This window comes from Enterococcus sp. AZ194 (genome assembly GCF_051713825.1).
Lineage (GTDB): Bacteria > Bacillota > Bacilli > Lactobacillales > Enterococcaceae > Enterococcus_K.
This window is the reverse complement of record NZ_JBIOQR010000001.1, coordinates 395,028-452,698: the sequence shown is the minus strand read 5'-3', so window position 1 is coordinate 452,698 and position 57,671 is coordinate 395,028. Positions and strand designations below refer to the sequence as shown.

The 57,671-nt window shown below is 39.4% G+C and carries 42 protein-coding genes and 2 pseudogenes (2 of these 44 cut by a window edge); 8 read left to right on the top strand and 36 right to left on the bottom strand.

What is annotated here, in order from left to right:
* Positions 1-691 carry the 5' portion of a Fic family protein gene (locus IGI37_RS02335; protein ID WP_438759789.1) on the bottom strand. Its footprint begins 206 nt before the window's first position, so 691 of the gene's 897 nt are visible here — the first part of the coding sequence; the start codon lies at positions 689-691; its stop codon lies off the left edge, out of view.
* A 360-nt stretch (positions 692-1,051) separates the two neighbouring features.
* On the opposite strand from IGI37_RS02335, the gene IGI37_RS02330 reads away from it, so the two are divergent.
* Positions 1,052-2,242: an MFS transporter gene (locus tag IGI37_RS02330; protein ID WP_438759788.1), complete on the top strand. Its 1,191-nt coding sequence runs from the start codon at positions 1,052-1,054 to the stop codon at positions 2,240-2,242.
* A gap of 149 nt (positions 2,243-2,391) precedes the next feature.
* Here the strand turns inward: IGI37_RS02330 and IGI37_RS02325 are convergent, their stop codons facing one another.
* From IGI37_RS02325 to fdrA, 5 genes are all read right to left on the bottom strand, one after another.
* Positions 2,392-3,222 carry a DUF2877 domain-containing protein gene (locus IGI37_RS02325; protein ID WP_438759787.1) on the bottom strand — a complete coding sequence of 277 codons (831 nt, stop codon included), beginning with the start codon at positions 3,220-3,222 and terminating at the stop codon, positions 2,392-2,394.
* 81 nt (positions 3,223-3,303) lie between these two features.
* Entirely contained in the window at positions 3,304-4,527 is a 1,224-nt protein-coding gene (locus tag IGI37_RS02320; RefSeq protein WP_438759786.1) for an amidohydrolase family protein, read from the bottom strand.
* Between the two features lie 19 nt (positions 4,528-4,546).
* Complete coding sequence (locus IGI37_RS02315) at positions 4,547-5,884, bottom strand: citrate transporter (RefSeq protein ID WP_438763565.1); 1,338 nt, start codon at positions 5,882-5,884, stop codon at positions 4,547-4,549.
* A 53-nt stretch (positions 5,885-5,937) separates the two neighbouring features.
* Positions 5,938-6,870 carry a carbamate kinase gene (gene arcC, locus IGI37_RS02310; RefSeq protein ID WP_438759785.1) on the bottom strand — a complete coding sequence of 311 codons (933 nt, stop codon included), beginning with the start codon at positions 6,868-6,870 and terminating at the stop codon, positions 5,938-5,940.
* Positions 6,871-6,884: 14 nt separating this feature from the next.
* Complete coding sequence (fdrA, locus tag IGI37_RS02305) at positions 6,885-9,893, bottom strand: acyl-CoA synthetase FdrA (protein ID WP_438759784.1); 3,009 nt, start codon at positions 9,891-9,893, stop codon at positions 6,885-6,887.
* 120 nt (positions 9,894-10,013) lie between these two features.
* Here fdrA and IGI37_RS02300 point away from each other — a divergent pair, with 120 nt between their 5' ends.
* A complete protein-coding gene (locus IGI37_RS02300; RefSeq protein ID WP_438759783.1) occupies positions 10,014-11,606 on the top strand; it encodes a PucR family transcriptional regulator in 1,593 nt (530 codons plus the stop codon).
* The gene (locus IGI37_RS02295) at positions 11,581-12,402 is read left to right on the top strand and encodes an alpha/beta hydrolase (RefSeq protein ID WP_438759782.1); all 822 of its coding nucleotides are present in this window, start codon (positions 11,581-11,583) and stop codon (positions 12,400-12,402) included. Before IGI37_RS02300 ends, IGI37_RS02295 begins: the two co-directional genes overlap by 26 nt.
* Before the next feature lie 173 nt (positions 12,403-12,575).
* Here IGI37_RS02295 and IGI37_RS02290 read toward each other — a convergent pair whose 3' ends face one another.
* From IGI37_RS02290 to IGI37_RS02280, 3 genes and pseudogenes are all read right to left on the bottom strand, one after another.
* Positions 12,576-12,842 carry a type II toxin-antitoxin system RelE family toxin gene (locus IGI37_RS02290; RefSeq protein WP_438759781.1) on the bottom strand — a complete coding sequence of 89 codons (267 nt, stop codon included), beginning with the start codon at positions 12,840-12,842 and terminating at the stop codon, positions 12,576-12,578.
* Positions 12,832-13,065: a type II toxin-antitoxin system RelB family antitoxin gene (gene relB, locus IGI37_RS02285; RefSeq protein ID WP_438759780.1), complete on the bottom strand. Its 234-nt coding sequence runs from the start codon at positions 13,063-13,065 to the stop codon at positions 12,832-12,834. The genes IGI37_RS02290 and relB overlap by 11 nt, the downstream gene beginning before the upstream one ends.
* Before the next feature lie 303 nt (positions 13,066-13,368).
* Positions 13,369-14,868 (bottom strand): annotated as a pseudogene (locus tag IGI37_RS02280) (glucose PTS transporter subunit IIA); the annotation flags it as partial.
* A 5-nt stretch (positions 14,869-14,873) separates the two neighbouring features.
* Between IGI37_RS02280 and IGI37_RS02275 the strand changes: the two are divergent.
* Positions 14,874-15,275, top strand: a pseudogene (locus IGI37_RS02275) (substrate-binding domain-containing protein); the annotation flags it as partial.
* A gap of 76 nt (positions 15,276-15,351) precedes the next feature.
* Here IGI37_RS02275 and IGI37_RS02270 read toward each other — a convergent pair.
* From IGI37_RS02270 to IGI37_RS02255, 4 genes are all read right to left on the bottom strand, one after another.
* Positions 15,352-17,421, bottom strand: a complete 2,070-nt coding sequence (locus IGI37_RS02270; protein ID WP_438759779.1) for a DUF5054 domain-containing protein — start codon at positions 17,419-17,421, stop codon at positions 15,352-15,354.
* A 78-nt stretch (positions 17,422-17,499) separates the two neighbouring features.
* Entirely contained in the window at positions 17,500-19,956 is a 2,457-nt protein-coding gene (locus IGI37_RS02265; RefSeq protein ID WP_438759778.1) for a hypothetical protein, read from the bottom strand.
* Positions 19,957-20,107: 151 nt separating this feature from the next.
* Entirely contained in the window at positions 20,108-21,838 is a 1,731-nt protein-coding gene (locus tag IGI37_RS02260; RefSeq protein ID WP_438759777.1) for a class I mannose-6-phosphate isomerase, read from the bottom strand.
* Positions 21,839-21,885: 47 nt separating this feature from the next.
* Positions 21,886-22,782 carry an ROK family protein gene (locus tag IGI37_RS02255; protein WP_438759776.1) on the bottom strand — a complete coding sequence of 299 codons (897 nt, stop codon included), beginning with the start codon at positions 22,780-22,782 and terminating at the stop codon, positions 21,886-21,888.
* A 163-nt stretch (positions 22,783-22,945) separates the two neighbouring features.
* Between IGI37_RS02255 and IGI37_RS02250 the strand changes: the two genes are divergently transcribed.
* On the top strand, positions 22,946-23,659 hold the full coding sequence (locus tag IGI37_RS02250) for a GntR family transcriptional regulator (protein WP_438759775.1): 714 nt from the start codon (positions 22,946-22,948) through the stop codon (positions 23,657-23,659).
* Positions 23,660-23,821: 162 nt separating this feature from the next.
* Here the strand turns inward: IGI37_RS02250 and tnpA are convergent, their stop codons facing one another.
* The 8 genes from tnpA to IGI37_RS02210 form a co-directional block, all read right to left on the bottom strand.
* Positions 23,822-24,298, bottom strand: a complete 477-nt coding sequence (tnpA, locus tag IGI37_RS02245; RefSeq protein ID WP_438759774.1) for an IS200/IS605 family transposase — start codon at positions 24,296-24,298, stop codon at positions 23,822-23,824.
* A 200-nt stretch (positions 24,299-24,498) separates the two neighbouring features.
* Positions 24,499-25,416 carry a triphosphoribosyl-dephospho-CoA synthase MdcB gene (locus tag IGI37_RS02240; RefSeq protein WP_438759773.1) on the bottom strand — a complete coding sequence of 306 codons (918 nt, stop codon included), beginning with the start codon at positions 25,414-25,416 and terminating at the stop codon, positions 24,499-24,501.
* A gap of 20 nt (positions 25,417-25,436) precedes the next feature.
* The gene (locus IGI37_RS02235) at positions 25,437-26,549 is read right to left on the bottom strand and encodes an acyltransferase family protein (RefSeq protein ID WP_438763564.1); all 1,113 of its coding nucleotides are present in this window, start codon (positions 26,547-26,549) and stop codon (positions 25,437-25,439) included.
* Between the two features lie 26 nt (positions 26,550-26,575).
* Positions 26,576-27,157 (bottom strand): malonate decarboxylase holo-ACP synthase, encoded by a 582-nt coding sequence (locus tag IGI37_RS02230; RefSeq protein WP_438759772.1) that lies wholly within the window; start codon positions 27,155-27,157, stop codon positions 26,576-26,578.
* 3 nt (positions 27,158-27,160) lie between these two features.
* The gene (gene mdcD, locus IGI37_RS02225; protein ID WP_438759771.1) at positions 27,161-28,843 is read right to left on the bottom strand and encodes a biotin-independent malonate decarboxylase subunit beta; all 1,683 of its coding nucleotides are present in this window, start codon (positions 28,841-28,843) and stop codon (positions 27,161-27,163) included.
* The gene (locus tag IGI37_RS02220; RefSeq protein ID WP_438759770.1) at positions 28,833-29,132 is read right to left on the bottom strand and encodes a malonate decarboxylase subunit delta; all 300 of its coding nucleotides are present in this window, start codon (positions 29,130-29,132) and stop codon (positions 28,833-28,835) included. The genes mdcD and IGI37_RS02220 overlap by 11 nt, the downstream gene beginning before the upstream one ends.
* Before the next feature lie 16 nt (positions 29,133-29,148).
* Complete coding sequence (mdcA, locus tag IGI37_RS02215) at positions 29,149-30,795, bottom strand: malonate decarboxylase subunit alpha (RefSeq protein WP_438759769.1); 1,647 nt, start codon at positions 30,793-30,795, stop codon at positions 29,149-29,151.
* 8 nt (positions 30,796-30,803) lie between these two features.
* On the bottom strand, positions 30,804-31,709 hold the full coding sequence (locus tag IGI37_RS02210; RefSeq protein WP_438759768.1) for an acyltransferase domain-containing protein: 906 nt from the start codon (positions 31,707-31,709) through the stop codon (positions 30,804-30,806).
* 120 nt (positions 31,710-31,829) lie between these two features.
* Between IGI37_RS02210 and IGI37_RS02205 the strand changes: the two genes are divergently transcribed.
* On the top strand, positions 31,830-32,705 hold the full coding sequence (locus IGI37_RS02205; RefSeq protein ID WP_438759767.1) for a LysR family transcriptional regulator: 876 nt from the start codon (positions 31,830-31,832) through the stop codon (positions 32,703-32,705).
* Between the two features lie 102 nt (positions 32,706-32,807).
* Here the strand turns inward: IGI37_RS02205 and IGI37_RS02200 are convergent, their stop codons facing one another.
* The 9 genes from IGI37_RS02200 to IGI37_RS02160 all read right to left on the bottom strand — a co-directional run bounded on the left by IGI37_RS02200 (position 32,808) and on the right by IGI37_RS02160 (position 46,532).
* Positions 32,808-33,899, bottom strand: coding sequence for a M42 family metallopeptidase (locus tag IGI37_RS02200; protein ID WP_438759766.1), 1,092 nt, complete (start codon positions 33,897-33,899; stop codon positions 32,808-32,810).
* 347 nt (positions 33,900-34,246) lie between these two features.
* Positions 34,247-35,263, bottom strand: coding sequence for a Holliday junction branch migration DNA helicase RuvB (ruvB, locus tag IGI37_RS02195; protein WP_438759765.1), 1,017 nt, complete (start codon positions 35,261-35,263; stop codon positions 34,247-34,249).
* A gap of 12 nt (positions 35,264-35,275) precedes the next feature.
* Positions 35,276-35,872 (bottom strand): Holliday junction branch migration protein RuvA, encoded by a 597-nt coding sequence (gene ruvA / locus IGI37_RS02190; protein ID WP_438759764.1) that lies wholly within the window; start codon positions 35,870-35,872, stop codon positions 35,276-35,278.
* 111 nt (positions 35,873-35,983) lie between these two features.
* Positions 35,984-36,418 (bottom strand): peptide-methionine (R)-S-oxide reductase MsrB, encoded by a 435-nt coding sequence (gene msrB / locus IGI37_RS02185; RefSeq protein ID WP_438759763.1) that lies wholly within the window; start codon positions 36,416-36,418, stop codon positions 35,984-35,986.
* A 3,258-nt stretch (positions 36,419-39,676) separates the two neighbouring features.
* Positions 39,677-40,582 carry an L-lactate dehydrogenase gene (locus tag IGI37_RS02180; protein ID WP_438759762.1) on the bottom strand — a complete coding sequence of 302 codons (906 nt, stop codon included), beginning with the start codon at positions 40,580-40,582 and terminating at the stop codon, positions 39,677-39,679.
* 898 nt (positions 40,583-41,480) lie between these two features.
* Positions 41,481-42,233 (bottom strand): AsnC family protein, encoded by a 753-nt coding sequence (locus IGI37_RS02175; RefSeq protein ID WP_438759761.1) that lies wholly within the window; start codon positions 42,231-42,233, stop codon positions 41,481-41,483.
* A gap of 34 nt (positions 42,234-42,267) precedes the next feature.
* A complete protein-coding gene (gene treR, locus IGI37_RS02170) occupies positions 42,268-42,981 on the bottom strand; it encodes a trehalose operon repressor (protein WP_438759760.1) in 714 nt (237 codons plus the stop codon).
* A gap of 176 nt (positions 42,982-43,157) precedes the next feature.
* A complete protein-coding gene (gene pgmB, locus IGI37_RS02165; protein ID WP_438759759.1) occupies positions 43,158-43,811 on the bottom strand; it encodes a beta-phosphoglucomutase in 654 nt (217 codons plus the stop codon).
* A 3-nt stretch (positions 43,812-43,814) separates the two neighbouring features.
* On the bottom strand, positions 43,815-46,532 hold the full coding sequence (locus IGI37_RS02160) for a glycoside hydrolase family 65 protein (RefSeq protein WP_438759758.1): 2,718 nt from the start codon (positions 46,530-46,532) through the stop codon (positions 43,815-43,817).
* 337 nt (positions 46,533-46,869) lie between these two features.
* On the opposite strand from IGI37_RS02160, the gene treP reads away from it, so the two are divergent.
* Positions 46,870-48,879 carry a PTS system trehalose-specific EIIBC component gene (gene treP / locus IGI37_RS02155; RefSeq protein ID WP_438759757.1) on the top strand — a complete coding sequence of 670 codons (2,010 nt, stop codon included), beginning with the start codon at positions 46,870-46,872 and terminating at the stop codon, positions 48,877-48,879.
* Between the two features lie 77 nt (positions 48,880-48,956).
* Here the strand turns inward: treP and IGI37_RS02150 are convergent, their stop codons facing one another.
* The 5 genes from IGI37_RS02150 to IGI37_RS02130 form a co-directional block, all read right to left on the bottom strand.
* On the bottom strand, positions 48,957-49,514 hold the full coding sequence (locus tag IGI37_RS02150) for a Maf family protein (protein WP_438759756.1): 558 nt from the start codon (positions 49,512-49,514) through the stop codon (positions 48,957-48,959).
* 120 nt (positions 49,515-49,634) lie between these two features.
* Entirely contained in the window at positions 49,635-51,779 is a 2,145-nt protein-coding gene (gene mutL / locus IGI37_RS02145) for a DNA mismatch repair endonuclease MutL (protein ID WP_438759755.1), read from the bottom strand.
* A 15-nt stretch (positions 51,780-51,794) separates the two neighbouring features.
* Positions 51,795-54,347 (bottom strand): DNA mismatch repair protein MutS, encoded by a 2,553-nt coding sequence (gene mutS / locus IGI37_RS02140; protein ID WP_438763563.1) that lies wholly within the window; start codon positions 54,345-54,347, stop codon positions 51,795-51,797.
* Between the two features lie 13 nt (positions 54,348-54,360).
* Positions 54,361-54,747, bottom strand: a complete 387-nt coding sequence (locus IGI37_RS02135) for a YlbF family regulator (protein ID WP_438759754.1) — start codon at positions 54,745-54,747, stop codon at positions 54,361-54,363.
* Positions 54,748-54,759: 12 nt separating this feature from the next.
* Complete coding sequence (locus IGI37_RS02130; protein ID WP_438759753.1) at positions 54,760-55,557, bottom strand: TIGR00282 family metallophosphoesterase; 798 nt, start codon at positions 55,555-55,557, stop codon at positions 54,760-54,762.
* A gap of 322 nt (positions 55,558-55,879) precedes the next feature.
* On the opposite strand from IGI37_RS02130, the gene IGI37_RS02125 reads away from it, so the two are divergent.
* On the top strand, positions 55,880-57,037 hold the full coding sequence (locus IGI37_RS02125) for a hypothetical protein (RefSeq protein ID WP_438759752.1): 1,158 nt from the start codon (positions 55,880-55,882) through the stop codon (positions 57,035-57,037).
* A gap of 126 nt (positions 57,038-57,163) precedes the next feature.
* Here IGI37_RS02125 and IGI37_RS02120 read toward each other — a convergent pair whose 3' ends face one another.
* Positions 57,164-57,671, bottom strand: the 3' portion of a protein-coding gene (locus IGI37_RS02120; protein ID WP_438759751.1) for a Cof-type HAD-IIB family hydrolase. 269 nt of this gene lie beyond the right edge of the window; the window shows 508 of its 777 coding nt (coding positions 270-777); its start codon lies beyond the right edge, outside the window; it ends in the stop codon at positions 57,164-57,166.

The following is a 57,671-nucleotide window of genomic DNA, read 5'->3' as shown; positions in this document are numbered from 1 at the left end:
CATTGCCATCTTGAAACGGATGAATCGATTCAAATTGATAATGAAATTCAATAATATCGGCAAACGTTTTATTCGTTTTTCCATTGTACGCTCGCAAAAGTTCCTTCATTGCCTCACTGACTTGTTCTGGTAAAACTGTTTCTCTCCCGCCTACTTCATTAGGTAATCTTTTATAGCCCCCTACAGCAAACCAGTTTTTTCTTGAATCACTTGTTCCATTTTTTAATGTTTTGTGCAGTTCTTTTATAAGATTTTCAGACAGCTTATAATTCGCTTGTTCGACAATCAAATCGACACATCGAAAATGATTAGCTGTTTCGACGATATCATCTACGTTTACAACAGAATCATTTAGCCCAATTGTATTTGTCTCATAAATGTATCTTGTTTGCTCGCGAGTAAGTGTGCTGCCTTCAATATGATTGGAATTATACGTTAGTTCGATTTGAATCTTATGATAAATACTCCCTTTTTTTTGGCCATTTTTTTCTTCTTTTAAGCGTTCTAGTAAGGTCGTCGGTTTAGATACTCGTTTGTTTACTCTCCCTGGCTTCTCGGCATCTTCTGGAATTTCCCAAGCATTCCCATTTAATCTTGCGTTATCTATTCGATTATTTTTTGCGTAATTGCGAACCATTCGTTCTGAGATATGCCATTTTTCCGCTATATCTGCGACAGAAATATACTTCATCCTTATCACCTCAACCTTCATTATAGCACCGATTGGCAACTTCCCAAACGCTTTTGCAAATGAATGATAATTATTGCCAATAGCGTGCTCATTATCCTGTTGCGGTTCTCGCCGTTTTATGAACGCATTCAACCTATGCGCCAAATGTGCATTTGAATTTTTCTGATAACTTGTTAAAAGAAATCATTCCTGAAAAAAGGTTTCTAGGCTATACTTATCATGTATTGTTCCTTTTCTTGGTTTTAGATAAACCATCGGAGAACCCACAATTTTTGTAACTTTCCTTACAGAACAAGCTTTATTGATTTTTATTATCTTTTGTAACACACATCATTTAAACTAATCGAACGGAGTCTCTTTATGTATTCTTTATTATTAGCCATCATTTACATTGCCTTTATTAGCCTAGGATTGCCCGACTCATTAATCGGTTCAGCTTGGCCAATCATGCACGCAGATTTGCATGTTCCGGTATCTTACGCTGGAATGATTACCATGACAATTGCTGCTGGAACAATTGTTTCCAGTCTCTTTTCTGATAAATTAACGCGAAAACTCGGTGCCGGAATGGTCACTGCCTTAAGTGTACTGACAACGGCCATCGCCCTCTTTGGTTTTTCCATCTCACATAGTTTTCTGGCGCTGATTCTTTGGGCCATTCCCTATGGACTAGGAGCTGGTGCAGTAGATGCTGCTTTAAATAACTATGTTGCGCTCCATTATGCTTCTCGTCATATGAACTGGCTCCATTGTTTTTGGGGTGTTGGAGCGGCACTCAGTCCTTATATCATGAGTTACTACTTAACAAATGGACAGGGGTGGAATACAGGTTATCAAACAATCGGTTTACTACAGATTGGCTTAACCGTTATCTTATTTATTAGTCTGCCACTCTGGAAACAGAAAAAACTTCCAGAAATACATAAAAAAATGGAAACAAAAGCTCTCTCCTTTAAAGAAATTCTACAGCTCAAAGGAATTCCAGCTATCTTAATCGCCTTTTTCTGTTATTCGGCTATCGAACAAACGGCCGGTCTTTGGGCAAGTAGTTTTTTAGTTCAGTCAAAAAATATTACACCAGAAGTTGCCGCCAGTTTTGCTTCGTTCTTCTTTTTAGGGATTACATTTGGGCGCTTTGTTTGTGGTTTTATCGCCGACTATTTTGGCGACAAACAATTGATTCGTTTGGGCTCGGCAATTGCCTTTATAGGGGTGCTTTTCCTTCTATTTCCGACAAATGCAAGTAATCTCGCATTGGCCGGCTTAGTTATTATCGGGGTTGGTTGTGCGCCAATCTATCCAGCGATTATTCACTCAACTCCAGCCAATTTTGGCAAAGAGCACTCTCAGGCGGTTATCGGGATTCAAATGGCCGCAGCCTACATAGGGACCACCTTTATGCCTCCTTTGTTTGGTTTTATTGCAACCAAAATAAGCATTGGCTTGTACCCGATATTCCTAGCGCTATTTATCGTAATTATGATTGTATCAACGGAACGTCTGAATAGCATTATTCAAAAAAAGGAAATACAAACTGAGGGAAAGTTATAAAGCATTGATGAAATGAAGAGACAGCGCAAAAAAAGATTTACTCAACCACTGTAATTCAAAAAGTCAGAATCACATTTTTTGAATTCGTTACAGCTGAGTAAATCTCTTTTTTTAATAAAATCTACGTATCTACCTCTATAAAATGATTACTAGAGGTTACCCTGCTTGCCCTCCACTAGCTGAACTGTTTTTGCTCCGATTAACAGACCATAACACATATCAGCGCCTGATGTATGCCCCACAGATAAGATAGCCTCTATCACCTGCTCGAGCGATTTTGTTGAATGCGGCTCCTTCAAATAATCCGCTAATTCGATAAAAACAGAGCTGGCAAATCCTTCTGATAGTGCGAAAAAATAGTTTGCACTAATACTTGTGGTAGTGTGAATCACACGTTGAATCTCTTCTTTCCAAAACTTAGTTTGAGGTTGAGCATATAACTTAAGCATAAAAAGATAGCCCAATAACAGATCATCGCCACTAGGAGTCAGACCTTTTCCTCTTCCAACAAAATAGGGGACAATCGTTTGACTCTGTTGATTGTTTACAAGGCTTACCACATAGGACTGCTCTTTTTTTGTCCCCTCTATCCCTAATCGGTCTTCCAAACACAAACTTGTTAAATACGTGATTAGTTGTTCGATTCTTTTTTCTTGGTAGACAATTTCAGGAATTAAAAGATCTTTCACGGCAAAAGGCGCTAAAGAAATGGTCTGCACGCTTTTTTGACTATAAAAAACGATTTTCTCCTCCGTTAGTCGAACCAACTCACCTCTTTTGACAACCGTGCGAACTCGTTGGAACGCTTCCTCTGAAATCCTTAAACCAAAACTAGATAAAAAAGTCGATGCCGTCGTAACATTGATCAATCGTTCCCCAAAAGATAGGTTCAGAGAATGCTCAAACAGACTATGGACCTGACCCATTCGACCAAATCTCGTGAGCTCCTTCAAATAAGAACTAACAACTACGTGATTCATTCTCTTCTCCTTTCCTTTAAGCAAACACAGGGGAAAACGGAAAAAAAGAGGAGTAGGTGCCTCTTTTTTTCAGTAATCCGCTTATTTCATAAATGTGACTGTTTTCTCTACTTTGACTGTTACTCGACCATTCTTAATGACATAAGAACGTTCTGGGAAATCAATCAGTGCTGTCGCTACAGATTTTGTGTCAAGGAGCACTAAATCAGCGTTTTTACCCACCGCTAGTCCATAATCTTTTAATCCTAGTGCTTTGGCTGGATTTTCTGTAATCATCGGTAAAACAGTCGGTAAATCATCTGAACCACCCAAGTGTCCAACGGGAACAGCGAGCATAGCAATTTGGATGAGGTCACCATTTCCATAAGGCGTAAAGGCATTACGAATATTATTGGTCGCAAGGGCTACATTAACCCCAGCATCACGCAGTTTACGAATCGGTGTTACTGCACGTCTCACGTTATATAAGTCATTGCGAGCGCCCAAATGTAAATCAGTTGCTGGAAGAGGCATCACGTTAATTTGCGCTTTTGCCATCGCTTCAATGACTTTTGTCAAACGTTCAGGCTCCATTGCATGAAGAGCAGTTAAATGGCCGACAGATACGCGCCCTTGGTACCCTTCTTTGATGGTTTTTTCGCAAAGATATTCAATCGATGTATCATCTGCTTCATCTGCAAAATCTTGATGCAAGTCGATATCCTTGTCGTATTTTTTGGCAATTTCAAAAATCAAATCAATATGATCGTTGGCAGGTGCGTCGTTATAAGGAATACCACCCACAACATCCGCCCCCATCTCCATCGCTTCATACATCATTTTTTCCGTACCAGGCGCTTTGAAAATTCCTTCTTGTGGAAAGGCCACGACTTGCATATCGATGAACTCTTTGTACTCATCTTTCAAACGCATAATTGTGTTAAAGCCGGTAAACCCTTGTGCTGGGTCAAACTCAGCATGCGTACGGACCGCCGTTGCACCATGGCTAATAATCATTTCTAACGCTTTTTTTGCTCGTGTATAGATATCTTCTTCAGTAAATGTCGGTTTCAATTTAGCTGTCACTTGAATCGCTTCTTGAAGCGTTCCTGATTTGTTAGGCTCTCTATCGGCGATTAACGCTTTGTCCAAATGAATGTGGCTTTCAACTAGCCCTGGAATCAGAACTCGGCCATCTCCTTCAATTGTTTCTTTCGCTGTTCCTGAAATGTGTGGGGCAATTTCGATGATTTTCCCATCTGTAATCGCGACATCCTGTAACTCTTTTTCATCATTAATTCGAACCTGTTTTAATAATAAATCCATTTCATTCACTCCTCTTATTTTATCCAAAAATTAAACCAATCACTAATAAAATCACTGAAGCTAAACTTAACCATTTGATATTCCCTTTTACAACATCTAAAATAGGAATTTGGAACCCTGATGACAAGGCTTGCATGGTAATATTTACAAAACTCATTTGACTACCTAGACCAACACCCATCGTCACAAAACCTAAAGCAACTGGCGGGAAGCCTAGAGATACAGCAACGGGCAAGACTAGAGTCAGAACAGACCCTACATATGCGCCGGCTGGAACACCAATCAAGACACCCGTCAATATTGCCACCGGAACCATGATAAACTCAGGTGCATTTTGGGCAACTCCGGCAATCACTGCGAAAGTCCCTGTTTGAGCAATCACATTAATGAACGCTAAGAAAATTCCCACTTGGAACAAACGAGTTAAAATGTACGTAGAACCATCGACCATCGCTTCGACTGATTTATTCATTGAAAAATCAGTACACAAATAGATAAGTGCTAAGGTTAAAACCATATAAACTAAAGGTGTAAAGAAAGCAAAATTGATTAAATCATTCACGATTGGACCAAAAATTACGGCAAATAATAAGAAGATAGCAGGTAAGGTAATTTTGAATAACTCGCCGTTACTTTTTGTTTCAAACTCATTATCTTCAGACTCTTTAAAGCCAATATTTCTGCGTTTGGTTCCCCAGAAAGCTAAAACAATCGCTAAGACAACAAAGACCAACCAGAATGGACGCATTTGCGAAACATAATCAGCGACACTCACATCGCCTAGCTTTGAAACAATACTTGACTCAAGTGAAGCAGGTGAGGTCGTAAATGAAACGGCAGCTGCAAGTGACATCGCTGCGATTAATTCCGGTACCACACCAACCGCCGCAAAGGCTAGAGGGGCGATAACCATAGCGCTTCCGCCACCAATTCCTGACATGTAGGTCGCTGCTGCTAAAAGGATGACAATAAAGGCAGAAACATATTCCACTTTGCCTTTTGTGCCTCGTTTAGCCAAGGTCAAGGCAGCAGAATAGCTACCTGCTTTAAAGACTGCCATAGCAACTGCTGAATTGATAATCGGCACCGTGATACTTAACATCGAAGGAATTGTTTCTAATAGCTGTTTGTTCGCATCCGCTAGACTAATCCCTCCAATAATCATCGCTAGAATACCGGCAACTAATCCGGCAATAATCATATCGACTTTTCTAAACAATAACACTAAAACTAAAATTAAAGGAACTAGTACAAGTAGTGCTTTAAACCCTGTTGGTGCAACAATACTATCAATTTCGGCGGCATAGACACTCACCCCTGATAATGCGCCTATAAGTATTGATAAAAAAAGAAACATTATTTTCTTACGTGTTCTCATCTTGATTCTCCTCGTAATTTGACTTGGTTGTTTTAACAAACAATCGTTGTTCCAAACCCTTTTGGAATATTTCCTAAGTTTTCAATGGACGTAATGATCGCCTCTCTATTGGCATGATCTCTGACAAACTCAATCGCTGATTCTACTTTTGGTAACATACTTCCTGCTGGAAATTGTCCTTCATGGATATATTTTTGTGCTTCTTCAATCGTCATTTTTTCAATTTTTTTCTGGTTTGGCTGATTATAATTTACATAAATATTATCCACACCAGTCAATACAATCAATCGATCTGCATTAATTTCTTCAGCAAGCTTTTGTGCAGAAAGATCTTTATCAATGACGGCCTCGACACCGAAAAGCTGCCCTTCTTTATTTCTGACTACGGGGATTCCTCCGCCCCCCACACAAATCGTGATGATTCCAGCCTTGATTAGTGAGGTAATGGTCTCTTTTTCAACAATTTGTTGGGGTTTCGGAGACGCGATAACTTTTCGGTAACCGCGTCCTGAATCCTCCTTGAAAATACCTTCTCCTTTCTCTTGTTTTTCGTTTGCTTCTTGTTCTGTATAAAATGGGCCAATTGGCTTCGTCGGCGCTTTAAATGATGGATCATCTTTTGAAACCTCGACTTGTGTCACTAGACTTACAACTTCTTTAGTTATCTTTTTCAAAGAAAGTTCATTTTGAAGCGCTTGTTGAATCCAGTAACCAATGCTTCCTTCTGTCATCGCCACATTTGTATCTAATTTCATCATCGGTGTTTTTTCTGAAGCACCAACTGTTTGTTGAACTAACAGATTTCCTACTTGAGGGCCGTTTCCGTGACACAATACGACTTCTTCTCCTTGTTCAATAAACTTAGCTAGCTCAACAGCTACCTGACGAACGACCGCTCTTTGGCCTTCATCTGTCGGAATTTTATCTAAGATGGCATTGCCACCTAATGCAACTACGTTTAACAAATTTGTTTCCTCCCTTATTCCACAACAATTCCTAACTCGCGTGCATACGCTTCTATGGCTTTTTCAAAACAAGCAAGCGGCGCTCTAACGGTTCCAGCACCAATTTGACCAACCCCAGCATTTTTATGCGCAATTCCTGTGTTAATAACTGGCGTAATCCCTGTTTCAACTACCTGACGAATATCAATCCCTAGACAAGTTCCTTGGAAGTCCCACGTTGGAATCGTCCATGTTGGATTATGACCAACACTAATTTTGGCCATTTCATCAGACGTATCTAAGGCATCTTTAAAGCCCCCTGCTCCGACAAAACGTGTCACACCCGGTGCTGCAACCATAGCCATACCACCGACACCGACTGTTTCGGTGATTGCGCTATCTCCCATATCTGGATTGCCGTCTTCTTCGCTAAAGCCAGTGAAATATAACCCTTTTGGTGTATTTACGGGTGCTGTGAACCATTCATCATTGGTTTGAGCGATTCGAACACCAAAATCAACACCATTTCTGGCAAGTGTTGTCACAATCGTTCCTTTGGCTTCTTTTCTGGCGGTATCAACAATTGTTTTACCGGCAGCCATCATGATATTTAAGAAAAATTGGTCTGTATCTGCCAAGAATTTCATCACGTCAAAACGTTCTTGAACATCCATCTCCACCAAAATGATATAAGGGGCTACTTCACGTAAAAAGTTCAAGGATGCAGCAAAGTTTCGTTGATGGAATTCATCGCCCATCGTGATAGAACGTGCAATTAGAACACTTAAATTAATTCCGTCTTCTGTTTTCTTTAATGCTTTAGAAAGCGTTGGGCCTAATACATCGCGCAACCAATTCAAACGAGTAATCACTTCTTCTGAAAAGGCACCGAATCGTAAAACTTTCCCAATCCCTTCATTCATCGTACAGTAACCTCTTGTGCCATCTAAGCGATTTTCTACAACTAAAACAGGCATATTGGCTGAGGTGATTCCGCCCATTGGTCCCACTGCATTTACATGGTGACAAGGGATAAACCGAATCTCGTCTCTCTTAATTAATTCAACTACTTCTTCTTCATTGGTGGCCCAGCCCTCAAAGATTGCTGCGCCAACTACCGCACCTTTCATCGGTCCTGTCATTGTTTGCCAATCAATTGGCGGTCCTGCATGAAGAATCGTTTTCTTCTCTTCATTTAACTCCGCTATCGCTTCTTTAGCAGGAACGACATCAATCAAGAAGGGTTGAGCATTTTTAATTTTGTCAGTAACTTTTTGATTTTCCAAGTTAATTTGTTCATCGTACTCTTCAAGAGCATTCAAAATCTTAATCATTTTTTTGTTGCCATTTGCACGAGGCTTCCAGCTAAATTGTTCTGATTTACCGTCAAATTTTTGAATAGATTCATTAAAGCTAGAAAGGCCCACATTGATAATGCGTGGTTTTGTATTTAAAAGCTCCAAAACTTTTTCGCTGGCAGCTGGTACGGCTATTTTTTGCCCTTCATACGGTTGAACTGTTTTATCTGCTTCCGTTACGGTTAAGCCTTTTAAGCCTAAAGAAAGAGTGACCGCTTTCGCATTGCTTTCTGCAACAAAAACACCATTATCTTTTAATGTCTGAACTGCCTGCGCATAGTTTTGCGGATCGTTATTTGTTCCCACGACTGTTGCCACAAAGTATAGTGGACGATTGTTTTCTTGTGCTGTTTTTTGTGCCTCTTTAATTGTTGGTAATAATGCATTTACCATATCTTCATGAGCGCCGTAACCTAACACGAAATCAAGTAAAATGACCCCCGTCTTTTCGTCATTGGCGTACTCTTTAATTTTTTTGATTCGCACTTCTGGGTCAATCATTGGATGAGGTTTTCCTTGTGTGTAAATATCATCCCCCAAATCAATCACATCGTAACCATGAGATTGTAAAACGAAGCCTTCTTTTTTAACCAGTCCTTCTAATCCCAAGGTTTCTGAAATTAGCATACCCGCTTCAGCAGCCAAAGTTCCACCCGAATAAAGTCCTGTAATCACTTTATCTTCTCCCAATTTTTCAACAGTTGGAAGAGGCACCTCATCAAAGTAATTGTTTTTAATCGTTTGATCATTCGCTAAATCAACTGCAATTTTTGCCGCTTCTTCTAGTGTATGAGCCAAGAAAACTTTTCCTACATGAGCAGTTGGTTTTTCTCCTAAGAAAATCGCCACAACTGGTTTTGAAATGCTTTGAAGTAATTGAACCACTTCATCGCGGACTTCTTTTGCAGGTGGTTTAGAGATGACACAGATCACATCTGTTGGTTCATGATTTTCTAAAGCCACAATCGCATCTTTCATAGTGATTGCACCGACCGCATCACTTAAATCATGTCCACCCGTTCCAATCGCATGGACTACGCCACCGCCTAAACGGTCGATAATCGTCGTCACTTCTTGAATCCCTGTGCCTGATGCGCCAACGATACCAATATTTCCAGGAGTAATAACATTCGTAAAGGCAATTGGAATACTTGAAATAATCCCTGTACCACAATCAGGCCCCATCATTAGTAAGCCTTTTTCATGCGCTAGTTTTTTCAAACGAACTTCCTCTTCAACTGGAATGTTGTCCGTAAATGAAAAGACGTGTAAATCATTCTTTAACGCAACCTCCATTTCAGCTGCACCATATTCACCCGGAATACTAAACAACGCCATGTTGGCATCTGGTAAATTGGTTAATGCCTCTTTCCATGAAGTTGACACACGTTGTTCAGTTGCCTTATTGCTTGAAGATAAATCACCTAAAAAGCGATCGACCTCTGGAAGTACTTGATCCATAATTGAAGTATCTTCACTATCAACCACGATCATTAAGTCATTCGGTGAAGCCTCTTTTGCTTCCGGTGTTAATAAACCTGTATTTAACAGGATATCTTTATTGGCATCGGTTCCCATCATCAACTGACTCATCTGAACAGCTGGAAGACTATTGATTCGATTCGTCAACAGCATCAGGTTTATGGAATCCTGATAATTATTCTTTAAAATAACAGTATTTAACATATTTATCCTCCTATCCTTGAATACGAGTTAATTCTATTCTTTTATGTATGTGTTTTCATCGGACAAAATTCTAAATAAATGATATAATTTTTATCCATAAAGGGTAAAAAGGAGAAAATGATGAAATTAAAGGAACTTTTATCGATTGGTGAATTAAAAACAAGTAAACTCTTAACCAAAGAGATTGGCTTAGAAAATGAAGTGGACTCAGCCATGGTCCTAGAAGCGATTGATATTGAAATGTGGAGTAAAAAAAATCAATTAATTTTAACTTCCTTTTATGCTTTTCAGGGGCTTTCTCATGAAACCTTAGAAGTTTTTTTCTCCAAAATGAAAGAAATCGGGGTAAGTGGACTGGTCGTAAAAATGGATCGATTCATCAGGATGATTCCTGTCTGGTTTATTGACTTATGCTTTAAATACGAGATTCCTTTAATTAAAATTGCGCAAGAAATCAGTTATGAGAAGATCTTGTTGACCATTTACGAACCCTTACTAAATCACCAGACCCATATTTTACGGACTTATTATGAGGTCAGACAACGATTTACTAAGCTTGAAAAAAACTTTTCTTCTATTGAAGCTATCATGCAGGAGTTTTATCAATTGATTGGTCAACCTTGTTCGCTAAAACTCATTGATAAGCAAATTGAAATTAGCTATGGTGAACAATTAAATGACTGGATTGTCCTTTCAAGAGAACCGATAGTAAACGGCGAGTTCACAAAAAATGACTACTCACTGCTGACTCTTTATTCTCAATCCAGAGCACAAGAACAAAAAACGATTGAGGTTAGCATTTTCAATAGCTACTCGACAAACTGTTTATTGCTAGTTTATTTGGATACTTCTGAAATTAAAGAAACCGACTTAGTGATTATTGAAAATACAATAGACGTTCTCCAGGAGAAGTTCAACACCGAACGTTTATTAAACAAAGAGCGTTATACTCGTTTAAATAACTTGGCAGATGCTATTTTGCAAAACACACCAGCCAATCCACTGGAATTAGATAGCCTCTTAACAGAAGCCAATATGAAGGACTACCCATCCTATCAGGCTATTGCCTTTTCAACGCGTGCGACAGATGTTCAGCTGATTAAAGATCGGGTTATCAATCAGTTAAAAACGCTCAAAACTCACTCGATTTTCTTTGACCAACATAGTTATTCTATCGTCTTATTTAACTTTGATGAGTCGACAGATCCAATAACAAAAGACCGTATCCAAAAACTTTTGGAGCAAACATTGGCAAAAAATCCTAAACTCGCTCTTTCTGTCAGCAACGTCAAACCAAAATCTGCCATAAAAGAAATTTTGGTCGAATGCTTAGACATTTTGCGCTTCAATGAGAACTTTTATAGCGACTCGATTGTCAGCTTGGCCGATATCGGTATTTTTCGTTACTTTATTCAAACAGAACAGCTTGACGAAATTGATACCTTTATTCCAGAAAAGCTAAATGATTTAGCTAGTCAGAACTATGATCTGTTTGAAACCTTCTATCAGTTTTTAAGAAACAACCGCAACTACAATAAAACAGCTGAAGCGATGTTCTTACACTCAAAGACCATTCGCTATCGGCTCACAAAAATTGAGCAATTACTAGCAATTGATTTCAGTAATCCGCTTCAGCTACTCAATTATGAAATTGGTGCCTATATTATTAAAATGAGGAGAAATGCACGTGAAAAAGACCATTCAACTACCTAACGGCTCCACTGTTGATTGCTATCAAACAGCTACAGGACAAACAAAAAAGGCCCTCCTCTATTTTCACGGAGGTGGCCTCGTCTACGGAACTAAAAATGATCTACCTGAAGACTTAAAACAAATTTTCTTAAAAAATAACTATGAAGTCTATGCCTTTGATTATTTACTTGCACCCAATGCTTCCCTTGAACAAAGTCTCCAAATGCTAGAAGAATCTGTTCAATATGTCAAAGAGACTTATCTCGAGCACTATTCATATGGTTTTTGTGGGCGCTCAGCTGGTTCTTTTTTAATGCTCCAACTAACCAAAAAAGCCGCCCAACTTCGACCAGATTTTTTGATTAATTTTTATGGATATACCGACCTGAATTTTATAACTACACCACGTCAGTTAGTCGCAACCACTATCGATCAAAAAGAAATCCAATCAATCAACACCCTTTCTTCTGTCTGGGATGACCCTTTTTTGGAGCGCTACTTACTCTATCATTATGCGGTTCAAAATGCTCTTTTATTCGATTGGTATGGCCTTACGCCAGAAGCAGCTACAAATTATTTTCTTACAGATGCCATACTAGCGACGTATCCACCCTGCTTTAGCACCGCTAGCACGACCGATAAAGAAATTCCGTTTCGTTATAGCAAACATTTGGCACGGGCGATTCCAGAAAGCCAATTTGTTCCTCTCTATTATCTTGAACATGACTTTTTGAAAAAAACTGAGGACCCAGCTGTAAAATCGCTCTTAGAAAAACTGGATGTGTGGCTGCAAAATAGAAATAATAAGAAGTCATAATAAAAAATTGGCACGCTCGTTTCAGTAAAACGAAAAGCATGACAGGAGCAATACAAAGAAACAGACCTCTCGTCAGACTAGCATTTTTCGCTAACTACAGTAGGTCTGTTTGTTTTTTGCTACAGCCGAGCCTATAATAATCTGGCTTAAGCGGAAAGTTATTCACAGTTTTTTTACTTATAAATTGTGCTTCTATGACCAATCGAAAATATCTGTATTACAATTTCAGAGTCGCAAATGTTTACTAAGATTCGATAGCTTCCAATCCGATACCGCCACTCTCCACTTTTATTGCCGGTCAAACCTTTTCCATGTTGTCGTGGATCAGAAGTTCCATCCAAGTTTTTTTTAATCCAGGCAACGATAATTCTAGCTTGGTTTCTGTCCATTTTTTTCAATTGCTTCTGAGCTTGCGGCATATAAACAACGTTATATCTCATTTAATAATTTCTCCATTTCCTTTTGAGAAATCCCTGTTTCCTTTTTCTCATTGGAAATTTCCATTGCACTCCACAATGTTTTCAAATCAATTTCATCTTCAATTTTATCAAGCACAGCTTTTCTATAAAGCTCAGTTAATGATAAATTATGAAACTTTGCATATTCCGATACCATTCCTTTTTCCTCATCAGGAATTCTAAATGTAATGGTTGAATTAGACATGACGCCACCTCCATTGTTTTTCGTACTAACATCGTACTAAAAAATAAGGAATTTGTCAATACAACGTTAGTACATACCTTTACACCAGACTAAAACGCGAAATACCTGATAACTTGAAGTCCCGCTATAATATACCTATGAGTGGACTTCTAATCCAGGCAACGATAATTCTAGCTTGATTTATCCAGGTCACATGCTAGAATTGAAGGTTCATATTTCTATAAAACACAACGAATTATGAGTTGATGTTGCAAGTACCTACCCAGTTTCCGGAGCGAAATACTCCTGTTTCACCCTCATCAATTACGCTACATTTTCCGAGTTTAATACCAAAAGATTTTGGCCTCCCTCAATAAATTCTGAAGTTTCCGCTGTAATCGTTCCATATTGGTTTGTGTTTGTCACAATCAACATAACCGTCATATCATAGCCGGCCTTTTCTAATTCTTCTAAATCAAACGTTCCTAAAACATCTCCTTTCGAGACCTTATCACCTTGTTTCCGTTTTGCTTCAAACCCTTGCCCATTTCTTTTCACTGTATCAATTCCAACGTGAATAAGCACTTCTGCACCTGCATTCGTTTTTATTCCATAAGCATGCTTTGACCCATGACTGACTGTAATTTCACCATCTGCTGGCGCATAAATAACCCCTTTATTCGGTGCGATAGCTATCCCTTTTCCCATCATTTCTTGAGCAAATACAGGATCCTTGACTTCGCTTAATGGAAGTGGTGTCCTGCTAACAGGTGCGGCTAAAATTTCGGAAACTCTCTTTTCAGCCGTTGATTCATTAACCATTGCCCTAGCTTTTTCTAGTCCTTCATTATCAGAAGGGGTAGACTCCCCATCATCTAACAAGACCATATGACGTTTTCCGTAAAAATAAGTCGTTGTAAAACCGATAATTAAGCTAATAACAATCCCTATCATAAAATAAGGAATAGCGTTTGTCGCAATCGAAATAAACCCAATCACACTGGCAGGTCCCATCGCAACAGCTAATACATGGAAAAATCCGATGAAAACACAGGCAACTGCCGAGGCAATCATCCCACAAATAAAGGGGAATTTAAGCTTTAAATTCACTCCAAAAATAGCTGGCTCCGTTATCCCTAACATAGCTGAAATTCCGGCAGAAGTAGCTAGGCTCTTTTGCTTTTCATTTTTAGTTAGTAACATAATTGCAAGTGTCGCTGCTCCTTGACCCACATTAGCCATTGATGCTACTGGAAAAATAAATGAACCGCCTGTCTTTGCAATATCCGCTAGTAAAGTTGTTTCTATTGCAGGAAAGCTTTGATGTAACCCTGTGATAACAATTGGAGAATAGAATAAACCAAACACACCTAATCCTAACGCACCTGTTGTATTGTACAACCAGACTAAACTCTCCGTTAACCCATCAGCAACCATTCGCATAATAGGGCCAACACCGATAAACGTTAAAAATCCTGTGACAATGATTGCTAACATAGGAGTAAATGTAAAATCAAAAGCATTAGGAATTCGTTTATGGAAAAATTTTTCTAACGTTGCCAAAATCCAAGAAACAACCAAGACTGGTAGCACCGACCCCTGATAGCCCGCTTGAGCAACATTTAGCCCAAAAATATTCCAATAAGGCATGCTTCCCTCTGCAATTGCGTTGGCAACACCATACCCATTGACTAAGTCTGGCATAACCATAACCATTCCCATCGCTGCCCCAAGATAAGGATTTCCACCAAATCTTTTAGTCGCAGAAAAACCAACTAGAATAGGCAAAAAAGCAAATGGCGCAGAAGCTAACAAATTAATAATGCTATGGTTATTTAAAATTCTTAGAAGAACATCAATTAGAACCAAAGATTTTTCATATCCAAACGACTGCACGTTCAACAACCTTAAAAAATTTAGAAATAAAACGAATACTAGAATCTGAAGAGATTGATAGTCTCTTTTGTACAGATGATTTAACTGCTATCCTTGCTTATAATCAATGTCAGAAATTACAAATAACGGTTCCTGATAAATTAAAGATTATTGGCTATGATGGAACAAAATTTGTCCAAAATTATTTTCCGCAGCTCTCAACAATTGCACAACCAATGGCCGATTATGCTGAAATTCTAGTAGATTTATTGTTACAACGTATTCAAGTGCCAGACAAACCCCTTGAAAAAAACTATTTACTTCCTGTAAAGTTAATTCAGGGAACAACAACTTAATAAAAAACGAAAAAACCGCTAGAATCTACCATCGATTTCTAGCGGTTTTTGCTATACACTATCTGATTTCAATCCCTCAATACCTAACCCTAAACCGATAATTCATATTTCCTTCATTCCAGGCAGCAAAATTAGTGCCCCAAACATTGTTAAAGAGGTTAACGTAGATTCCCCTGTTCAGCTGCTCAACTTCATGATCGAATAGTAACAACCCTTTTTGACCTAGAGAGAACAGTGGCGCGTCGAAGCTTTGAATGCTCTTGTCCCCGTCTGCACCATGATACGTTAAGCCTTCTTTGGTTAACGCATGCATAGAACGATTGCCTTTTGCGACAATGTCATATGGGGAAAGTGACTGATTAATTTTGGTCATCTGCCAATGATATGGATTATTTACCGCAAGGCTCATCTCTAACCAATAGGCTTCTGGCATTCGGTTGGCTTGTTTGTTTGCCCAGTCAAACTCGACTTCAATTGTGCCTTTATCAACATCAAGTAAATAACTGATTTGCATCTCAGAAGGGACACCCCACAGCATTTCTTCCTCTTTTGTAAAAGCTAAATCAAAACGAATCGCAACAATTCCTGAATTGAGTTCCTTTACCTCAGAGTGTTCGATTGCTGGTCGAAGCACTTCATGTCGGATATTTTGATGAGCTTCAATGCCCGGTTTGGCAAAATCAACGGTTGCCCAGCTTGTCGTATACCGAGTTAATCGGCTGTACTTGCTTAAAAATTGCGCATAGTCCGCAAAATCATACCGTTCATAGGACAAACCAAATAGTTCTTTTCCAGCGACTACACATTCTTTCCCTTCTTTTTTAAGAGAAATAATACTCCCATTCAAGCCAAACTTTATAAAAGTTTGCCCAAACTGATACTCTTTTCCTGGAATGATCTCTTGACCTACAAGTCGTGCGTTCGCCTCCCATTTCAAATAAGCAAAAGCTTCTTTTTGTAGCGAATCGGGTAAACACTTGATTGCTTCAACAACGTAATTGCGTTGCTCTTCCCAAGATTTTTCATAATAAGCGTAAGAACGTGAATCCGCTTTTTCTGCCCAGTCAATATCTGTTGAAATTAACGCACGCAAATCGCCATAATCCATCGTTGAACGATCATGATTAAACGTAATTCGATCCTTAACACGAGCTGCTTTAAAGTCAGCCAATTGATAGTTCTTATAATCGGGTAAATAGACATTTCCATTTCCACCCCAGGTATGTTCAGCAACCAGTAATAATTGTTCAGAAAATCCTTGATAGCTTTCACTTCCCACGACCAATTCGCCGCGTTTTACCCATTGGTCACGTAGCTCTAATAGACGCAGATAATTTGAAATCTTTTGCGGATCACTGCCGACTCCATGAATCCAGCTATCGCCTATCTCTTCTTCAACAACAGGTAATTCTGCTCGTTTTGCCCAAACAATCTCAGCAAATTGGTTTAGATCAGAAGGGATAATCTCAGCATCAGGATAATCGAGTGCTAGCTGTGCAAATAAATCAAGAACCTCCTGCTCATCTTTGGGTGGCCCCATATTGTCATGACTATGCGCAAAGTACAACCCATCCTCCCAGCCCTCAGCTTCAAAGGTTGCTCCGTAATCTTTTGCATACTGGACGACGATTTCAGAACCATCCGTTGCCCGCCATAAAAATAGTTCTGGCACATCTGGCACCGCAGAACTTGCGTTTACACCAATGTGCAAATATTTGATTCCCTGAGCGGCTAAAACAGGCACTAAAGAAATGGAATGTCCTGGTATATCCGTCATTTTCGCGGCAATTGTCGTTTTGCCATACGTTTGATCTAGTTTTTGAGAAATGGCAATTCCCGCTTCTAACAACGGTCGATCCAGCAATTCTGTATGCGTCGTGAAAGGTAACCCATGCCAAGCAATTCGGCCTTTTTCTATCGCTGCAATCAATCGCTCCTTATCACTAGGCGTAACTTTAGGACTCTCCAAGAAAAATTTAATTAACCAAGAGCCTGTCGTCCAAATAAATTTATCCGGTTGTTTTTCCGCCAACTCTAATGCGCGTGGAAAAAAGACCGTCAAGTACTCTTCTTCAACCCTTGAAGCTAAATCAGTGAAGCCAATATCTAAATGCGTTTTATAAATCACATGCAGACGTTTTGTCATTTTTTTCCTCCAATTTAAATGATGTGCGAATACTACTTTACAAATGATACGTTCTAAATGATCATTGTCGACTGGTAACTATTTCCCTAATTCTGAGGAAGTAGGATTATAGGCAAATGTTAGAATTCCTTGGTTATAATTAGCTGCCGTTTCAAAAATATCTTGAACCTCAGCATCACTGTCACCTAAATACAAATCAAATTTGAATTCATAAAAGCCTGAAAGGTCGACTTTAAAATTGGTTTCCCAAAAGTTATTCATCAACCATGCATAAACTTCTGATTGATTTTTCACAGCGGTCTTCTCACTGCATAACTCAATGTCGTGGCTCGCCAAATCGCCCAAAGTAAGCAGTGGTGTATCCGCCATGGTAATGGACAAGAAGCGTTTTTCTTCTTTAAACAGGATACCATTATCTAATAGATAAAAGTCCGTATTTGTTCCAGGTAGCTGATCGATTGCCGGACGGAAACAAGCACCTGATTTTTGCGCGTAAAGCTCTGGTTTTTCACCCAGTGTAAAAGGTAAAGCCATGTAGAGATTTTCCGGTGCCCACTCGCAATCCTTTTGAATACGAATCATGGTTTCAATTCTTGGACTATCCTTATAAACCTTAAGGAAGACCGTATACAGCTTCGTTCCCTGCAATTCGTACGCCAATGAAAGTAAGGCATAAACGCAGCCATCTTTGACTAGCTCGACATTTTTCAACTGAGAAAAATGACGCTCTGTAACCCGACCTTTTCGATTACGTCCCATCCGTCGTCGTTCGCTACAAGGATCCGTTGTCAGTGGCGTTTTCTCATAAATCCCTGTAAAGGCACCCGCTTGCATTTCTTCACGAATGAGATTTTGCCCTGTTTTACGATCAATAATCGCAGCAATCCCCTTTGTATGATCAAAAGTAATCTCAAAGAATGGTGTTTGGATAGCATGCGTTGAGACCATTTTTTGATACCCCTCGTAACTGGCAATATCTGCGACCTGTTCCGTACCAATCCACGCTTGGTTATCGTTCACGCGGCGTTTGACTGCTGGCTGATCTGTTCGACGTAATCGCACAATTAGTTCTTCTTTTGCTTCTAATGACACGGCGAACGTAATTTCTTTCCCTTTTGCCGTTTGCATCATTTGAGAAGGATACACTTCTCCTGTTTTTGCATTCACGACTTCGATGAACGCATCATTAGAGCTCACTAGATACGAATCATCGACCGTTTCCCAATGCTTCATAAATATCTGCGCATAATCCGTTATAGCCGAATTGTGTGGGTTTAAAATTTTAAAATAAGGTGCGCGATTGAGCTGAATCGAGACTTCTCCGAGCTCAGCTAATTCATCATCTAATAGATTAGAAATCGCCACATGCGCATTCGTTGCATAAGCTATCTTTCTAAATTCTAACTCATTCACAAATGTTTCCCACGGTTCGCCAACTGAAGAATGATACCCCCACGTATGTTCAGCAAACATCATTAGATTGTCTTCGGCTGACCGCAGTTTTTCCTCTTGTCCCTCAGCAAGTAGCTTGCGTGTAATTCGATATTTTCTTTGCGCATCTCGATAAACCTTCGTTGCAGCTGGCGTTGAGCCTGTACCATCTGCCCACCAGTCTGGCCAGTCTCCACGATAAACAGGTAAATCGAGTTCCTTTTGACGTAAAATTTCAAAGAAGTGACTCAACGTAACCAACTCAACCGTAATTTGGTCACCGTGCAGTTGATTCCACTTGTTAATTCCTTCCATCATACGTGGATTTGGCGGCGCATTATCCGTCACAATTCCGCTTATCATAACGGAAATGAAGTCTAGTGAATAGTCTTCTCGCTCCAAATCCGCAAAGTAATCAAACACGCGCTGTTCCGTTTCTTTAAACTGCGCCGCTTCTCTTTCTGGCGTGTAACCATCCTTGTCATAATAAACGGATTGATCAGAGTTTGGAACAAACAAAAAATCATTTCCTATTTGGTAATGGTCGCCATTCCAAACAAGTAACTTTTCGCCATCTTGTGTCTCCCACCAGAAAGGCTGTTGTTTTTTAAATAACGGAAACATACCATGGTGTGTATGCAAACAAGAATAAAGATTGTTCACACCGTTTTGTTTCAATGCTTTGGCATACCCCCATGAAAAACCATTAATGTCAGCAGTCATAGCCGAATCCAGCTTCATTTCGAAGGTATCTGCATATTGACGAGCGCAAGCAAGCTTACGATTCAAAATTGCCTCATCCACTAATTCGGTCATATTTAGGTAGTTTAGAGAAAAATCAATTTTGCCTTCGTTAATTAATCGTTCAAAATCTGAAATTTCTTGTTTAGTAGCCTTCTCTAAAAATTGTTCAACCTGCCAATAATTTTCGCAAGTATATCGGTAACCTTGCCATTCAGGATGTTTACCTGCATCGATTTCTTTTAAAAAGACAATGACGCTTTTGATAAAATCTAAATGATAGCGGCTGATTTTCTCCTGACGATCGGTGTACCCAATATCCGTATGCGAATGATGGACCAAATAAAGTGTCTTCTTTTTCATAACAATATCCTCAATTCTTTTTTATGATTTTTGGTTTGGAATACTATCTGTTAAAAGTTATATGGCTCTTTTGTTTACGCTTCAATTGTACAACATTACGAATTCTTTTCCTCAAAAACCCTTGAACCTTTACAGTGGTTGACCTCTTCCCTTAACGTACGAAGGCCTTCATCGTTTTTATTTCTTTGCCTTGGCTCTTTCCGTAGGGTGCAATTATATAACGTTCAATTTTAGCTGGAATGATAAAGGTTTGCGCATAAGAAACGATAAATGGTTCAAATTGATTTTCAGGACTGGTAACGATAGCTTCAGCTCCTTCAACTAGATTTAACACGTTTACCCCACTGTGATTTTCATGTATGACGGGTTTTGAGAAGGTGTGTCGTCTCGTCTCGATAAACTCTGCTTCATGTAAACCTGTTTTTTCTTCTAACCAGCCGTCTCCTTTTGCGATTACTTCGAACTGATTAATTAACTCCCGTTTGACCCAATCCTCATCTTTGAAACCGTCAATGTTTGGTGCTCCATGATCAATATTTACAGGGCGCGGTAATCCATCAAAATCCACTCTATCCCAATCCCATAATTTAAAGGTGAAACGGTTTGGTGTCGCACTAATTTCTAAAATAACAGAATCTTTGCCACTAGAATGAATCGTCCCTGATGGAATCAAATAATGGTCATGTTTTGTCATTTTGTGATGATAAATGTATGCCTCATCATTAAAGCTTTTCGCCCCTGTTTCAGCAATCCTCAATTCATTGACCAATTCTTCCTTATCCGTCCCATTTTGAAGGCCCAAATAAACCACCGCATCGTCTTTACACGCCATGACGTAATAGCTCTCATCTTGGGTATAATGCGCACCAAAATTTTCTTGGAGATAGCTGACTTTGGGATGCACTTGAAGACTAAGATTTTGCCCATCCATTGTGTCTAAAAAATTAAACCGAATCGGAAACTCGTGTCCGAATAGTCCGTAGACTTTTTGACCCAATAATTCTCTAGGCTTCGCAAAAACCAGGTTATTTGCAGGTACTTCGAACGTGATTCCTTCAATATCAAACAACAGACTATTTTCTTCTGGCACGCCATTAAAACTCCAAGCCAAGTTTTTTTCATCTTTTCCTATATCAAAGGTTTCTTGCATCCAGCTTCCACCCCAAATACCTGGATCAAAGAATGGTACCACTGAAAACGGCTGTTCAACTGCTTGATTTACTAACGAATGATACAACGCTGAACTGATTAGCTTAGGGTGCTGCTCTTCATGGATGTCTAGTAGATAATCAATTTCAGGAAAGACAGCTCGTTTGTGCCTATCAGCCACTCCCCATTCAAAGAAATAGCCGCGTTTAATCATACGTAGCGAATCTTCTCCTGCGTTATCTGCCATCCAGTTACTATATTCACCCGAACGATAACGCGTTTGAATCTCCCACCGGACAAGATCAACGTAAATAACTAGCTCTTTTTTCTCCACCAAGCTTGCACCAAAGCCATAAACAACATTAAACCCTGTAGCTAGCTTTTGATTGATTTTAGCCAGCTTTTTTGAATCAATAAAATCTTGAATTTTATGGTGACTCATTACACCAAAAATCCGATCGTCAGTCAGATTCCCTTGGATTTTTTCATTAATCGTTTCTTTTGTTTGAAAAATTTCATCGCTATGAACCACACAATCTGCATGTAGAGGAGCAATGATCTGAGCAACTATCCATTTTTCGTTTGTCACCGGATAGGTCTCAATAATCACGTTGAACGCTTGTTTTTTTTCAGCAGCTTTTTCCAAAATCAACTCTCGAATTGCTTGATAAGAATCAAGGATGACCTCACCTGTCTGATTTTTCACCTTCGTTTTCGGTCTCGTTATAGACAAAATGTTCACTCTCCAATTTTTTATTCTACTTATTCTCGTTTATCTACTTATACTTGTCCTAATCCCTCAAGTGTTCGAAGGGTTGTATCTGAAGAAGCGCGGATGACCACCTGACTCAACTCAAGCACTTCCGACAAAACTTCCCTAATGCCTTGAGAAAAATAAGCAAAACCTTTACTTACCTGTCCGCCAAATACGATTTCTGACGGCTTCATTTCAGTGACATAAGGTCTAATTGCTAAACCAATCAATCGACCAAATACATGAAAAGCTTCTTGGGCCGCGAGCTGACCTTCTTCAGCTGCTAAAAATAACTCTTTACCCGTCTGATTTTTTAAGCCAAATGCTGTAGCAATCGTCACTAAGCCTTTTTCACAAAGATATTCATCAATCAGCCCTTCAAAAAAAGGCACATCATAAATCATGCCTGACACAGGGATCCCATACTCACCTTTAACCGGTTGCCCCTGTTCGATAAAGGTTGAACCCAACCCTGTTCCCAGAGTAAAATAAGCGCCTTTTGTGACTTTGGATAAACGATTTTCACCTACTGCAAAGGCCTGTGCATCATTTATAAAAAAGAGGTTGGTTTCCTTAAACGACGCCCCATCGTTTTCTATTAATTTCTCCAAAAGGGCCTCCTTTAAATTCACCTCATACAGATGCTCAAATTTCCTTAATCCCTGTATAAGGCTAATGCCTCTTTCGTAATCAAACGGACCAGGGAAAGCTAGACCAATTTGCTTGACCGATCCTTTTATAGCAGCCTTACCTAGCAAATCTAAAATAATTGAAACAAAATTTTCAAGCAGCTCATTCTTGTTTCCTTGAGACTTCGACTCATAATAATAGACGTCTGAGTGCTCATTTTGACTGCCCTCATAAAAAACCGCCCCTTTTGTGTAGGTTCCCCCTACATCAAGACCCATTGAAATCATCGTCATTTATATTTAGATCTCCTTTCAACTACGATACATTGTTTAATTGTTATGACAATAGTATAATATGCTTAAATAAGACATACAACGCTATTCTTTGTATAAAATAAACCTTGTAACAGCGCCTTTAGCAATCAATGTTATAACAATAGATTGGAGGAATTCAAAAATGGATCAATCAACTATCCCCTTATATCTAAAAGTGGCAGAAGAAATGCGGAAAAATATTCGCACAGAGAAATGGCGTGAAGGGGAAAAAATCCCAACTGAATATGAGTTATGTGAAATTTATCATGTCAGTAGAATTACCGTACGAAAAGCCTTAGAAGAATTGGTTCGCGATAATCTTCTCGAAAAAAAGAAACCAAAAGGAACCTTTGTCAAACGGCTTCAATTGGAACCCTCCAATACCTATACAAGGGTCAAAGGTTTTACGATGGAGATGAAAGAATTCGGCTTAGATGTTAATACAATCCATGTCAGTCTCACAACAGGGCACGCTGATCAGCTAATTGCCAAGTATTTGAACATCTCTCCTGGCGAAAAAATCATTATTCTTAAACGATTACGTGGCGTCGACAAAAACGGCTTTGCCTATTTTAAAACGTATTTCAAATTCGAAGAGTTCTTCTCATTAAATGTCAAAGACTACTATGGTTCTTTCTATCAGTACTTGCGCTCCCTAAATATTTTTATAAAAGATGACAAAGAAATTGTAGAAGCCACCTTACCAAATAAAGAAATCCAAAAATGGCTAAAAATATCCCCCCCTTCCCCAATTTTAAAAAGGAAACGATTTACGTCTAATGAAGCAAAAACCTTTTTTGAGTACACAGAATGCTGCTACATCGGCAAACAATACCAATATTACATTGATTTTTAAGCCATGAGATGGAATACGTGAAACACCAATCAAAACCTCCAGTGTGAACTGGAGGTTTGCTCTGCGGCTGAAAGCCTCTTTTGCCAGCCTTAGCCTCAAAGGCTTACTGAAAAAGTTTCCCGCTTGCACCACATTTACTCACTACTCCTTAAAGGAGCTTAATCATTTCTTTTCACGATTATTTTTCCCTGTAAACGGATCATATTCTTCAAATAATGTTAGTTGATCTGCTACATGATCTTCTCGCAAGTGATTTTGACTATATTCTGCTATTTGTTTTTTGTTTCTTCCTACCGTATCCACATAATATCCTCGACACCAGAATTTTCGGTTACCGTATCTATACTTTAAATTTGCATGCCTATCAAATATCATCAAACTACTCTTTCCTTTTAAATAACCCATGAATTGTGACACACTTAGTTTTGGTGGTATACTCACTAACATATGTATATGATCTTTGCATGCGTTTGCTTCTAATATCTCCACTCCTTTTCGTTCACACAATTCTCGGATAATTTCTCCGATACTTGTTCTATATTTTCCATAGATGATTTGTCTCCTATATTTTGGAGCAAATACAATATGATACTTACATTTCCATACAGTGTGTGATAAACTTTCTTTGTCCTTTTTCATTAAGGGTTCCTCCTAAATTTGTTTTTGTAGTGGTCGGGAAACCAACTACAATTTAACAGTTTAGGAGGCTTTTTTTCTACCCCGCTGGAAGCTTTCCGGAACCACCTGCATAGCAGGTGGTTTTCATAGCAATATAAAAAGAGGAAGCAGACTTTTTCAAGTCAACTTCCTCTTTTTAATCTTTTAGCGAATCATATTAACTACGCTCTTTCACTGCTGACGAACTCTTTTATTTTCTCGTGAGCGGTCTTTACGCTAAGTCGCAAACCATTTTGGTTCATTATTTCCTGTACATATAAACTTGCAGCAAGCAAATCTGCACTACCACCAGGAGAAATTTGTTTTTCTTCACAGTACTCAATCAGCTGAATAAATGCTTGATTTGGAAGCCTAGTTTGATTCGCTTCATTAGCTAATTGCTGAACCTTTGTTAAGGTTTCTGGGTTACTGCGATACAAAATGCAGGTATCTTCTAATGAACCAATAATAGCTAAGAGCATGTGTAAGTTGCGAATTTGTTTCGCTTCATTCAAATGGACTTGGTCTTCTTTTAGTGCAAGCTGAACATGCGGATAACCAGCCAAGGCTTCCCCGTATGCACCTGATACGCCAAATTGTTTTTGGACTGTTTGACCATGTGTCGTTTTCTTATCATTACTCGTTTCATCTGTTTGATAGGCTTTATCAGGAAAAGCCGCAAGGAGGGCTACTTCATCAAACAAAGTCTCTGGGCAAATGAACCCTTGCTGACTGAGTTGACTTGCTGACACACTAATCAATAAACCTAATGACCAAATGGCACCTTTATGTGTATTTACTTGATTCGTTGCTTGATACATCGCTTGTTCCGCTTCCCGACCGATACGCGCAATAGCCTCTCTAAGTGGTTGACTGACAGGTATCGTCCAAGCGACTTGCGCCATCTCATAGAAAAAGGGAGTGAGAGTACGCGCCGATTTGATGAAAAGAGTATAATTCATATCTTCATGTGAGCCATTATTTTTTCGGTCAACTAAGCCCGGTTTAGGCGTTAAACTGACTTCTTCAATTAGAGATGTTTCAACACTCTTGGCTAGCTCCCAACAAATTGACTGACTTTTTTCAACCACTCGACTCATACTCAGCACTCCTTCTTAATTTATTTTTTAGCTAATTCGATTTTTGTGTGTGGCGTAGCTAGACCTTTCACTGATGACCAAAGAATATGAAGAATAAAGGAAAGGAAAAACGCACAAGTTGCCGTCATTAAGTATGCGACAATAATCATAATCCCTGACGGTAATTTTAACCATGTATCTTTAAAAACTAACAATAACGTTTGAAAAACAAAGACATTTCCTAAGTAAGTTCGATAAGCATAGGTTGATAACCATTTGAATGCAGGTAAACAGAACGAATTTTTTAGGATCATTTTAGAAGCAAACAAGAAAACTGAAAGAACGATTAGTAGACTATACAAGCTTTGAATAGTATTTAAGTACGGAGCATTTCCAAAACTAACATCACCAGGTGCTGCTAGTAGTGAGGAAATCGCCAACATTGTAATCACTAAGCCAATTGGAATTAAAGCAAAACGAATCTTGTTTAAAACGTTATACAGCACTTCGTGATATCGAAACGCAGCCGCACCGTAGATACCATAGAGGACGAAGCTAACCACTAGACGATCAAGTAAATACCAATCTTCCTTGTGAACGCCCGCAAAAACTTGATTTTGATAGAATAGATACCAAAGTACGTACAGAACAGTTGCTAAAAATAAGACAGGCAAAACACGCTTTTTGTCATTAAAGACCTTGTAACCTAGCCAAATGAAGAAAGGCATCAATAATTGAATTTGTAACATCATGACTGTATACCATAAATGAGGACCACCATCACCTGTGACATATTTCAAAAGAAAAGAGCCTGCATCCGTGTAAGGCGCCTTTTGTTGTACCGCAGGAAAGACGAATAGGTAAGCCGTCGTCCATAGAAGATAAGGCACCACGAGTTCAAAAAACTTCTCTTTTAAAAATTCGACATACGTTAAATGCTGACTTGTTTTCACCATATTATAAACAATTGCAAAAATAAACATTGGCGCTGTATACTTCATCACCACATAGAAAGCCCCGATAAAAGCCGCGGTCGTTTCATTATGCGTATTACCCAAAGCAAAGGTCAGAATTGTTTGCATCATTACCGCTGTTACCGCAAAGACCTTTTGAAAGTCACTCACATTAATTTTAATTTTCTTATTTTCGAACATGTCATCTTCTCGCTTTTCTATATTTTTTACCATAATTCATCCGTTAATCGCGGACCATGAATGGTTTTTAGCAGGAGTTTCTTTTCAGGATTCCTAAGATACTCTTTTAGAGCAAACCCGCCCTTTTTGGTGAGCACTTGTGTATCGACTTGTTGAAAGTAGTCAGGATTCTGCTGAAGAGCTTTTGGCAAATCAGCAGGCTCCGTAACATAAATGAGTAAATCAAAGTCACTCGTTTTCTTGACAGTTGGAAAGTCAGTTGCTAGCTCAAAGCCTAGGCTGCCACCGACGCCCCATTTCGTTTCTTTTAATAGTTCTTTTGCTTGGTTAAACGCTTGATACACAGGATATTGAGCAATTTCTTCTTTGCGAAAACTCTCTTTTTCAATTAATTGCCACGGATGAATCACTGCAGTGACTGCTTCTGTTGGTAACTCAAAAGCAAAACGTTGATTGCGCTCGTGGCCTCTGAGACCTACAGGAATCTGCCCTTCGCCAGCCACTCCACGGCGAACCGTTGCATATAAAGGGGCCGTTTCTTCAAACCACTCTGGCCATTCAATCAAGAGATTTTTTTTATGAAATTGCACAATATCATGAGCCTTCATTTTTTAACCATTCCATTCTTCATTCATTTTGGCAAAGACTTTATTTGTTTCAACTCGGCCACCATTTATCGCAATTTCACTTGTGTAACGATTGGTTAACATCGTATCGTCTTTGTCTCGGACATCTTTAATCGCTGCATTCACGGCCGAAATCACTTGGCTGACACTCTCTTCTGTCGTTTCTTGACTGACCACATTTTCCAAAAATTCGTAAACTGCACCTAATTTATTGAAGCTCTTCACGTCATAAGCAATTGCAGGTACTTTTTCTGCAGCCGCTTCGATTTCTTCAATGGTTCGGTTGGTGACACGTCCAGCACTTTCTTTAGACATCGCTTGAACACTAATTGCTTGGCTGTTTAACGCAATCAAACGAGAAGATTGTAAGCCGTGTGCTAAGAAAGCTCCAGAAATCGCATTTCCGACAATCACGCCAATCACAGGATGTCCTGCTTGGCGCAATTTCGCATATCCAGCAGCACTATTGGCTAATGCCACATGAATACCAATCAATTCTTCATTGTAACCATATGCTTGGCTAGGCACATCAATAACGACTACAATTGGGCGTTTCACGTCTTTGTCTTTATCCGCTTCATAGATAGCTTCCAAAATTTGGCCCATTCGGAAGCCTTCAACTAACCCAACTTCGCCATTTCGTACACGATACATTGGGTTTTGGCTATCAGGAACAATACTCGTTACGACCGTCTCTTCAGCAAACTTATTAGAAGAACCATAGTAGACCGTTCCAACAGAAGAAACTGGCTGTTTGTATTCAGATAACGCTTGAAACCACTGGTACCCAACGCTATCATTGACGACTTCAGTAGACTCAGTAATCTCAGGAAGAGCCACAGTCGTTTCTTTGTGATTTGCTAACGCTTCATTGTAGTCATTAATGCTCATTGGTTTGGTTAAGTCTAATTTAGCCAATAATGATAAATAAAATTCCGCACTTTGACTACGTTTTGTATCTTTTCTTTCTGCCATCGCCGCACAAACAGCTTCACGAATCGCTTCCACAGAATCCGTCACAATTTCATCAATAATTTGGGCATTCAACCGTTGACGAGAACCAATCGTATTCCAAATTAAATCCTTATCACTCGAGTCAAATTCACGAACGCCAGCCTCTTGTTCAATAACTTCTGGGCCATTCAACCCAACTCTCGCCTTTTTCGTTGAAATTAAATAACTCATTAACGCAGAAGTAATCGACATCCCACCAAAGGAACCGACACGTCCAGGAACCACGCCAATCACTGGTACGTATTTTTTTAAAGCAACAATCAAGTTTCCAATCTCAGAAATTGAAAGAAGTCCGTAGTTCGCTTCTTGTAAACGAACACCCCCTGTATCAAGAATCAGAATAGGCATGATTTCATTGCCCGCTTTATTTTCTTCTAAAACATGCGTTAAAGCAGCAATGATTTTGGCCCCAGATACTTCACCAATCCCACCACCTTGGAATTTTCCTTCTGTTGCAATCACAACAACCTTCTTTTTATCGATGGTTCCGCGACAAACGATAATCCCGTCATCGCTTTCTGGAACAATTCCTTGAGCCACTAAGTTGGGCGCAATCATCTGGTCAAATGGATCAATCAATTCTCGTCCGCTTTTATCATCTAATAAGGCATAGACACGTTCTCTTGCTTGTAGTTCAACAAAACTATTTTTCATCTGAAATTTCCTCCATTGCTTGCGTCAATCGTAAATAAACAACTCCAGGTGTTGCACCAAAATCATTGATTACAATATCTGACAAAATAGGATAACGATCAAAAAATCGTGTTAAGACATTTTTCCACACTTCATCAAACCCATCGCTACCTGTGCATACTTGCACAGTTGCTTCAGAATTGGTGGTTGGGAACATCAAAATTTCTAAGTCCCCTGAGCCAACTACGCCCACATGGATTTTTTCTTTAATTGGTTGCGTCGCTTTATAGGTATATGATAATTGTTCCATCTTCTCTATCTCCTTTTTATGACCAAGTCCTAAATTTCATTGGGGGTTCATACAAACCATCTGACCATTCAATCAAATCATCAATCGTTTGTGCCGCTAATAAAGAACGTTTTGCTTCGCTTCTTTTGATGCCTAAGTCTTCTGGCAATTTCACAATACCAGCTTTGCGTAATTCATCTAAAGACTCTTTGGTGCTTGTCATGCCAAGTGGTGTCACACCGCCAATTGCCGCAATTGCCGCTTGTTTTTCTTCTTTTGATTTTGCTTTAAATAAATAAGCAATTCCTTCCTCTGTTACGATATGCGTTGTATCTTCGCTATAAATCATGATTGGTGCATTCGCAAGTCCTGCTTGCTTTTGAACCTCAACAGCATCAAGTGTTTCAACAAAGACCGGCTTATTATTGGAATTATACGTTTCAACCATTTGAACGACTAATTTTTGGCCTTTGCCTAATGGATTATTTTCATCTCTTAATGATTGCCAAGCTGGCGTTGAGTGACGTCTTCCGCCAGGGTTATGTCCCATATTTGGTGCACCACCGAATCCAGACAACCGACCTTTTGTTACGGTTGAAGAGTTTCCTTGATAATCCAATTGTAAAGTCGAACCAATAAACATATCTGCTGCATATTGCCCCGCTGTTTGAGAGAGTGCACGGTTGCTACGCATCGTGCCATCTTTTCCGACAAAAAATACATCCGGACGAGCGGCAATATATTTTTCCATCCCCACTTCGCCACCAAAGCTATGAATACTTTCAACCCAACCAGATTCAATTGCTGGAATCATTGTTGGATGAGGATTTAAGACCCAATTTTTAGCAACTTTCCCTTTGATTCCTAAGGTTTCTCCATAAGTTGGAAGAAGCAATTCGATTGCTGCTGTGTTAAAGCCAATCCCGTGATTCAATGATTGCACTTCATGCTCTGCATAAATTCCTTTTAAAGCCATCATCGCCATCAAAATTTGTAGCTCAGTAATATTTTGTGGGTCTCGAGTAAATAATGCCTCTAATTGATAAGGTTTGTCAGCTGGAACAATCACGTCAATCCAGTCACCAGGAATATCTACACGTGGCAATTTATCAACAACTTCGTTTACTTGAACAATCACTATTCCATCTTTAAAGGCTGCTGCTTCAACAATAGTTGGCGTTTCTTCTGTGTTATAACCTGTATAAAGATTCCCTTCTTTATCTGCTTTATCTGCTGCTACCAAGACCACATTAGGGATTAAATCAACAAACAAACGACCATATAATTCCAAATACGTATGGATGTCCCCTAACTTCATGGTGCCATCTTCAATCATTTGAGCTACTCGGACACTTTGCGCACCGGCATAAGAGAAATCAATTTTGTTGGCAATTCCTTTTTCAAAGATAGTTAGATGCTCTGGACGAGAAATACTCGACATAATAATATGCAAATGATTGACTTTGTTTGCGTCAACCTTTTCTAAGCTTTCTGATAAAAAGCTCGCTTGTTTTTGATTGTCCCCTTCTAAAACAACTTTATCAAAAGGTGCAATCACTCGTTCTAATACATCCACAATTGACTCTGTCTGAATGTATTTACCATCCATCAGTTCACTGATTTTAGCCATCGTATTCGCTTTTTTCTCACGCTTTGAGGCCCAGTTTCTTTTTTCTTTTTCCATTATCCAATTCATCTCCATTTTTCATATAGAAATACTGTATCTTCAATGCCATGTTGCTCAAGATTAAGGGTGCGAATTGCTTCCCCGAATTTTGCTTGATAGAGTTTTGTTAACGTGTTACCTGGTGGACATTCGATGCTCATCGTCATTCCTAGCTCTTTTGTAACATCCATGATTTTATTCCATTGAACAGGATGTGCAATGTTTGTCAGTAAATCTTGGCGAATCTCCGCAGTATCTGTCGTAGGACGCCCATCTATATTTTTCATATAAGTGCAGACAGGAGGTGCGAGCTGAGCATTTTCTACAAACGGTGTAAAAGCTTTGACCGTCTCTTCCATCAATAGACAATGGGAAGGAACCGCAACCCTTAGAAGTTTAGCTGTTTGCGCTTGATATTGTTTCGCAGCCTCCAAAGTCCGTTTCATCCCTTCTATGCTCCCTGAAATCGTCTGTTGCATCGGACAATTTTCATTAGAAACATACACGGGGTGTTTTTCATCAAACGTCTTCTCAACTAATTCCGTGACCTCGGTTCTTGTCAGACCCACAATCACGCCCATTCCAAAGCCTGTTGGATAAGCCATCTTCATAAGAGACGCGCGATGATATACCAGTGCGAGCATCTCCGTAAAACTTAAAGATTCACACGCATATGCCGCGGCAAACGCACCGATTGAATGTCCCGCCACAAGCTCAGGATAAATTTTTCTTTTTTTCAGTTCATCCGTATAAAAAGCAGCTTTGACGATAAGTGCCAATTGAGTAAAAATAGTATCTTCATAACACCCATCTTTTTCTTCCAACAGGATATCCGTCACCCTTTGACAGTCCTCGATATACTCTTCTGGAACATCTGTAAGCATGCCCATTTTTTGTCCACCTTGTCCTGGAAACAAAAAGCCACTACTCATAAGTGCACCTCCTTTCATTTAAGAACTTCTACAACTATCTTAACCAATCTCTGCTATAATGATAAATATCGATATAGTCAGAAACTATAACCAAAAAGATATGAGTGGAGGAAATGATTGATGAATTACTTGCATCTACGCTATTTTAAGAAGATTGTTGAGACAAAAAATATTACTCAAGCAGCCAGAGAATTATATACTTCTCAGCCCGCTCTCAGTCGGGCAATGAAAAACTTAGAAAAAAGCTTAGATGTGCCACTATTCTCTCATCAAGGCCGAAATATTGAATTAACACCCTATGCAGAAAACTTTTATCCTTATGTTGTCAAAAGTCTTCAAGCACTTGACGACGGACTAGAAGTGCTACATTCATTGAATAATCAAACCATTTCGTCCATTGAACTTCATTTAGACGTCGCCTCTATCTCGATTCCTAGTCTTGTTCGAACATTTTGGGAAAAGCATCCGGACATTCAGTTATCCATCATGCAACACGACGCTCTACCAGACTATACACAGCCAAATGTTCTGTCGATCACCTCAGAAGAAAAAAAAGGTCTTATTAATATTCCAATTTTGACCGAGCCGGTGTATATCGCACTTCCAAAAAACCATCCATTAGCAATAAAAGAGAAAATCTATTTATCGGATATCTTACATGTACCAATCACTATGCTCTCTAAAAAAAACGCCTTTCGAAAAACGATTGATTCCGCAGCCAAGGTTAAAGATATTGAGCTTACGATTGGTTCAACAATGGATGACCCTGCTACCTTACGCTCTGTATTAAGACAAGGTTTAGGTATTAGCTTTTTTCCAAAAATCTCTTGGTCTTACGAAAAAAAGGATCCCTTCTTCATTCGTCCGATTGAAGATTTCCCCATCGAGCGCACGGTCTATCTCTCATCAAACTTGACGGAAGACAATCCTCTTGCAAAAACTATCGCCACTACACTAAAAGAGTTCTTCCTCACGCGGTATTGTAAAGCAGAATAAAAAACGAGACAAACAACAAGAGTTCGTACTTCTAGTTGTTTGTCTCATTTTTATCTTCTAATTGACCGCTACTTTTCCTATTTTTATTCTTGCAAATAAAAATTAAAGAAACGATAAATCAATTGACTCATTATCTTTTACAATCGCTTCTATGATTTGGTAGACAGCTGTTGCATCGTTTAAGCTGACCAATTCAACTGGTGAATGAGAATATCTTCTAGGCACCGCCAATGTTCCGGCAGGTAACCCACCATTTGCATGGCTTAACGCTGCACCATCTGTCGTATAACCTCCGCTGACAATCGCGACTTTTTGTAGAGAAATCGACAAATTTCCTGCTTTTTCTTCAATCACTCGTCTCACCGCTGGATGGATGAAGCTAAAGAAACGATTGCCCACACCATCAGCTATAGGCAAGCCCGGCCCTTGGTTTAAACGAATAGGTAACTCCACTTCGGTATCAACTTCTGGTGTATCTCCACAAGGAATGGTGTCTAAAGCAATCGCATAATCAGCAGGTACGCGGAAAACAGCCGTTTCTGCGCCATACAAACCAACTTCTTCTTGAACAGTAAAGACGCCATATAAAGTTCCGACAAAGTCTTCTTTGTTTAGATTGCGAAACAACTCAACTAAAATGGAACAACAAATGCGATCGTCCACTGCTTTGGTCGCTATATAATCAGAATTGTGCATCTCCATGAAATCGCTCGTCCAAATAATCGAGTCCCCTATACAAATGCCTGACTCTTCAACCTCAACACGAGAAAACATCGCCACATCCACATAACACTCTGATGCTGATTTCACCCGTGTGGCTTCTTCAGGCGACTGCAAGTGACCCGGCTTATTCCCAATCACACCAGGAATCTGATTCTTACCAATTAAGACTTTTCTTCCTGGCAACAAATTATCTGGCACCCCACCAATTTTTTCAAAAAGAATAAACCCATTTGGCAAAATATTTTTAACAATCAGGCCAATCTCATCTGTATGGGCCGCTAATAGTAAATTGGGGCCCTTTTCTTTTCCTTGTTTAACAGCCACAATATTCCCTTTTAGATCCACACTGATTTCATCTACATACGGTTTCAATAATGTTAGAATATGCCGAATAACCGGTTGTTCTTGCCCTGATCCACCATGAATCTGTGTTAACTCTTGTAGTAACTGTCGTAGATTCTCTTTAATCATCTATCTCGTCCTCCCCCATTTTCAAGTGTTCACTTTTCAGTATAACAGTCAATTTCTGATAAATTAAATACCTCATTTATCAAAACTGATAACAAAAAGGTTATAAATAAAAAAGAGATTGAGACCGAAGACCTTCAACTCTTAAGGTGTTTCACCTTTAGAGATTGATGGGCAGAGTGAAGACCTTCAACGCTAGCATGTCCCATGCGTAGAAGTTGTTGAGAGCGGAACAAGGTGCAGATGGAATTGCTTCTATCCCCACTGTTTATTCGGATAAAAAGAAGCTAGGACCTAACTTTTATCAGTTAGGTCCTAGACTCTTAATGAAATTCAATTAAAAAAACAACCTATTCCCCTTTATCAACATAAGGATAATTAAAATGTTCATAGGCAAGTGCTGTAGCGACTCGACCTCTTTGGGTTCTTTTGATAAATCCTTTTTGAATCAAGTAAGGTTCATACATGTCCTCAACGGTTTCAGTTTCTTCCCCAATATTCACGGAGAGCGTGCTTAATCCGACCGGCCCACCACCATACAATTCAATCATCGTTTTAAGTAACTTTTGATCCACATAATCAAGCCCCGCCTGATCAACTTGAAGCATGATTAAAGCTTTGTCTGCCACACTTCGATCAATCACGCCATCTGATTGAACCTGCGCAAAGTCGCGAACTCGTTTTAATAATCGATTGGCAATACGTGGGGTTCCTCTCGAACGACGAGCAATTTCAAGTGCACCCTCCTCAACAATTTCTGTTGCAAAAATATCAGAAGAACGAATCACGATTTCTTTTAAATCATGCTCTTCATAATATTCCATATGAGAAATAATTCCAAAACGATCTCTCAAAGGAGCTGAAAGCATTCCCGCTCTTGTGGTTGCTCCAATTAACGTAAACGGAGGTAATGGAAAATGAACCGGATGAGCAGTCGGTCCTTGTCCTACCATGATATCCACATAAAAATCTTCCATCGCCGAATAGAGCATTTCCTCAGCTACACGCGGCAAGCGATGAATTTCATCGATAAATAGAACATCGCCTGGCTCAAGTTCATTTAATATTGCTACTAAATCACCTGGTCGCTCGATTGCTGGACCACTAGTTGTTCGAATGTTGACTCGCATCTCGTTAGCAATCACCATCGCCATCGTGGTTTTCCCAAGTCCAGGAGGTCCGTACAGTAACACATGATCTAAGGACTCTTCACGGTTTTTAGCCGCTTCAATATAAATACTCAACTCTTGTTTTACTTTATCTTGGCCAATATACTGCGATAAGTATTGAGGACGTAATGATTTTTCTATGCTCTCCTCTTGCTCATTTGTTTCTGGCGAGACGATTCGTTCTTCTGCATCTGTCATCACGAAACCTCCTTACTTTTTCATCATGAGTTTCAAGCCTAGACGGAGATATTCATCCGTTGCCATAACGGGCTCTTCTTTAAGTAGTTTCTCCACTCGTTTGCATTCTTTTTCACTATAACCTAAAGCAGACAAGGCAGATAACGCTTCTTCTAAAGCCTGACTTTCCGTCACAGCCGGTGTAGCCTTCACTGCCACATCGCCCGCTAATTCGCCTAACTTCCCTTTCAAATCTAAAACCATCTGTTGTGCCGTTTTCTTGCCAACTCCTGGAAATTTCACCAAATAAGTAACATCTGACGTTTCAACTGCCTGAATTAATCCCTCATGATCTTCACTAGCCATAATAGCAAGAGCGCTCTTAGGACCAATTCCTGAAACACTGATTAAACGCAGAAATAACTGTTTTTCTTCCAATTGATTAAAGCCATATAAAGTATGCGCATCTTCTCGTATCACCTGATGAAGATAAATTTTCACTTCTTGATTCAGCTGAGCGCTATAACGATAAGGATTCCCCATCGCTATTTGGTAACCCATTCCATGCGCTTCGACCACTAGATAAGTCGGGCTAATAAACGTTACCTTACCAATAATATATTCGTACATGCAGTTTTCCTTTCTGGACATATGTTCGCCTTATTGTAGCACAAATTAACTCATGAAAAAAGTTCAGATAGACAATTCGCTATCTGAACCTCTGCTCATTTTATCTATTTTCTACTTCACTAAGTCCACATACGCTTCGTAACCTTCTTCAGCCATCTTTTTTAGAGGAACAAACCGTAATGCAGCTGAATTAATACAATAGCGAAGTCCCCCCTTATCTTGCGGTCCATCTGTAAACACATGTCCCAAATGAGAGTCGCCTTCTTTACTGCGAACTTCTACCCGATGCATACCATGCGTAAAATCAGCCTTCTCCTTCACGCCTCTTTTTTCAATCGGTTTTGAAAAAGACGGCCAACCACAACCAGCATCATATTTATCTGTGGAAACAAATAACGGTTCCCCACTCACAATATCTACATAGATTCCTTTTTCGTAAAAGTCATCATACTTACCAGTAAATGGGCGTTCTGTCGCATTTTCCTGAGTAACTGCGTATTCAATCGGTGACAAACTTTCCTTCAACTCTTCTTTCGACTTTTCCATGCTGAACTTCTCCCTTCTAGTCATTTGCCGTAACGCTTTTAAAAAAGTATAGCACAGGAAAAATAGATACGAGGAATTGATGCTCGCATTCATGATGACTGAAGAATGTAGAAACAGAGAAGAAAAAATCTTCGGCTCATTTTTGCGTAATAACAATTTCGCAGAACTTTCTTTACTCTTTTGCTATAGTTTCATCATACTTTTTTCACACTTGCCCGTTATAGTATATGTATACCAACAAACAACCCTAACAAAAACACTTTTTCATTTTTTAACTCCTTTGCCTGCCAGCTACCCTCTGGCAGGCTATTTTTTTGTCAGTCCCACTTTTGTAGGAACATCTAGTGGGATGATATGCGTGAGGCGATAAGGCGAACTGGAACAGTTCGCGGACCTTTAAAAATAGCCTTAGCTGTCAGTCCCACTTTTGTAGGAACATCTAGCGGGATGATATGCGCAGAGCGATAAGGTGAACTGGAACAGTTCACTGACCCTTAAAGTAGCTCTAGCTGCCAGTCCCACTTGTACAAGACCTATTAGTTGCCAGTTCTACTTATACAGACCTACTAGTAGAATGGTAAACGTAGTGCGATACTAGTGAAATGTTTCATTTCACATCCTTTAAATAGCAATAGTAGGGATGGTAGGCGTGAGGCGATAAGGTGAACTGGAACAGTTCGCGGACCTTTAAAAATAGCCTTAGCTGGCAGTCCCGCTTTTGTAGGACCATCTAGCGGGATGATATGCGCAGAACTGGAACTATTCACTGACCCTTAAAGTAGCTCTAGCTGGCAGTCATGTTTTTCTAGGAACAATCAGCTGCATGAAAATATTTCCTCAGAAAACTTATCTTAAATAAACCGAAGTGTAAGAATTTCGTAGAACTTTCTTTACTCTTTTACTACAGTTTCGTCATACTTTTTTCATACTTGCCCGTTATAGTATATGTATACCAACAAACAACCCTAACAAAAACACTTTTTCATTTTTTTAACTCCTTTGCCTGCCAGCTACCCTCTGGCAGGCTATTTTTTTGCCAGTCCCACTTGTACAGACCTATTAGTGGGATGGTAGGCGTGAGGCGATAAGGTGAACTGGAACAGTTCACTGACCTTTAAAAATAGCCTTAGCTGTCAGTCCCGCTTTTGTAGGACCATCTAGCGGGATGATATGCGCAGAGCGATAAGGTGAACTGGAACAGTTCACTGACCTTTAAAGTAGCTCTAGCTGCCAGTCCCACTTGTACAGACCTATTAGTTGCCAGTTCTACTTATACAGACCTACTAGTAGAATGGTAAGCGTAGTGCGATACTAGTGAAATGTTTCATTTCACATCCTTTAAATAGCACTAGTAGGGATGGTAGGCGTGAGGCGATAAGGTGAACTGGAACAGTTCGCGGACCTTTAAAAATAGCCTTAGCTGTCAGTCCCGCTTTTGTAGGACCATCTAGTGGGATGATATGCGCAGAGCGATAAGGTGAACTGGAACAGTTCACTGACCTTTAAAGTAGCTCTAGCTGCCAGTCCCACTTGTACAAGACCTATTAGTTGCCAGTTCTACTTATACAGACCTACTAGTAGAATGATAAGCGTAGTGCGATACTAGAGGTTGGGACAAACACCACTTTACTTGTTAGAACGAATTCAAGAAATAAATTGTAATCGCTCTCTTTTTTTGGTATTCTTAAACTATAAAATTGAGAAGGTTATTTATTTGAAGAAACTGGTTGATTTCCTTGTCTGTTTTTTACTTTTGGGTTGTTGATTGGTTTTGATGGTGTAGCTAAAGCAGACACAATTTCTGTACCTTCAGATGGAATTTCGAATTCATATATTATTAATGGGAATGAAGTTATAGAGGGAAAGACAGTTAAAGAAATTCCACGTATTCAGCCAAGAAGTGGTGGATATATTTGGAAAAAACCGTAGAAGTACAAATTATAAATATAGAAGTTGTTATTATATGTATACTCAAGATACGAGTATTCTATATTTAAATATTTTTCGTACATATCATGTTTATTATAGAAGTGTTTCATGTGATTTATATGATAAATATTCAGGTAAATTTATCAGAACGGTCAGCCAGAAAGTTACTGGAATAGAGGAACCGTACAGGTTAGTTAGACCATAAAAGGAAGTGGGTACGATGACAGAGAAAAGGCAAATATCGTTGATAAAATATCTTATTGCAATCAGTGTTTATTATTATTTGCCTAGGCCCACAATGGAGGGCTTATCGGATACTTGGAACAATATTATAAACACTAGGTCTATTTTTGTATCATTTTTCATTACAATTTTTTTATATCTATTGTTTAAGAAAAGATATAAAAATAAATATCAAAAGGTTGATTTAATCAGCGTGTTAATTTTTGGCTACAGCGTATATTTTGTAAGTACATTAGTTTTCCATTTGATTGTACCTTATCTAGTTTCTCATAATTTTTGATTATCTGAAAAGAGCAATAGACACGTTATGCTAAAATTTTATGTCAATTATATGGTATTCAAAAACCAACATGGATTTATTCCTGCAGTTTGGTTTTTGAGTATCTTTTTTTATATGATTGTTTAACAAATATCTTATAACGTCTGGAATTAGTTACCTCAAAATAACCCAAGTTATACACTAAAAGACCGCACTCTACTTCCAGTTGAAAGCCTTCAAGTTGCGTGCGGTCTTTCGCTTAATGCCCTCTTCTTATACTAAAATAGCGCATCGACTTTCGCTGGTTCTTCTAATAGCTTTTAAAAAGCTTTTGTTATGTTTTTTACCCAACCAGGCTGAAGCGATAAGGTGTCCAAAGCGAATACCCTTTTTGGTGAAACCGCTCTTGAAGTTTTGTCCCTACGTAACCAATATTCGCAAGAAGACAATAGCAAATCAATTCTGGTGCTCCTTTGGCACTACGGATAGATGATGATGCAATAACATAATTGTCTACATAGCCCGATTGTATGACACCAAAATGTCTCTTAAAGCCATACTATCACATTTTATAGCAACGACTAATTCAAATTAACAATTAGTGAAAAAATAGCTTTTGAAAATCGTTGAATTAGATAAGTTACACTTATTCTTTTCATTGAAAAAGTCGCGACTTAATAAGTAATTATCCAGTAGACATTATATAACTCAAAAAATCCACTTTAAGAAGGGGTTTCCTTGATATATTCAATTAATCTAGATGGTGACACTGGTGAAAGAGTGCCACATTTTACCGCTAGCCTTTCAACCTAATTTGACTCCTCTATTTACCTACCTTCAAACGTTTCTCGAATGACCGAAATCGACTCTTGAAGTTTTGCCTGTTCCTCATTAGTTAACTCACAAGGGCTAAGTTTTACTACACCAGTCTTTCCAATAATTGCTGGTTGACCGTAATATACGCCAGCTTTTTGATCATACGCAGAAACAGGTAAAATCGCTAGCGCATCATTAAAGATTGCTTGGATTAGTGCTGTCGTACACGTAGCAATTCCATAACTAGTATACCCTTTCCCAGAAAAAATCTTCCAGCCACCTAGTCGGGCATCCTCTTTCAGTTGCTCCAAATCTTGTTTCTCATCTAGCTTACAAAGGGATTTTCCACCCACTGTTACCGTTGACCAAGCGACAAATTGTGATTCTCCATGCTCGCCATAAACAAACCCTTCGATTGATCGACTATCTATAGCCAATTTTTTGCCAACCGCTTGTTTCATACGAGCGGTGTCTAGTAACGTGCCTGTTCCAATCACTCGATTCGGCGGAAAACCCGTTAACTTTTGCATATAAGTTGTGATAACATCGCACGGATTGGTGATAACAATGATGATGCCTTGAAAACCTGATGCCTTAATTTTTGGTGCCACTTCTTCCACCATTTTACTCGTTAAATTAAGCTCTAATAGACGACCACCTTCTCCAGCCAAAACACTAATTTTTCCTGGGCAAAAGACGATAATATCGGCGTCAGCTAAAGCCTCATAATTTTGAATCGTAATAGTCATTTTTTGAGGTAAATGGACCTGTGCATCTAATAGATCGTATTGTTCCGCAACAGCCTTCTCTTCTTTTTTATCAATGAGAACTAACTCGTCAGCTACGCCTCTTGATACCAATGAATAAGCCAAAGTACTCCCGACATTTCCTAACCCAATAATCCCAATTTTTCTCATACTGCACCTCGCATTTTTTATCTATAAGCGTACCAAAAACGACCAAGATTAGTCAACCTCTAATCCTAAAGCCATTATATTTTAATTTTCGAGATTGGGACAGAAGTGTTTAACTCCGAGAACCGGGTAGGTACTGTGCAACATCAACTCATACTTCGTTGTGTTTTACAGCACCGAGTAGGTACTGTGCAACATCAACTCATACTTCGTTGTGTTTTACAGCAATAAGAGGGAATTCACGGAAATGACAAGAAACACGAAAGACTTTCTTTCGATGTTGATTGATTCCTACATGGTGCTCTTCAAATTTTTGTGACCAGGTAGGTACTGTTCTACATCTATTTACTTTGTAAATAGATGTAGAACAGCAATTTCAGCTTATTTCCGAACCTTCAACTCTAGCATGTCTCATGCGTAGAAGTTGTTGAGAGCGGAACAACGTCCTTCAATTCTTAAGGTGTTTCACCTTTAGAGATTGATGAGATCGGAGTATGGTTTTTACGTAGTGCAGACCTTCAACTCTAGCATGTCCCATGCATAGAAGTTGTTGAGAGCGGAACAACGTCCTTCAATTCTTAAGGTGTTTCACCTTTAGAGATTGATGAGATCGGAGTATGGTTTTTACGTAGTGCAGACCTTCAACTCTAGCATGTCCCATGCATAGAAGTTGTTGAGAGCGGAACAACGTGAAGATGGAATTGCTTCGGTGCCCACCGTTTATTCGGGAAATAGGAGCATGGGCATAACTTTTTGAGTTATGTCCCATGCTCTAGATATGCTTCAACAAAATAATTGCAAGCACCAAAAAACCACCCTATTGCCATAGAGTGGACTTTCAGTGTATTTATACGTTTTCTCTATTGAGTTGGTGTGTATGTTCGACTCACTCACCATTCACTTATTTCTTAAACAATCTTGCCCACAAGCCTGCTTTTTTTTCAACTTTTTGTGGTGTTTCTACTGAACTTGGTTTGTTTTCTGCCTCAGATTTTGAGCTTGTCATTGTGTTTGACTCCGATAATTCATCAGCCGCCGTTTCACTACTGGTTCCGGTCTCTTCTGATGAGACATTCTCAATTGAGACTTTCTCTTTCTCAACAGATTTTTCTTCAGCAGTTTTAGCTGTTTCACTTACTTTACTTGACTTCTCGATTTTATCTGTTGGTGTTCCTTTTTCTTCAGCAAGTGACTCTTCAGGTTCTTCCTTTGTTGTTTCTATTGAAAGAGGTTTGTCTTGACTCGCGACTTCAACTGGGAGCTTCAACTCATTGACTTGTGTTTGTAACAACTCAATTTGTTTACTTGCTTGAAGAGTTAGCTGTTGTTGTTGATCAACTAGCTTTTGTTGGGTCTTAAGCATTTCTTGAAGTTGATGGATTTGCTCATCCTTTTTACCAATGATTTCTTTCAAATAATCAGTGTTTTCCGCTGGGTATTCATTAGGTAAATTACCCGGGGATTCACTAGGTACTTTTTCCGCAGATTCCCCACCAAATTCTGATTTAATCTTTGATACTGCTGTTTTTGTCAGATAGGTAACATTCCCCTCTTTGTAGGTAAATTCGCTAGGTAATTTCCTCACTCGATACTTTACCTTATCTTTGCTAACTCCTAATTCATCAGCAAGCTCTTTTATTGTTAAGTCAGCCATTCACTCATGTCCTCCATTACTTATCTTTATAAAATTACACTTTACGTCTACGCGCAAACTCGACAAATCTGAATTTGTCTAATTGGTGGATTGATTCCGTATATTCGAAACAACGGGTATCCTCTAAATAAACCAAACTTCGAATCACGACAACGTATTCGTTTTCCTTTAAGTTCATCAACTCTTGCACTTCTTTAGTAGCTACTTCCACCGTAATTTCCTTTTGGGCATAGGCAATTTCCAGTGCCAAATCATTCTCAAAGTAATCATAAATAGAATCTTCTGCTCGCTCTTTAGGTAGCTCAGAAACGACTGATTTTAATAAGTAGTCTTTATCTAAAATAACTATCTCACCATCGATTTTTCGCTGACGAATTAATTGCCAAACAAGTTCATCCTTCGACCAGCCCGTTAATTCACTTAACTGCTTGGGTACCACTGTCTCTTCCAAGGTATGTACAATCGTTTGACTTGGGATTCCTTGCGTTTTCTGCAATTCCTTGTAGCTCGTCAATCCAGAGATAGGAAAATCAAAACGATTCAAATCCAAAACAATTGAACCTTTTCCTTGCTTTTTTTGAATATATCCAGCATTAGTTAATAGATTTAAGGCTTTTCGAATGGTTTCTCTTGAGACACCATAAATTTTTATCAACTGATTTTCACTCGGGAGTAGAGTTTGAGGTGGGTATTCATTCGCTAAAATCTTTTTTTCAAGATCTAAAAAAATTTCATTAAACTTATTCATGACGGTCTCCTTATCTCATTTCTATTTACAAGTATAATCGTCCCTTTTTTTTAAATCAACCACAAGTCATAGAGAAGTTCGCCAAAAATGCCTGATATAACAGAAAAAACACAGGTCTAATTCTCTTAAAAGAAAACTTGACCTATGTTTCACCTCACCTATTAACTACTCATGATTCATTCGCTTTTCAATAGCTCATCCATTGATAGCTCATCTAATCGCTTCACAATCTTATTGGCACCTACCAACGCCTCTTCTGTTTGAATCCCCACTGCATACATACCAGCTGCCTTAATTGCCTCTATACCAGCTTGGGCATCTTCAAAGCCAATCGCTTCGTTTGGTTGAATCGCCAATCCTTTTGCTGCACGAAGAAAAATTTCTGGATCAGGTTTGCCTTTAGCTAAGGTATTCGGATCAACAATTACTGAAAAACATTCTTTAATTCCCAACTTCTCTAAAATGAAAGGTGCATTTTTTGATGCAGAAGCTATCGCACAAGGAATCGCTCGACTTGCCGCTTCCTTCAAAAACGTCTCTACTCCAGGTAAAATATTTTCAGGCGTCAGCTCTTGTAATAAAGTAACATAGTGCGTATTCTTTTTATCAGCTAAGGCTTCTTTTTCTTCAAGAGAATAATCAGTTTCTTTGCCACCTTGTCTAAGGATTCGTTCCAGAGATTCCATCCGGCTGATGCCCTTTAATTGCTCGTTAAACTTCAAATCAATTATAATTCCTAGCTCATCTGCTAGCTGCTTCCAAGCAATAAAATGAAAGCTCGCTGTATCAGTAATTACTCCATCTAAATCAAAAATAAAGCCTTTTTTCATTAGTTATGCTCCTAACGTAATTGGTGTTTTTTGTGCTGGTAGAAGATGAATCAATCGTCCGTTTACGGTAATATCCACCGCTTGACTCGCTTCAACAATCAGTTCTGTTTTGGTTATCATTAACGAAAAATGAATGCCCCTAATCGTCAATTTGAATGCTAACTCATGCCATTGCTCAGGCAGACGCGGCTGAATGTGAATCGTTTCTTGTCGAATATCGATACCGGCAAAAGTCGTTAATGTGCTGAATAAGGTTGCCGCCATCACGCCTGCATGAATCCCTTCTGCGGTTGTTCCACCTTGAATATCTCGGTAGTCAGACCGTAACGCTTCTTGATAAAGAGTCAAAGAAAGTTCTTTGTCTTCAACGATTGAGGCCAACTGCGAATGTACAATCCGAGAAAGCGTTGAACCATGAGACGTTCGAGCCAAGTAATACGCAAGGTTCTTCTCCACATAATCTTCGGGTAATTGATAGTCTAGCTCCGTTAGAATTTGGTCAACACGCGACTTATGCAAATTATAGAAAATCATTAAACTATCGGCTTGTTTTGCAACTTTAAACTCATCTGCTGAGCGCCCTTCTGCTTTCAAAATACGATCCATCCGATAAATATTGCCGTATTTTTCTTTATAGTAAGTCCAATCCACTTCCTCAAGTTCAAAATAGCCTTCGAACTGAGCGATAATCCCCTCTGAATTGATTTCTAAATGAAGCGCTTGTTTGATTTGTGTCATTTTTGCTAAATCATTTTCAGTCAAAGAAACTTTTTGTTGAATGTTCGATAAGACTTCTTTATCATAGCCTTGATAAATTTTAGTGATTTCTTCAAACAGCCACACAACCATCATATTCGTGTAGGCATTATCCTTTAAGCCACCCGTTTGCGCCTCTGGATAGGCTTCATGAAACTCATCTGGTCCCATGACTCCCGCAATTGAGTATCGTTTCGTTGTTTCATCAAACGCTGCCTTACTTAGCCAAAACTTGGCAATTTCAAGTAATAACTCGATGCCATATTCCGCCATAAACTCCGTATCATTAGTGTTATTCACATACAGCCAAACATTATAAGCAACCGCTAGAGAGACGTGTCGTTGCAAGCGGCTATGGTCTTCACTCCACTCTCCTGTGATAGGATTCAAATGAAGTTCTTGCGACTGCTCACTTCCATCCAAGCCCGATTGCCACGGGTACATCGCCCCTTCATGCCCTGCTTCTTTAGCTGCTGTTTTTGCGGCTTCCAATCTGCGGTAACGATACATCAATAATTGTTTTGCTGTTTCCGGAAAATGAATGATATAAAATGGTAAAATAAACAGTTCATCCCAAAAGATATGTCCCCGATAGGCTTCTCCATGCAATCCTCGTGCCGTAATCGATGCATCCAAATGAGGATTAGCAATGGGAGACCCTGAAACAAGCATATGATACGTATGCAGGTGGAGCATTTTTTCAGACATGACGTCTCCTGAAACTTTAATTTCTGCTTGCTGCCACAGCTTGCTCCAAGCCTTTGCAGAAGCTTGTTTAATTTGTTCAAAATCGGCTTCAAAACAAGGTGATACTCGATCTGCTTGTTGGTCCTGATAAACGGAAACAATCTTTTCTAACTGAATTGGTTGATCTTTTTCAACAGTCACTGAAATTCTTTGTTTTAGACTGGTTGCCGTTTGTTCAGCGACCAAATTTTCTAAAGAAACGGATGAGCTTTTTAGTTCGGCTTGTTGAAAAATAGGTAGCTTCGATTGTTTTGTTTGTGCAAGCAATCGACTAATCGGACCTTCACTCTCAATAGAAAGCACATCTAAGTGGTCTTTCGTTAGGCTTCGGTAACGCGCCACATTATAATTATAGCCACCACCATCCGCACAACTAATCACATCAATTTCACCCGAAAAATTGAGTGGCGTCACTTGATAAGCTATTGCGTAAATGTGCATATCCGCCATGCTGACTACTTTTTGCGTGACCACTTCAAGCTCTTTTTTTGTCTCTGTCACAAAATGCGTACGACTTGTAAAGAGACCTGTTCGCATATCAAGGGTCCGTTCAATTGATTGAACCTGTTGTTCAGAAAAGATAAGCTCTTCCCCATCTACAACCACTGTCAGTCCTTGCATGTTTGGTGCATTAACAAAATCTTCATTCTTAATTTCTTTTCCAGACACCTCAGAAACAGCCGTATTATACAACCCTGCCAGATAAGTGGCTGGGTAATGCTCCTCACTAATCCGCATTTCAGGCGTTGTTCCTCTTAAGCCAATAAACCCATTTCCTGTAGTCAACAATGACTCAACCGCATATTCATCTTTTCCTGGTTGATAGCCATAGTAACGAAGAACCCAGCTCATTTGTTCCTGTTCTTTTTCTATAGCTTCTTCTACAGAGGCACAGTCTTCAACCTCCACATCAAAAATAACCGGACAATTCCACTCCTCGCTTAACTCTTTTCGGAAAATTTGGAGAGATTGGGGAATTTTTGTTTGAGTTTGATTTCCCGTCTCCCCCTCTATTTCTTCCATTGAGGCCCTTGAAGTAAGTTCAATCATCCCACTCGTTTCATTAGGAAACTCCTTCAAGATTTTCTCTGCTAGCTGGGCAGCCGCTTCTTTTGTAAGGGCTCCTGTAAAATACAGTTCGCTTTTCCCTTCTCCGTCTCTATCTTTGTCTTTATCACTAATCGCCCACTCATTTTCTACTCGTCTTATGGTTAGCATTTTTGACACCTCTCTCAACTTGTCTATACATGTTACCGTGAGTATAAATGATTCTGAAGGCTATTTCAAGAGTTATCGATTGATTTTATCATTTTTATTCGTCTGAGGTCGTTCCATCTTTCTCAAAAGAATTTATATTTCAATCCTCTATTTTCAAAATATGAAACTTTTTTCACGACTTTTTTTCGAACTATTTATAGAAGGTTTTTTTTTACGTAATAAAAATAATTAAAAACATTTTGTAAAACGCTTGCATTTTCTCTCGCTCAAAGGTATGATAAAACCGAATTAATTAACTTGTATACACAAGTTGAAAAAACGAAAGGGGTAAACTACTATGGGTAAGTATCAAACAGACGCCGAGAAGCTGTTAAAAGAAGTCGGCGGAAAAGAGAATATCGCTGCCGTCAGCCATTGTGCAACCAGAATGCGTTTTGTATTAAATGACCTAAACCTCGCAAATGAAAAAGCAATTGAAGAGATTCCTAGCGTTAAAGGGATGTTTACAAATGCTGGACAGTTTCAAGTCATTATTGGTAACGATGTTTCTGTCTTTTATAATGATTTTGTTGCTGTTTCAGGGGTTGAAGGGGTTTCTAAAGATCAAAGTAAGGCTCTTGCCAAACAAAATCTGAATCCTATTCAGCGAGCGATTGCTGTACTGGCTGAAATTTTTACACCATTGATTCCTGCGATTATTGTTGGTGGATTAATTCTTGGTTTCCGAAATGTTTTAGAAGGAATTCAATTTGGGGGCTCAACAATTGTTGAAAAATCAGTCTTTTGGAATGGCGTGAATGGTTTCTTATGGCTACCAGGAGAAGCAATTTTCCACTTCTTGCCAGTCGGAATCACGTGGAGTATTGCCAAAAAGATGGGTACGACACAAATTTTAGGAATTATTTTAGGGATTACTTTAGTATCACCGCAATTATTAAACGCTTATGATGTCGCTGGTACTGCTGCTGCTGATATCCCAGTTTGGGACTTTGGTTTTGCACAAATTCAAATGATTGGTTACCAAGCACAAGTTATTCCTGCCATGCTTGCTGGATTCTTGCTTGCTTATCTGGAAATTTTCTTCCGAAGAGTTATTCCACAAGCTATTTCAATGATTTTTGTTCCTCTGTTTTCACTCGTACCAACGATTCTTGCAGCTCACGTAATTTTAGGCCCTATCGGTTGGACGATTGGTAATTGGATTTCAACTATTGTAAATGCTGGTTTAACCTCTTCTGTTAATTGGTTATTCAGTGCTGTCTTCGGTTTCCTCTATGCGCCATTGGTTATTACTGGACTCCATCATATGACCAATGCTATCGATATGCAATTAATCGCGGACTTCAAATCAACCAATTTGTGGCCTATGATTGCCTTATCTAATATTGCACAAGGATCAGCGGTCTTGGCAGTCATCTTCTTACATCGTGGCAATGAAAAAGAAGAACAAGTGTCTATTCCAGCCATGATTTCTTGTTATTTAGGAGTAACCGAACCGGCAATGTTTGGAATTAACTTAAAATACGTGTATCCCTTTGTCGCGGCTATGATTGGTTCCGGAATTGCCGGCATGTTCTCAACCTTGATGGGTATCCGAGCGAATGCAATTGGTGTTGGTGGTTTGCCAGGGCTTCTAGCAATTAACTCAACTATCGGTGGTGGTTGGTTAGCTTACATACTAGCCATGGTCATTGCTGTAGTGATTCCGTTTATCTTAACTGTTATTTTTAGACGTCAAGGAATCTTAAACAAACTAGACCCAGTCGATGGATCAGCTGCCCTATATACACCCGAATTAGAACCTACTTTAGCTGGTGTTGGTACGTCAACTATGACTGAATCAGCCGCTACAGTATCTGAAACGTCTACTACAACATCGACACAGACAAAAACGGAAATGTATTTCTCACCGGCAGATGGGACAATCATCCCTATCACAGAAGTCAAAGATCCTGTCTTTTCTCAAAAGATGATGGGTGACGGTTACGCGGTTCAACCTGCAAGTCATGCAGTCTACTCACCAGTAGAAGGAAAAATCACCAATATTTTTGACACAAAACACGCGATTGGTATTTTGACACCTGGCGGAATTGAAGTCTTGGTTCACATGGGCTTAGACACTGTCGAATTAAAAGGCGAACCTTTTACTGTTCATGTCAAAGACAACCAAACCGTGACACTAGATACTCTACTTGCTGAAATGAACGTGGAGGCAGTAAAAAATGCTGGAAAAGAAACAGACATTATCGTAGCCTTAACAAATAATGATAAGGTCAAAGAATTCAGACTGGACACAACAGGTCTAGTCAATCATGCACAAAAAATCGGCGAGGCAGACGTCAAATAAAGGTGTACAAAAAGAAGAAGAGTTTGGGACTGCATGTTATGTCCCAAACTCTTCCTTTTGTCTGATTAAGTCTTCTCTTATAGATTCATCTCTTTTAACATTCGATAAACCACACCTATCGGGAAACCAACAATGCTATAGAAGTCCCCTTCCACTCTTTTTACAAAGACACCAGCAGTTCCTTGAATACCATACCCTCCAGCTTTATCCGCATAATCCCCGACCTCTAAATAACGATTGATTTCCTCATCCGTCAAATCAAAAAAGGTCACTTCAGCGGGTACAGTTTGTCTGCAGACTTGTTCACCATGTCTTAAAACAACTGCTGTATAAACGTTCTGTTTACGGCCACTCATTCTTTTTAACATACCAAATGCCTCATCACGAGAAGTTGGTTTGCCAAGAATCTCATTATCTAGGGCAACAATCGTATCACAGGCAATAACTAACGCATCCGCATGATTTTTGGCAATCTCTTCCGCTTTTAACTCAGCCATTCGAGCCACATATTCTTTGGGTCTATCAGCTTCATTGATTGTTTCATCAATATCTGCCGGCATGACTTCAAACGAGTCAACTAACTGTCCCAACAACTCTTTTCTTCGTGGCGACTGTGAAGCAAGAATAATTTTCATTGGTTCTTCTCTTCATTATTCACAGGAATAACTCTTTCTTTTTATCATTTTTCATAAACAGTGGGAATTATTTCTCGAAGTTAAACACTTCCCAACCTCTTTCTTTAACAATCATTAATTTTAATGTGGGTCTTGAATTCGTTTAAACATTCGTTCCATATCAGAATTCGTAAAATGAATCAAGACAGGTCGCCCATGCGGACAGTTAAAAGGATTTTCACAGGTCTTCAAATCTTCCAATAAAACACGCGCTTGCGCTTCATTTAAGTAATGGTTGGCTTTGATTGACCGTTTACAGCTCATCATAATCGCGGTTGCTTCGCGGAATTTTTTCACACTCACGCTCCCTGTAGTTAAAAGCATATCAACCATTTCACGGATAATGTTCTCTTCTTGCCCCAAAGGATACCAAGCGGGGTGAGAACGTACAATAAAACTATTTTGACCAAAGTCTTCTAGATGAATACCGACCTCTTCCAATAGCTCTCTTTGCTCTTTTAATTTTAAAGCATCACTATTGGGATAATCTAAAATAAAGGGCACTAACAGCTCCTGCAAGTCATCACTAACCTCGCCAATTTTTTCACGGAAATATTCATACTTAATCCGTTCCTGTGCGGCGTGCTGATCGATGATATACAGACCTTCCTTACTTTGAGCAAACAAATAGGTCCCATGCATCTGACCAAAGTAGTCCAACTCAGGAAATCGTTGGGTTGGTTTCTCATTTTCCAGTTTTTTGATTGCTTGCGCTAACTCACGATCATTCGTGCCTTCATGAAAGTCAAATTCAGGGTGTTGATAACTTTCAGAAACTTCGGGAAATTCTTCTAAGTTCGGTCCAACGAATTCGCTATTCTGTGGATTACCTCCATAGTTATCCACAACTTTTCCTTTTCTATCCACAAAGTTATCGACAGCTTTTTCCACATTTTGTTCGTTTTTCTGTTGATTTTCCAGCGTTTCTGAAGATTGATCCTCAGCCACAAAAAGTTTTTCCCTAGTTTCCACAAAGTTATCCACTGGTTTATCCACACCTGTAGAAATCTCTCTTTGAACGGGAGTATCTGTGTTTGCGAACTCACTTTGTTGTGCGTCCTCTTTCGCCACAAAAAAATCCCCCGTTTCTCGATCAAAAGCTAAACTTCCGGGTATCCGCTTGGTTGGAACTGTTTCTGACTGCTCTTGTACTAAATCAATTTCTAATTGCTCAACTTTAGGCTGATCGGCAATTTTCTTTTTAAAGCGTAAATTATCGGCTGCACTAGGAATTAAATTTTTTTCTTGCAAGGCTTCTTGAATTGCTTCAGAAAGTAAACTCATTAGCTCCTTTTCTTTAGACAGACGAACTTCCTGTTTGGTTGGGTGAACATTTACATCCACCAATAAAGGGTCCATCTCAATCTCAATCACCGCAAGTGGAAAACGTCCAACCATTAATTTCGAACCATAGCCCGTAACAATCGCTTTGTTTAAAGCAAAGTTCTTGATGTAACGACCATTAATAATTGTTGAGAGATAGTTACGGCTCGCACGGGTAACTTCTGGCAAGGAAACATACCCCTTAATCTTAAAATCTAAATCCTCGGCATGAATCTCTAGCATTTTTTTTGCTGTAGCTAAGCCATAGATACCGGCAATTGTCTGCTTTAAATCGCCATTTCCAGCAGTATTGAGCATCCGATTTCCATCATGAACCAAACGAAAAGCAATGTTTGGATGACTCAAGGCCAATCGATTGACGATATCGCCTACATTCGCTAACTCTGTTTGAATCGTTTTGACATATTTCAAACGCGCTGGTGTGTTAAAAAACAAATTACGAATGGTAATTTTGGTTCCTTGGCGTAAAGCCGCCGCTGTGTGAACTTCAACGGATCCCCCTTTTAATGAAACATAGGAGCCTTGTTCTGCCCCTTGCACAGCAGTCTCGATTTCTAATTCTGAGACAGAAGCGATACTAGGCAATGCTTCTCCTCGAAAGCCCAACGTCCGAATACGAAACAAGTCATCACGACTATGAATCTTACTAGTTGCATGACGTTTGAAGGCATTTAGCACATCCTCTTCTGCGATTCCTTCTCCGTTATCCACCACTTGAATGGTCTTTAACCCAGCTTCTTCGATCAAAATATCAATCTGTGTTCCCCCGGCATCAATCGCATTTTCAACTAATTCTTTGACCACAGAAGCAGGGCGTTCGACCACTTCTCCTGCTGCGATCTGATTGGCTAAACGTTCTGATAATTCTTGGATTTTTCCCATGGTCTCTCCTTCTTTCTAGATTCGTTTTTGAAGGTCATACAATGTATTTAATGCGTCCATTGGTGTCATCTCTAATAAATTCAGCTTTTTGAGCGTATCCACTACGCCAATTTCTTCTGTGGATATCTCTGTAAAGAGTGACAGCTGTTGGCTATCCTCTTCTTCGTCTCTCGCGCTCTCAGGTAAAATACTTTGGCTATGACTTTGACTATGGCTACCTTCTTCCAAAGCTTTAAGAATCGTTGCCGCTCGCGACAATAAATTAGTAGGTAAGCCCGCAATTTTTGCTACATGAATGCCGTAACTTTTATCTGCTGGACCATCCATCATCTTATGCAAGAAGACAACCTCACCGTCTTTTTCAACCGCACCAACATGGACATTTTTCAAATGAGACAAGGCCTCATCTAAAACCGTCAACTCGTGATAATGTGTAGAGAAGAGCGTTTTGGCGCGCACTTCTTTATGGATATATTCAATAATTGCCTGTGCTAATGCCATCCCATCATAAGTTGCGGTTCCTCGCCCTAACTCGTCAAACAAAATCAAACTGTTAGGCGTTGCATGACGTAACGCTTGATTAGCTTCCATCATTTCCACCATAAAGGTACTCTGACCAGCAATCAAATCGTCACTTGCGCCAATACGTGTAAATATCCGATCAAAAATCGGTAGTTCCGCTGATTCTGCAGGAACAAAACAGCCCATTTGTGCCATCACCACCGTTAAGGCAAGCTGACGCATATAAGTACTTTTCCCAGACATATTCGGCCCAGTAATCAATTGGATCATTTCATCTGGATTCATATGCACACTGTTTGGAATATATTCTTGATGCCCTAAAACTTTCTCAACAACTGGGTGTCGACCTTCAATAATTTGTAGATTTTTTCCATTACTCTTCATTTCTGGTCGAATATATTGATACTGTTCACTGATGGTCGCAAAGCTTTGCAGCACATCAACCGCGCTCAAGGATTTAGCTAATTTTTGCAAGCGAGAAATCGCCTTTTTCACTTCTTCGCGCACCCCTAAAAACAGCTGATACTCAAGGTCAACGGATTTTTCTTCCGCCTCTAAAATCTGCGTCTCCAACTCTTTTAACTCAGGCGTAATAAAACGTTCAGCATTTGCTAAGGTTTGTTTTCGATCGTATTTGCCTTCTTCAAGGTTAGCCAAATTTGATTTGGTGATTTCAATATAATAACCAAATACGCGATTGAATCCGACTTTCAAATTCTTAATTCCCGTCTCTGCACGTTCTCTTGCTTCAAGCTCAGCCAACCACTGCTTGCCGTTTTTCATCGCTTCTCGATAAGCATCTAGCTGCTCGTTGAACCCATCATTAATCACATTGCCTTCTGTAATCTGCAAAGGGGCTTCTTCACGAATCGCTCGGTTAATTAGTTCAACTAGCTCATTCATTGGTTCCATGTCCAATAACAAATCATTCCATTGCCCTTGGTTAATCCCTGCAATCAACTCACGAATCATCGGCACTTGTTCTAATGAAGTTTTCAACTGAATCAAATCACGACCATTCACATTTCCAAATGCCACTCGACCGGCTAAGCGTTCCAAATCATAAACCTTAGTTAAAGCACCTTGAATGTCAATTCGCTCAAAGTAGGCCGCAATTAACGAAGCAACCATCTCTTGTCGGACAAAAATCTGTTTCTGTTGAATTAACGGACGATCCAACCACTGTTTTAACAAACGCCCGCCCATCGCCGTCTTGGTCTCATCCAACAACCATAATAACGTTCCATGCTTTTTGCCAGTACGAATAGATTGACTTAGCTCCAAGTTGAATTTTGAATAAAAGTCCATTTTCAAGAAATGGTCTGGCTGATATTCTTGGGCTTTTTGAATGTGATCCAAGCCACGTTTTTGTGTCACAGAAAGATAAGTTAGGAGCTTTCCGGTAACTTCTTTTTCTAAAGGATTAGTTAATTCACTAGTTAAAAAGCTAAACTCCGCATTTTCTACAGCTTCATCTTGCTTGGAAAAAACCAGACCCAAACGATCATGTAATTGTTTTTCAAGAGACTCAGAAAGTGAACTCCCCAAAACAATTTCTTTGGTTTGTAAGGCCGAAGCTTCGTTTAGCACCGCCTCTTCATCTGTTAAAACAGCTGTTTTCAGTTCGCCGGTACTCAAATCAACATAGGCAAAACCAAACCCTTCCGTCGAAGAAACAACAGCTGTTAAAAAGTTGTTTTCTTTGGCAGACAAACCTTTACTATCCATCACGGTTCCGGGTGTGACTAATTGAACAACCTCACGCTTGACCATACCTTTAGTCGTTTTCGGGTCCTCCACCTGTTCACAGATAGCAACCTTATAGCCTTTTTCGATTAATGTATCAATGTAACCTTGCGCCGCATGATGAGGCACTCCGCACATGGGAATCGGGTCATCGGCATTTCGGTTACGACTCGTTAAGGTTAGCTCCAAAATTTGTGCCGCTTTTTCGGCATCTTCATAAAACAATTCATAGAAATCCCCCAAACGATAGAATAAAAAAGCATCCGGGTATTGAGCCTTGATGCTTAAATATTGTTCCATCATTGGAGTATTTTTAGTCTTTTGAGGCATAAATTGACTCCCCCTCTATTTCTTTATTCACTCTTCGTTGAATGTAATCCGTCAAATGTTGAACCAAATCATTGGCTTCCACCAACTGTTCTCGATACGCTAAAACTAACGGATGTTGATTGAATTCCTCTGTTAGTCTCGCGGCTTCCTTAATCGCTACACGCTCCGCTTCAGGCTTATCATAATGAGCAAATTGAACGGCCTCTTTTTGAGATTGTTTGATTTGTTCAACTAGCGTGGCCAAATGTTCATTTTTTTCTACCCGTTCTTTAAGCGCTTGATATTGCTGAATGATTTCATTGTCGGCTAACAGCTCACTCAATTTATCTAAAGCCGCTTGCACGGCTGCTTCTTTTTCTAACGCGTCCATAATTACTCCTTTTTATTCGGAAAATGGTCGATCTTCACTAATTTGAATAGGTACAATCGAAGTCGCTTTTCCAGTCTGCTCATCAATATCAATCACACAAGCAGATAAAAGCGCACGACCTTGTTCAACCACTTCAAAACGTTGAGGTAAGGTTGTGATAAAGCGTTCGATTATGGCTTCTCGTTTCATTCCAAGAATTCCGTCATAAGGGCCTGTCATTCCAACATCACTTAAAAAAGCAGTGCCGTTTGGTAAAATGCGTGCATCGTTGGTTTGAACATGTGTATGCGTCCCCACAACAGCCGATACCTGGCCGTCTAAAAACCAGCCCATTGCTTGTTTTTCACTCGTTGTTTCGCCATGAAAATCAACAAAAACAAACGGCGTCCGATCTCTTGCGATATTGACCAGCTCTTCCGCTTTCTTAAACGGATCATCAATCGCTGTCATAAAGGTTCTCGCTTGTAAATTAATTACCGCAAGCTCAATAGCATTGACCTTTACAAAAACCATCCCTTGTCCAGGTGTTTCTTCTGGAAAATTGGCAGGGCGAATCATCTTCTTGGCCTCATCAATAAATTCAAAAATATCCCGATTATCCCAAGTATGATTTCCGAGTGTGACCACATCCACACCATCTTGTAGGAATTTTTTATAAATCTTCCCCGTAATACCACGACCAGAAGCCGCGTTTTCCCCATTCGCAATCGTCACTTGTGGACGGTATTTCTTTTTCATTTTTGGTAGGTAATCAGTCACCATTTGACGACCCATAGAACCTACAACATCTCCAATAAATAGTAAACGCACACTATTTCCTCTTTTCTATTCACATCTTGTTCTATTATAGTTGTTTTTTGAAAGAAAGAAAAGCCAAGGCAGCAAAGCGTTAGAGAAAGTGGGGAAGAAAAACTATTCTGAAGGAAACGACCGATGCCTGCTCCTTGAATTCATTGAATATCTCTATCCCTGACTTATCTGTCTGATTTTTAGAATAGCTCGCAAAAAATAACGGTATAGATAAGCTATTCTCTACTCATCTAGGTATTCCATAACGAGAAAGGGCATTCAAAACATTCAAACTTCATGTTATAATAAGAGGAATTATTTTAATTAGGAGGGTATGTGTTTTATGGGTGAAATTATTTTGTTACTGGGAGTATTAGGAGTTATTGGTAGTCTAGGCGTTTTGGCATTTTCCTTCTTTCGCAAATTACCAAAAAAAATTCCGGGCATTGCTTTAGCCGCTAGCGCGATTGTTTTAGTTGTCGGCGCAATAACAAGTCCTGCACCATTGACGCTTTCTGTTGATGCCGTTGAGATAACAACTGACAATCAAGGAACAGCGACTATCAAGGGAGAGGTAAGTGAAGAGGCCAAACTTACTTTGGATGGTCAAGAAATCAAAAATAAAAAAGGAACGTTCTCAGAAACCGTCCAATTGGATAGTGAAAGCGAACATACCTATGTTTTAAAAGCCACCATTGAAAAAGAAATCAAGGATGAAAAAATCGTTGTAACACCTTCAAAAGAATTTGTGGCCATGTTACAAGAAGAACGAAAAGAAAAAGAAGCCTTAGAAAAAGCCGAAACTGCATTGGCTCTTGCAGAGTCTGAACCAAACCAGGTCAATTACGACGAGGCAGCAACACTTATTGAATCATTAAGCAAAACCTATGACGACCATGAGAAACGATTAACAACGGTTAAAGAGAATATTGATATTCATCAAGCCGTTGAAACTGCGGAAAAAAGTCTTGCGCGAAAAGACTTTGATGAAGCAAAAAAACAAGTAGAGTTAGCAAGTTTAAATAAAAAAGACTTAGTTGGACGCATCGCATCACTTCAACCAAAAGTAGAGGAAAAAGAAACCAAAGACAAACTCTATGCTGAGGCAACAAAGGCTGTCGAAGCCGCAGAAAAGACGCCATCTAATGATGCGTGTCGTTCTGCTTCTGAGGCACTTGCGAAATTACCAGCAAAAGACGACGGCCTCACCAAACGTGTCGCTGCCGTACAGCAAACAGTCAAACAAAAAGAAGAACAGGCACTAAAAGAAAAACAAGAACAAGAAAAAAGAGAAAAAGAGCAGCTTGCTCAAGCCGAACAAGAACGCCAACGACAAGAAGAACAAGCTGCAGCGGCTGCTAACCAAGCAGAAGAGCGAGTGATGGTCACCCGAACAGGAAAGAAATACCATACTCACAAATGTGGGAACGGTGACTATTACGAAGCGACTCTTTCAGAAGCCCTAAACCGAGGCTTAACCGCATGTTCTAAATGTTTTTAAGCTCTTAAACCAAAAGCGGTCAACTCCCTTTCAAACTTGGGAGTTGACCGCTTTATATGCTGATGCGCTTCAGAAATTTCTACTAGCACTCACTTAAATCTTCTATCATTAGATTAGATTCCATTTTTAGATCACTTTTAATTCTTTTAATGCTTTCCAAATGCCATCATTGTCATTGGTATCTGTAACGAGTTTTGCCTCTGCTTGAATTTCAGGCTTAGCATTGCCCATCGCTATCCCCATACCAAATGAACGAAGCATTTCACGATCGTTCTCTCCGTCACCAAACGTCACAACATCTTCTTTAGCAATACCGACTTTTGATGCTAAGTTTAAAATTGTTGTAGCTTTTGAGCCATTATATGGGACCACATCCACACTATTTTCATGCCAGCGAACAAACCGAATTTTTTTATATTTATCGGAAAAACGATTGTCAAACGACTGATCATAAAATGCCAATGCTTGATAAACCTCTTCCTCTTCAACAAAAAATTGATCTAACTTAGGCAATGATGCGCCAAAAGATTTCATCGCCTCATCCATCTTAGCTATATTAATTGAGGTGGAGCGTCTTGACGTATCTAAGCCTACATAAGCCGTATCAATCTCCAGCTCATTAGCTTCTTCAACA

Bases quoted from the DNA above. Each gene is read 5' to 3' on its own strand.
- IGI37_RS02330 (WP_438759788.1), top strand. From the start codon at position 1,052: ATGTATTCTTTATTATTAGCCATCATTTACATTGCCTTTATTAGCCTA.
- IGI37_RS02325 (WP_438759787.1), bottom strand. From the start codon at position 3,222: ATGAATCACGTAGTTGTTAGTTCTTATTTGAAGGAGCTCACGAGATTT.
- IGI37_RS02320 (WP_438759786.1), bottom strand. From the start codon at position 4,527: ATGGATTTATTATTAAAACAGGTTCGAATTAATGATGAAAAAGAGTTA.
- IGI37_RS02315 (WP_438763565.1), bottom strand. From the start codon at position 5,884: ATGTTTCTTTTTTTATCAATACTTATAGGCGCATTATCAGGGGTGAGT.
- fdrA (WP_438759784.1), bottom strand. From the start codon at position 9,893: ATGTTAAATACTGTTATTTTAAAGAATAATTATCAGGATTCCATAAAC.
- IGI37_RS02300 (WP_438759783.1), top strand. From the start codon at position 10,014: ATGAAATTAAAGGAACTTTTATCGATTGGTGAATTAAAAACAAGTAAA.
- IGI37_RS02290 (WP_438759781.1), bottom strand. From the start codon at position 12,842: ATGAGATATAACGTTGTTTATATGCCGCAAGCTCAGAAGCAATTGAAA.
- relB (WP_438759780.1), bottom strand. From the start codon at position 13,065: ATGTCTAATTCAACCATTACATTTAGAATTCCTGATGAGGAAAAAGGA.
- IGI37_RS02270 (WP_438759779.1), bottom strand. From the start codon at position 17,421: ATGACAAAACGTCTGCATGTGATTTATAAAACGCATTTAGATATTGGC.
- IGI37_RS02265 (WP_438759778.1), bottom strand. From the start codon at position 19,956: ATGAAAAAGAAGACACTTTATTTGGTCCATCATTCGCATACGGATATT.
- IGI37_RS02255 (WP_438759776.1), bottom strand. From the start codon at position 22,782: ATGACGATGATTTCAATGGGTCTTGATGTAGGGGGAACCTACACAAAA.
- IGI37_RS02250 (WP_438759775.1), top strand. From the start codon at position 22,946: ATGGATCAATCAACTATCCCCTTATATCTAAAAGTGGCAGAAGAAATG.
- tnpA (WP_438759774.1), bottom strand. From the start codon at position 24,298: ATGAAAAAGGACAAAGAAAGTTTATCACACACTGTATGGAAATGTAAG.
- IGI37_RS02240 (WP_438759773.1), bottom strand. From the start codon at position 25,416: ATGAGTCGAGTGGTTGAAAAAAGTCAGTCAATTTGTTGGGAGCTAGCC.
- IGI37_RS02235 (WP_438763564.1), bottom strand. From the start codon at position 26,549: ATGTTCGAAAATAAGAAAATTAAAATTAATGTGAGTGACTTTCAAAAG.
- IGI37_RS02230 (WP_438759772.1), bottom strand. From the start codon at position 27,157: ATGAAGGCTCATGATATTGTGCAATTTCATAAAAAAAATCTCTTGATT.
- mdcD (WP_438759771.1), bottom strand. From the start codon at position 28,843: ATGAAAAATAGTTTTGTTGAACTACAAGCAAGAGAACGTGTCTATGCC.
- IGI37_RS02220 (WP_438759770.1), bottom strand. From the start codon at position 29,132: ATGGAACAATTATCATATACCTATAAAGCGACGCAACCAATTAAAGAA.
- mdcA (WP_438759769.1), bottom strand. From the start codon at position 30,795: ATGGAAAAAGAAAAAAGAAACTGGGCCTCAAAGCGTGAGAAAAAAGCG.
- IGI37_RS02210 (WP_438759768.1), bottom strand. From the start codon at position 31,709: ATGAGTAGTGGCTTTTTGTTTCCAGGACAAGGTGGACAAAAAATGGGC.
- IGI37_RS02205 (WP_438759767.1), top strand. From the start codon at position 31,830: ATGAATTACTTGCATCTACGCTATTTTAAGAAGATTGTTGAGACAAAA.
- IGI37_RS02200 (WP_438759766.1), bottom strand. From the start codon at position 33,899: ATGATTAAAGAGAATCTACGACAGTTACTACAAGAGTTAACACAGATT.
- ruvB (WP_438759765.1), bottom strand. From the start codon at position 35,263: ATGACAGATGCAGAAGAACGAATCGTCTCGCCAGAAACAAATGAGCAA.
- ruvA (WP_438759764.1), bottom strand. From the start codon at position 35,872: ATGTACGAATATATTATTGGTAAGGTAACGTTTATTAGCCCGACTTAT.
- msrB (WP_438759763.1), bottom strand. From the start codon at position 36,418: ATGGAAAAGTCGAAAGAAGAGTTGAAGGAAAGTTTGTCACCGATTGAA.
- IGI37_RS02180 (WP_438759762.1), bottom strand. From the start codon at position 40,582: ATGAGAAAAATTGGGATTATTGGGTTAGGAAATGTCGGGAGTACTTTG.
- IGI37_RS02175 (WP_438759761.1), bottom strand. From the start codon at position 42,233: ATGGCTGACTTAACAATAAAAGAGCTTGCTGATGAATTAGGAGTTAGC.
- treR (WP_438759760.1), bottom strand. From the start codon at position 42,981: ATGAATAAGTTTAATGAAATTTTTTTAGATCTTGAAAAAAAGATTTTA.
- pgmB (WP_438759759.1), bottom strand. From the start codon at position 43,811: ATGAAAAAAGGCTTTATTTTTGATTTAGATGGAGTAATTACTGATACA.
- IGI37_RS02160 (WP_438759758.1), bottom strand. From the start codon at position 46,532: ATGCTAACCATAAGACGAGTAGAAAATGAGTGGGCGATTAGTGATAAA.
- treP (WP_438759757.1), top strand. From the start codon at position 46,870: ATGGGTAAGTATCAAACAGACGCCGAGAAGCTGTTAAAAGAAGTCGGC.
- IGI37_RS02150 (WP_438759756.1), bottom strand. From the start codon at position 49,514: ATGAAAATTATTCTTGCTTCACAGTCGCCACGAAGAAAAGAGTTGTTG.
- mutL (WP_438759755.1), bottom strand. From the start codon at position 51,779: ATGGGAAAAATCCAAGAATTATCAGAACGTTTAGCCAATCAGATCGCA.
- mutS (WP_438763563.1), bottom strand. From the start codon at position 54,347: ATGGAACAATATTTAAGCATCAAGGCTCAATACCCGGATGCTTTTTTA.
- IGI37_RS02135 (WP_438759754.1), bottom strand. From the start codon at position 54,747: ATGGACGCGTTAGAAAAAGAAGCAGCCGTGCAAGCGGCTTTAGATAAA.
- IGI37_RS02125 (WP_438759752.1), top strand. From the start codon at position 55,880: ATGGGTGAAATTATTTTGTTACTGGGAGTATTAGGAGTTATTGGTAGT.